Raw genomic sequence first — 57,158 nt, forward strand, 5'->3', positions numbered from 1 at the left:
CGTGCGCCGACAGGTCGGTCCAGGCCGGGCAGGACTGCCGGATCCGTTCCCGGGCCTCGGTGACCAGGTCGAGGAACGCGCGGTCGTCCAGGTGCGGCACGGGCAGCGTCATGACGGTCCCTCCTGCGCCGGTTCGTCGATCGGGAGCAGGTCCACAGAGAAGACCAACTGCCCGGGCGTCAGGCTGGCCCGGACCCGGTAGTCCAGCCGGATCACCAGCCGCCACGCGTCGTCCGGATCCGGCCCGGCGTCCACGTCGATCACCTCGACCCGGGGCTCCCAGCGGGCGATGGCCTGCCGGACGTAGTGGATGGCCAGCCCGGCGGTGGTGTCGTCGTTGGGCGCGAAGATCAGCCGGTGCAGCCGGGAGCCGTACCCGGGCCGCATCAGCCGCTCGCCCGGCGTGGTCGACAACAGCAGGAACAGCGCCTGGCGTACGCTCTCGTCGTCCTCGGTCATGGCCAGGCCGCCGGCCGCGGTGAGCGCCAACCCACCGGACCGGCCGGCGTCGAAGCCTGCGCCGACGAAGCGGAACGCCCTCACCGGTCCGCCCCCAGGAATCGCTGGCGCGGGTCGCGCACCGTGTGGTGGACCGCGTTGGGCGGCGTGCCGTTGGTGAACCCCTCCAGGTTGTCCAGCACCACCCGGTGCCCGTCGACCCGCAGCCATTCGCTGTAGCCGACGCGCAACGTTTCCGTCGTGGTGCACGGCTTGATGGTCGGTCCGTAGTTCGGGCAGGCGATGATCTTCCGTCCCTCCGGGTCGTCGTCCACCAGCACCGGCACGCCGGTGACGGTCACCCACCGCTGCGACGGCCGGTTCTCGACCCGGCCGTCGTGGTCGCAGGTGATCACCGAGTCGCGGTGGATCCAGCGCATCAGCCGCCTCCTTCGTGGTGTGCGCGGGCGAGCGCACGCGCTTGCTCGGCCGCGGTGGTCGGGTCCTCGGTCGACTCGGCGTGCAGGAAGTCCACGCTGCGGGCACGGACCACCATGGCCCGGCCGGGCGCGGAGATCACCAGGTCGGTCGCCGCGTGCAGGGTGGCCAGGTCGGGGGTGAGCTCCAGCCAACTACCACCCTCGGTGGCCAGCCGCAGGCTGCGCTGGACGTCGTCGACCACGATCGACTGCCCGCCGGCGGTGCGCAGTGTCCAGCGGCGGGCCCGGCCGTCGTCGATGCCCGCGTCGTACGGCTCGACGGCGCCGAAGAGCGAGCCGAGCACGATGCCCGAGGCCGGTTCGCCGCCGGGCAGCACCACCAGCACGGTGTCGTCCGGATCGGGGAGAGCCACCAGCCCCTTGCCGCGCCCCGCGCCCGGGCAGAGCACGGCGAGCCAACCGACGTCCAGGTCCCCGTACGCCGGCAGGGTCAACCGGACCCGGCCCAGCCCGTCCGGGTCGGTGACGTCGGTGACGGTGCCGAGGGTGACCACCGCGCCGGCCGCTCCACCCGTTGCGCCGGCTCCGGTTGGCGGGGCTGCCGGTGGCACGGTGGAGAACCGGGTCAGGTGGCCGCTGCCGTCCACGGTGTGCACCACCTCGGTCAGCACGTACGCCCCGGCGACCTGGTCCGGTACGCCGCTCAGGTCGATCCGCCGGCCGGGTCGCAGCGCCGGATCGCCCTCGGCCACCCCCTCGGCGGTCACCAGCGCGGCGGCCCGGGTGTCCAGCCGGGCCTGGGCCAGCGCCGCCAGCTCGTCGTCGCTGCGGCCGGGCTGGTCGACCGCTGTGCGTACCCCGTCGGCGCCCACGTCGGCCGGGTCCGGCCGGTCGCCCGCCGGCCGACCGCAGCGCGCCTCGTCGGCCTGCTGGCTGATCGGTTCGGCCCGCTGCGGGTGCCAGCCCAACGCGGCGCTCGCGCCGCTGGCCTGGTCCAGGTTGGTGGCGAGCCGCAGGGTGTGCACGTTCGCGCCGAGGGCCAGCTTCACCGGTTCGCCGTGCCCGGCGAGGGTGATCAGACGTACCCCGTCGCCGTCGGCGGCCAGGTGCAGCCCGGCCCGGCCGGTCACCTCGCGCAGCAGCTCCAGATCACTGTGCCGGTGCTGGAGCAGCCGCTCCAGCCGCGGCCCGTCGGTCTCCGCCGTCACCGTCAGCCCGACCTCGCCACACAGCTCCCGGGCCAGCTCGGCGGCGGTCACCGAGGTGAAGACCCGCAGCCCCTGTCGCTTGCGCAGCCGGTGCAACGCGTCGTACGCCCGCAGCCGCAGCACCGCGGCGCCGTCCGCGGCGTACTCGACCTCCACGCAGGTCACCTCACCGGTGAACAGCGCGTCGGGATGATCGGCGAGCCGCAGGTCGAGCGCCGTGCCGGGGCGTACCGGGGGGTCGAACGCGCCGCCCCCGGCGGTCGTGGCGAGCATCAGCTCTGCCTGGGTGGGTTGGTCGAGCCGGGCGGCCACCCGCAGTGAGCGGACCCGCTGCCGGGCCGCGCCGGCCAGCTCGACGCCATCGAGGAGGACGGTCAGCGCCCGGGGCGCGACGCTGGTCACGGCGCACCGCCCGGGGTGGTGCCGCCGGGGTTGGTGCTGCCTGGGTTGCCGCCGGTCGGTGTTGGGGTGGTCCTCGTTCCGGTCGCCGCACCCCAGGCCGCCGGGGCGGTGGCAATCGAGGCGCCCACGAACGACGCGCCAGCACCGACCGCGCCGGCCACCGCCCGGGCGACCCCGGCCACCGCACCAGCCAGCGTCGACCCGCTGCCCGCCATCCCGCCGGCCGGGGTGGCACCGGCCGGCGGAACGGCCAGTGTGGTGCCGGCCGGCACCGCCAGCGGATCGGTGATCCGGTTGTGCTCGGCCAGCAACCGCCAGCGCAGCGGCGAGCCGAGCGCGTCGTTGGCCAGCAGATCGAAGCGCACCCCGGAGCGCCCCGGCTCGGCGGCGCCGTCACCGGCGGCGACCACCGCACTGCCCGGGGCGGCGGTCGGGGTGTTCGCCGCAGCCAGCTCCTCGGCGAAGCCGGCCTCCGCCTGGTCGGCCGTCTCGGCCGCCCGGACCAGCTTCAGTCGCAGCCAGGAGCGCCGTGGCGAGCCGGTGCCGGTGAACGCGTCGAACCGCTCCGCCACCGCGATGATCACGCCGGGCACGTTCCAGGTCTTGCCCCAGACCAGCCGGACCAGCGGCGGCCGCAGCCACCCGTGCTCGACGGTGGAGTTCTCCGCCAACATCCACAGCGGACGGGTGAGCACCCGTACGTCGCTCGGGCGGACCTGCGCCTCCACGAAGTCGACGTCGAAGAGCAGGTCGAGCACCAGCTCGGTCCGGCCGCCACCGGTGAAGACCAGCGGGTCGTCCGCCAGCCCGGCCCCGGTGAGCTGCCCACCGGCGGCACCCCGATGGCGTACCCCGGCGAGCCGGGTCACCTGCACGGTCTCCGGGTTGAGCAGGCAGTCCACCCGCTCCCCGGAGGAGTCGATGAGGAAGGCGACGCGTTCCATCAGTCGCCCGCCTGTTCCCGATCCAAGCGGCTCAGCTGTGCCGCGTCCAGCGCCTCACCGGGCACTGTCCACAGCGGCCGGTCGTCCGGCAGCGCCGGCCACAGGCCGCTGGCCACCGCCGACCATCCACCGCTGGTCAGGTCCGGCCCCGATCCACCCGGCTCCGCCTCGCCGGCCCGTTGTCCGGGCGACGCCGGCTCGTCCGGCAGGGCCGGCCAGGGACCGCGGCCAGCGGCGCGGGCCACGCCGATCGGGCCGGCGCCCGTCGCAGGCCCCGTACCCGCCGGACCCGTCCACCCGGCTGGCCCGTCGCCCTCGCCCCGCCCGCGCGGCACGCCACCCGCCGCCGAGACCCCGCCCAGCCGCCCGCCGCCAACCCCGAATCCTCTCGGGTCACCGCCAGCCCCGAACCCGCTACGCCCGATCCCGAACCCGTCCTTGTCCGCTTCGAGCCCACCCGGTCTCGCCGAGAACCCGCCTCCGCCCGCCGAGAACCGTCCTCTGTCCCACTCATCCGAGGCTCCCTCAAACCCGGCGGGAGATATTGGAGGGAACGTGCCCCCAGGGGGCCCGGAATCTTCCAAGAACCGGCGCGACTCCCGCGAACCGCGCGCGGGGGTGGGTTGGGGAGTGGTCAAGGCCATTCTGGGGTGCTCGGTCCGGCGGTCGGCGGGGCCGGTGCCTGGGGGCGAGCCGAGTGTGCCGGGGACCGCCGGGCGGATCATCGGCCGGGATGGCCCAATGGCTTCCCTCTCCCGTCCAGACGCCGCTGACCTGTCGTCGGCCATCCCGCCAACCACGCCGGACGCGCCAAGCTGCGCCGCTCCACCCCGTCCCGACGACGCACCCGATCCGGCCGACGTAGTCGACCCCGCCGGTGCACCAGGCCCAGCCGCAGTGTCGAACCCGCGACGGACGCGCAGTCGGGCCGGCAGCGTCCCATCGAGCTTCGGTCCATTCGCCGCGCCGAACGCCATCCCCGCGCCGAACAGTCCGGCGGTGCCAGAAGTACCCGCCGCATCGGAGGCGCCGAACGAGCTGCCCCTGCCGAACGTGTCGGCGGCACCGAACGAACCGGCGGTGCCATGCCCAGATCCGCCGAGTCCACCACCTTTGTCGGACGGGTCGTCGGAAGGCTCGGACCCGCCACCCGCCCGCCATCTGCCCGATCCTCCGAACCGGTTGGCAGCACAGGGCACTCCGAACCGCCCGGCCAGACCGGGTCCGTCCGCCGCGCCGTGCCCTCCGGATCCGTCCGCCGCGCCGGGCTCTCCGACGCCGCCAGCGTCGCGCCTGCCGAATTCACCAGCGGCGGCAGGGCCGTCGGTACCGGCAGACCCGCCGAACGCGCCGCCAGGGACACCGAGCCCGCCGGCAGCGTCGTACCCCTCGAACCCACCCGTATCGGGGATCCCGGTCGGCCCCCCGAACCCATTCCGCGGGTCGGCAGTGGACCGGTGACCAGGCTCGTCCGGTCCCTGGCCGACTGTGGTCGTCCGACCACCGAGGCCCCGGTCCGCTGGTCCGGCACCGTCCTCGCGGCCGGGCCAGCCGTAGCGCCCGTCGCCGGTGTCCGTGTCGGCAGCGTCGGTCGAGGCCCGACCGCCCGGAGGTACGTCGAGGTCCAGGTCCTGCAGCAGACCGGGGGCGTGCGCGGCGACCAGGTCCAGCCAGTGCTGCGGTGGCTCCCCGAAGCGGCGCGGCGCTGCCGTGCGTACCTCCGACGGCCGGCGCACCGAGCGCTGCCCGGTCGCGACGCTGGGCTCGACCCGTCCGGCGAGGCGTTGCACGGCCCCGGCCGCCGAGCGCAGCCGGCCGGCCAGCCAGCTACGCGGGAGTCGGCGCGGTGGCACCGCCGGTCTCCAACTCCAGGCCCTCGTAGCGCAGCGTCAGCGACGCGATGGCGATCTCGTGACTGAGCGTGTTGAGGTGTGCCCCGCGCCAGCGGGTGGGCCAGGCGCCGATCAGGTTCCAGCGCAGCATTTCGGCGGTGCCCACGGAGTCCAGCAGCACCACGGAGACGTTGCGGCGGTTGAGCGTGCCCTGGGCGGTGGCGTTCACCCAGTCCCACAGCTCCCGGGACGCGGTGAGCCCGAAGTGCAGCGTCACCGGCTCGTACTCCGCCTGGCCGGGCACCATCCGCATCCGGCCCAGGCCGTGCTCCCGGTACGGCTGCCCGGGGATGTTCACCTCCAGCCCACTCATCTCGGTGAAGTGGCCGTTGGTGACGCCGTTGATGAGCAGCCTGAAGTTGTACGCCCGGTACGGGTCGACCGGGGCGCCCGGTTGCGGGGTGGCTGTGGTGGGCATGTCAGCCTCCGATCGTCTCGGTCTCGGTGCCGCCGGCCCACTGGCTCAGCTTGAACACCACGAACTCGGCGGGCTTGACGACGGCGATGCCGATGTGGGCGATCACCATGCCGGCGTCACGGACCTCCGACGGGTTGGTCTCCTCGTCGCACTTGACGAAGAAGGCCTCCTCCGGGCTTCGCCCGAGCAGCGCGCCGTCGCGCCACACCCGGGTGAGGAACGCCCCGATGTCACGCCGGATCGAGCGCCAGAGGGTGAAGTCGTTGGGCTCGAAGACCATCCACCGGGTGCCGTTGGCGATGGCCTGCTCGATGGCGATGCTGAGCCGGCGCACGTTGAGGTAGCGCCACTCGCTGGCCTCGGCGGCGAGCGTACGGGCGCCCCAGACGCGGATGCCCTCGCCGGCGAAGTAGCGGATCACGTTGACGCCCTTGGGGTTGAGCACGTCGTGTTCCGGTCGGGTGACCAGGTAGCCCAGGTCGACGGCGCCGCGTACCGGCTCGTTGGCCGGTGCCTTGTGCACGCCGCGCAGGGCGTCGGTGCGGGCCCAGATGCCGGCCAGGTGCCCGCTCGGCGGGGTGAGTTCCAGCTCCCCGCTGATCGGGTCGCGTACGCGTAGCCATGGGTAGTAGAAGGCGCCGAACTCGGACTGCCGGGGCCGGTACGCCGCCCCGTCGTGACCGCCCGAGCCACCGGGACCGCCCGAGCCGCCGGAACCGCTGGCCGCGCCCTCGGCGGGCTTGGGGGGCTTGCCGGAGGACGGCGTGGCGACCCGGGTCAACGCCGAGATGTCGTCGATGTCCGGCGCTGGGTCGCAGATCGCCACCATGGTGCGGGTCCGCTCGGCCATGCTCAGCAGCGCCTCGTGGGCCACCACGTCGTGGAAGCCGGGCGCGGCGATGATGGAGATCTCATCGACCGCTTCCAGTAGTTGCAGGCCACCGCGCCGCTGCCCGGTGCCGGTGATCGCGCCGCCTTCGCCGACGTTGACCACCCAGCAGCGCGCGCCGCCGTTGTCCAGGAAGCCGAAGACCGCCCGCGCCAGCGCGGTGCTCTCCGCCTGCTCGCCGCCGGCGAAGAGCCGGAGGAATTCGGTCCAGTTGTTGACCGGCACCGCCTTGCCCAGTTGGGCGGAGCGGTCCGGGGCGACGCCGACGAACGCGGCGATGCTGGTGCTCTGCGGCCCGATCGGTCGGGCGCCATCGGGGACCTCCTCGACGTAGATGCCGGGGGAGAAGTAGCTGGGCATCGGTCCTCCTGTGCGGGTGGGCGTCAGTGGGTCGGTGGCGCGCAGACGATGACGATCTCGGGTTCGGCGGGGTCGACCTCGGCGGTGAGCACGAGCCCTCGTCCGGTCAGCCGGAGTCGGACCGGGCCCGGTTGCTCGGGGTCGTGCGGGACTCCGACGATCAGGAACCGGCCGTCGGGGTCGGTGCGGGTGGCGGACGCCGTGCCGGGCAGTTCGACCCGCATGGCGGCCAGTGGTTGGTCCTCGGGGCCGACCACCCGGCCGGCGAGCGTGCGCAGCTCCAACTGCCGCAGCCGCAGCGGTTGCAGGACCGGCGGCGCGGCCGGGGTCGGGTGGTCCACCTGCGCCGGCACGTCGATCAGCAGCGCCGGGCGGGGTGCGCTGCCGAACGCCGTCCACAGCGTGGCGTCGCCGGCCTCCAGCACCACCGGATAGCTGCCGTCGCTGGTGGCGGCGGTGAGCACCCGGTCCAGGCCGGGCAGCCCGGCCGGCCCGGCCGCGCAGAGCAGGTAGCGGATCGTGAACCGGTACGGCTCGCGGACCGCGCCGCTGGAGCGGGTCTGCCGGGCCGGGCGCAGCTCCATCGGCCAGAGGGTGAGCCCGGCGGCATCGCCGTCGGTGCGGGGCGGGCCGATCGGGACGGGTCCCCCCGCCGCGCTGGCCAGCCAGGCGGTCAGCTCGGCGGTGGCCGTCTCGATCGGTCCGCGCCCGTGGTTGGTCATCGCGGCGGCGTCCCCTGGATCCGGTAGGCGATGGCCTCGTTCCAGACGTGGGGGTAGACGCCGATCTCGAAGTAGCGGGTGAACCGGTTGATCGGCGCGTTGGTGTGGTCGTGGTAGAGCAGCCACACCGGCGCGATGGTGAACAGCACGTAGTTCGCCAGCACCAGCGGGATGTAGAGCGGGCCGAGCAGGCGGCCCTGGAAGATGTGCACGTCCTCGTGCCGCTGGATGCCGGAGCTGGAGCCGGCGCAGACGGTGCCGATGGTGGTGGCGTAGCGGGGCGAGACCCCCTCCACCACGCTGACCCGGCCGCTGCCCTGCGAGGTGGGCCGGTCCAGCGAGTGCCCGAAGAGCAGGTGCACGGCCAGGTAGATGGCCCCGACGAACGTGTTCAGCAGACTCCACGTGTGGTCGACGACGAAGAGGAGGATGCCGCGGGCGTCCGATCCGTACACCCCGGCGGAGGCCACCGCCCAGCCGAAGACCGCGCCGACCAGCAGGCCCACGACGGCGCCGATCAGCAGCCCGATCGGGCCGCCGGCCAGGAGGCCGAACAGGGCGCCGAAGCCGACCTGGACTGCCGCGCTGATGATTCCGAAGATCATGATGTCACTCCTCAGACCCAGGAGCGGAGGATGCGGGGCTCGCGGCCTTGCGCGAGCTGGGTCGGCGACGCCTGGGTCGCCTGCCGGTTGCCGGGCGGAATCTGGTTGACGCCGAGCGCGGCGGAGAAGATGACCAGGGCGTTGAAGAACGCGATGATCCACTTCTCGCCGCCGGCGTTGTCGGCGAACGCCGCGGTCACGTAGGACAGCAGCAGTGCGATGCCGATGGCGATCCACTTGCGGGCCTTGTCGCCGCTGGGGCCGATCAGCCCGCCGATGACGTTGGTGGCCAGTAGGGTGGCGGCGCTCGCGCCGGCGAGGCTGCCCAGGGCGGCCCAGGTGAAGAGATCGTTCACGGCGATCCCCCTTTTCTGCGATGGTGCGACCGGGATGAGGTGGTGGTGAGGTGAGGTCCGGTGCTCCCGGGTGGGAGCACCGGAGCCGGTCGCCGTCGTCGCGGGGCGGCCGGAGCCGGGCGTGGCCGGCGGGGCCGGCCACCGGATGGATCAGCCGGGCCCGGGCGCGCCGGCGGGCGGGCCCGGCGAGGTCGGGCCGGGGGCCGCCGGCGCCGTCGGGCGACGGCGACGCAGCAGGAGTACGCCCACCGCGGCGAGCAGCAGCAGGAGGAGCAGCCCGCCGACGATCAGCAGCCAGGGGAACCCGCCTCCGTCGGCGGCGGCGACCGGCGAGGCCGACGGTCGCGGCGGTGCCTCGGCGACGGCCCGCAGTTCGGTCGGCTTGTCCTGGTTGGAGTCCACCTTCCAGCTGACCGACCGGCCGTTGACGGTGCCATTGGTGTCGATCACCCGGCCGGGAAATGTCACCGAGATCTCGAATGACATCAACTTGAGAAATGCCTGCTGCTGCTGCGGATTCTGTTGGGCTATTGTTCCGCCGTATTTGGCCGGGTCGAGCGGCAACGTGAAGCGGTAGAAATCGCCGTCCCGCACCAGTTTGACGCTCTCGGTGTCGAAGCCCGCGAGCGGCGCCTTGCGGTAATTGATCTGGGTGCCGAAGAGTTTGTCGTCCTGGTAGCCGGTCTCCTCGCCGGGCGGCAGCGCGGGAATGTTCTGTCGCAGCTCCGCGAACGCCGCCGGGATGTTCTTGTTTCGGGAGCTGAGCAGGGATTTCTGGGCGGTCAGCAGGAGCTGCCCGTCGACCGTGTCGTCGGCGTTGACGGTGAGCCCCATGTTGAGCTGCATGCAGCCGCTCAAAACGGCGAGAAGGAGGAGACACACCGCGACGCGGAGTGCCTTACCGCGGTTGACTCTCCTGTTCATGGGCTCAGTGTGTGTGATCGCTATCACCACGAGCAGTCAGCGATCAGTCAGAACGCAGTCGCCGATCTTACCGGTGTGCTGTCACGTTCGGATGAGGCCGCCGGCAACACAAATGGCTACTCTGGAGTTTTGGGCCCAGTGCAGTTCTTCTGCGCCTCGGCGTCACATCTGGCCGCGGAGGCTGTTGATGATTTTTTCCCCCGTCGCCCGGTCGTCGGGCCGGTTGGTCAGCCACGCCGCCACGTAGAGGGTCTGTGCCGGGGAACCCGGTCCCAGCACGCCGGCCGGGGCCGTCCAGACGTGCTCCATCAGCAGGTGCAGAGTCCGGCGACCCATCCAATCGGGCTTCGTCAGGACGTCGGCGAGCCAGGTGCTGTCGTCAACTGCCCGTACAGGTCGGTCCACGAACGGCGGCCTCAGCCGGGTCCTGGCATCGGGGCCGCACGGCGGCGGGCACGGTGCCAGCAACACGCGCAGGAAGCTCTCCTGGCCGGTGGTGTCGTCGGACCCCGCGGAGCATTCCCACTCGGCTGTCGACGCGGTGCCGACGCCCGGAAGACTGAACGCCAGGCATCGCCACTCGGTGTCCCGGGGCACCAGCACCGTCATCGGTAGCCCCGGCTCGCCGAAGGGAGTCGCCTCGCCCGCGGCGAACTGCGCGCCAGCGACCGAACCGGCGGGAGACGGCAGCGGCCGCGGCGTCGACGGTGGATAGTGGGGTGCCGCCGGCAACGGGGGCATCGAGACCGGCGCGACCGCCCGGTCCACGGAGGCGGCCTGGGCGCGCCCCAGGGGCGCAGCGACGACATTTCCCAGCGCGTAGCCTCCCAGGGATAGGGCGACGACGACGAGCACCAGCACGACGTCCGACTCGGTCAGCACCTTGCGTGGCATCGCGCGGCCACCTCCTGCACCAGATTCCGTACCGCCTCGAACATGGCGTCCCGCGACGCGTACGCCGTGTCCAGCTCTGCGGTGATCGTCACCGTGCCGATCCGAGCGCGGACGATCGTCGACTGCCGCCCGTCGTCGTGCGTGTCGCCGTACTCGTAGGACTCGTCACCGATTCGGACTGGCGTCGGATGTGTCCGGCAGCGGGTGCAACTCCACAGGTGCACCTCGTCGCGGGCCCGTTGCACCGCGGATTCGCCCTCCCGGCGGGTCGATCGGAGATAACCGAACCAGAGCACCACATCGGCCCGGTCCTCGCCCACACCTACCCGGCCGGACGCGACGCACAAGACGTACCCGCGGTTGCCGTGCTCGACCGTCGGCTGCGACGCCGCAGGCACCATCCGGGCGATCGTCTCGGAGCGGGCGAGACCGCAGACGTCGACGGAAGGGGGTCGGCTCGGCACATCGGCGGTCGACGCCTGCCAGCCGAAGAGGCCCAGCCCGACGGTGCCGCCGACGATCAGCGCGTTCCGCAGCCGGTGACCGATCCGCCACTGCATACCTTCGGAGGGTAGAACGCCTCCGGCCTCAGGCCACCGCTCCCGCGCCTACCCGACAGGGCGGTCCGGCTTAGGCTGGTCGGGTGATAGTGGTCGCGTGCGTGCTGCTGGTGGATCCCGACGGGCAGGTGCTGCTGCAACTGCGCGACGGCAACGCCACCTTCCACCCGAACGTGTGGGGGTTGCCCGGCGGCCACGCCGAGGCGGGGGAGATTCCGGAGCAGACCGCCGAGCGGGAGCTGTGGGAGGAGACCGGCCTGCGCGCCGACGGCCCGCTGCGCCCATTCACCGTGCAGTCGCTGCCCGAGCTGGGCCGGGCGAAGCACTACTTCACCGGCAGCACCCGGGCCCGGCAGGAGGACGTGGTGCTCGGTGAGGGCGTCGCGATGCTCTTCGTGCCTGGCGACCGGGTGCTCGACGGCCGCCCCTTCACACCCGGCACCGTCGAGGTGCTGACCCGGTTCCTCGCCTCACCCGAGTACGCCGACGCCAGCACCACCGGCTGAACGGGTCAGTCGGCCGAGGCGCCGATCCGGTGCTGGCTCGGGGTGATGCCGCGAACCCGGCGGAACGCGGTGCTCAGCGCGTACGGGCTGGCGTAGCCGACCCGGCGGGCCACCGCGCCCAGTGTGGCGTCCGGCTCGCGCAGCAGGTCAGCCGCGAGTGCCAGCCGCCATCCGGTCAGGTACGCCATCGGCGGCTCGCCGACCAGTTCGGTGAAGCGGCGGGCCAGCACCGCCCGCGAGACGCCCACCTCGGCGGCGAGCGCGGCGACCGTCCACGGTCGAGCCGGGTCGTTCTGCACCAGCCGCAGCGCCGGGCCGACCACCGGATCGCCGGCCGCCCGATACCAGCCGAGCGCCGCGTCCGGGCGGCCGAACCAGGTGCGCAGCGCGCCGATGAGCAGCAGGTCCAGCAGCCGGTCCAGCACGGCCGCCTGGCCGGGCGCGTCCCGGGTCACCTCCTGGGCGAGCAGCGGGACCAGCGGGCTGCGCCACTCCTCGGCGGGCACCACCAGCAGCGGCGGCAGCGCGGTGAGCAGCCGTCGGCTCACCTCGCCGGCAGGGTTGTACGTGCCGGTCAGCAGCACCGTCGACCCGTGCGGGCCGGTGCCCCAGGTGCGTACCCCCAGTGCCATGGACTCGGCCAGCGGCTCGCCGCGCAGGGTGGTGCAGCGCTGACCCGGGTGGATGACCACCTGCGGCGGGGTGGCCGGGTCGTCCGCGACGAGGTAGCCGTCCGGCCCGCGCAGCACCGCCACGTCGCCGGGGCGCAGCGGCGCGGCGGGGGCGTCGTCCGGCACCAGCCAGGCGGTGCCGCGAACCAGGGCCACCACGGTCAGCGGCGCCCGGTCCTCGATCCGCAGCGCTTACGGCGGGTCCAGCACCGAGCGGAGCAGGAAGGGCGCCCCGGGCGCGGGGACCGTCGAGCAGCCCGGTGAGCGGGTCCATCGCGCGATGGTAGACGATCGCGAGGGTCGCTCCGGGTGTGGAGTGGTGCGGCCTGATGACCGGTGGGGGAGGTGGGGGATGGCGCGGTTCAGCGGCCTGCGGGTGGCCGGCGAACGGCTGCGGCACGGGTGGCGGCCGGTGCTGGAGGCGACCCTCGCGGCGACCGTGGCCTGGCTGCTGGCCACTCGGCTGCTCGGGCACCCGCAGCCCTTCTTCGCCCCGGCCGCGGCGCTGATCGTCCTCGGTCAGGCCCGGGGGCAGCGAATCCGGCGTGCCGTCGAGGTCGTCCTCGGGGTGGCTGCCGGGGTGCTGGTCGCGGACCTGGTGGTGCAGGCGCTGGGTCCGGGCAGCACCTGGACCGTGTTCACCGTCATCCTGCTCACGGTCCTGCTCGCGGTGGCCTTCGGCGCCAGCGGCGTGACCCTGGTGCAGGCCGCGGTCTCCGCGCTCTACCTGGTGGTGGTCGCGCCGCCGGACGGGTCGCTGGTGCCGTTCCGCTTCGTCGACGCGCTGATCGGCGGCGTGGTCGCGCTCGCGGTCAGCCTGCTGGTCGACGCCCGGCGTCCGCTGGCCCCGCTGGTCGCCGAGGTGCGGCGCACGTTCGACGAGTTGGCCGGGCTGCTGGGCGGGATCGCCGACGCGCTGGACCGCCGGGACGAGGCCGGCGCGGTCGCCGCGTTGGCCCAGGCCCGTGGCATGGACGTCCGGGTCGACGGGCTGCGCGACGGGGTGCTGGCGGCCGGCGAGGCGCTGCGGCTCAACGTGCGTCGGCACCGGCACATCGGCCGTCTGCGATCGGTGGACGAGTCGATCCGGCAGATCGACTACGTGGTACGCAACGTACGGGTGCTCGCCCGTGCCGGGGTGACGCTCAGCCGGCTGCCGTCCCCGGCGCCGCCCGAACTGGGTGCCGCGCTGCGGTCGCTGGCCGAGGCGGTCGGGGAGGCCGGCTCGGCGCTCGCCGCCGACCTGGACGGGCAGGACGAGGCCGCCGACCGGCACGCCATCCGGGCGGACGAGTTGGCGCTGGCCGCCGTACACACCGCCGGGCAGCTCTTCGGGTCGGCCCAGACCCTCCCGCTTGCCATGATCATCGGCCAGGTCCGGGCCACGGCCATCGACCTGCTGCGCGGCCTCGGCCCCGACGACGACGCCACCGTCCTCACCCGCGTCGACGAAGCCCTCGGCCTCCCCGCGATCTGACCACCACCTCCTCGCCCCGACGACGCCCTCGGCCCGCGCGGTGACGTGTGTCCCGGGGGCGGTCAGGGTGGGGTGGTCAGCCAGTCGGTGGCGGACTGGCGAACGGGGGTGGAGACCTCGTGGCCGCCGGGGAACTCCTCGTAGGTGACGTCGTAGCCGAGGCTGTGCAGGTGCGGGACGAGCCGCCGGCTGCACAGGTCGATCGGCAGGACCCGGTCGTCCACCCCGTGTGAAACGAAGATCCGCGGCCGGCCGTGCGTCACCGGCGGCGCGGCGAAGCCGGGGGAGAAGGCCAGCACCGCGTCGACGAGGTCGCCGTTGGCCAGGCCCAGCGAGAGCGCGTACGAGGCGCCGTCGGAGAAGCCGCCGAGCGTCACCTCACGCACCGGATAGCCGTCGAAGACGGTGGCCAGCAGCCCGTCGATGCGCCGCACGTCCACCCCGAAGCCGCCGGCGATCAGGTCCCAGCTGCTCGCCGACGCCTGCGGGGCCACCAGCAGCAGGTGATGCGCGTCCGCGACCGGCAGCAGCAGGTCCAGGCCCTGCCGCGCGGAGCCGCCCGCCCCGTGCAGCAGCACCACCAACCGGTACGCGGTGCCGTCGGTGGCCGGCTCCGGGGCGTACGCCATCGCCAGCGGCCCACCGTGGGCGTCGGTCATCGGCATCAGCCCGGTGGGCGCCGACGCCACCGGCGGGTGGGCACGGGCGGTCAACCGGCCGTGCCGTTGATCGTCCGCCGGCACGCGGTCCGGCGGCGCGGGTTCGGACACGGGTCACCGCTCCTCGCTGTCGGCAGGGTGTGCGCCGCGGTTACCCGACCCGCCACGGGTTAACCGCCGGCCATCATCGGCAGCCCGGTCAGGAGCTGCCGCGGGCCGCCAGGTTGACCGGGTCAGGCGCTGTCGCGGGCCACCAGGGCGGACGGGAAGAGGGTCTCCGGCACGGTCCGGCGGCCGTCCAGCACGGCGGTGGCCGCGGCGGCGGCGATCCGGCCCACCGGGTGGCTCGCGGTGGTCAGCGCGGGGGTGGTCATGCCGGCCAGCGGGATGTCGTCGAAGCCGGCCACGGCGACGTCGCCGGGCACCCGCACCCCGCTGTCGCGCAGCGCCGCGATCACCCCGAGCGCGGTCTCGTCGCTGATCGCGTAGATCGCGTCGAGGTCCGGCCAGCGCCGCAACGCCTCGTCGGCTGCCGCCCGGCCGCGTGCCGCGGTGAAGTCCCCGGGCAGCACCCGCTCCGGCAGGCCGGCCTCGCGCATCAGCCGGCGGTACGCCACCACCGGGCGCTGTGAGCACGGCAGCCAGCGGGGGCCGGTCACCATGGCGATCCGGCGGCGACCCGTGCCGTACAGGTGACGCATCACCTCGCTGGCGCCAGCGTCGTTGTCGACGTCGAACGACGGGACGGTGGCTGAGCCGACGCCGATCGAGACCACCCGGCCGTGCAGCGACCGCGGCACGGCGGCCAGCAGCTCCGCGGTGGTGTTGACCAGCACCACGCCGCACACGCTGCGGTCCCCTGCGAGCTGGTCGAGAGGGCTCGGATCGCTCAACGGCAGCCAGTGCAGCGCCACGCCGATACCGGCCGGCGCGCAGACCTGGGCCGCCGAGCCGACCACCTGGTGGACGTACGGGTCGTCCAGCACCGCGGCGCTGGTCCCCGCGACCGCCACCACCAGCCGTACGCCGCCGCCCCGGACCAGCGCCCGGGCGGCCGGGTTGGGCACGTAGCCGAGCCGGTCGACGGCCGCCGCCACCCGGTCCCGGGCTGCCGGCGAGGCGAACCCGGTCCCGGCGATCACCCGCGAGGCTGTGGACCGGGACACCCCGGCGATCCGCGCGACGTCCTCCAGGGTGGCCGGTCGGTGTGCCGCTGCCGTCATCGTCCCCTCCTCCGGTTACCCGTCCGGGCGGACGAACACCTGCCTCGAATCATCCCCCGACCGGAGGCAGAGCCGGTAAGGGGCGGTAGCCGGTTTGTGGTGGTAGCGCTCTCAGGTGTGCGATCGTGCCAGGAGATCACCCCGAGAAAGAGGACCCGCCGCCCGTGACCGCCCCCACCAGCTCATCGGTTTCGCCCGACACCGCCCCGGCACCGTCACGTGCCGTGCGGCTCGCCCGTAACGGCGTCGCCGTCGTCTTCACCCTCAACGGGCTGGCCGTCGGCAGCTGGTTCTCCCGGGTTCCGGCGGTCCGCGAGGCGTTGGACCTCTCCGCCGGCCGGCTCGGGTTGCTCCTGCTGGCGATGAGCGTCGGCGCACTGCTGGCCATGCCCACCTCCGGCCTGCTCGCCCAGCGCTTCGGCGCGGCCCGCACCGTGCGACTGGGCACGGTGCTGGTCGCGGTGGGCGTGACCGTGGCCGGGCTGGGCGCCACGGTGGCCGGTTCGGCCATCGTCGTCGCGGTGGGGCTGGTCGCCTTCGGCTACGGCTCGGGTGCCTGCGACGTCGCGATGAACGTCGAGGGCGCGGTGGTGGAGCGGCGGTTGGGGCGTACCGTCATGCCCCGCTTCCACGCGGCCTGGAGCCTCGGGTCGGTGGCCGGCGCGGGGCTCGGCGCCGGGGCCGCCCGCTTCGACGTGTCGGTCGGCGCGCACCTCGCCGCCGTGGCGGTGGTGGTGCTGACCGGCACCGTGCTCGGCTCGCGGGCGTTCCTGCCCCGGCCGGTCGTCGACCCGGCCGCCCCGGCGGCGGCCACCAGCCCGGCCGCCGGCCGCCGCGCACAGCTCGCCGCCTGGCGCGAGCCCCGCACCCTGCTGATCGGGCTGTTCGTGCTGGTGATGGCGTTCACCGAGGGCAGCGCCAACGACTGGCTGGCGGTCGCTTTCGTGGACGGCCGGGACCTGAGCGAGGCGGCCGGCGCGGCGGTCTTCGGCGTCTTCGTCGTCGGCATGACCCTCGGGCGCACCGCGGGCACGATCGCGCTGGACCGGTGGGGTCGGGTGCCGGTGCTCAGCGGCACCATCCTGCTCGCCGTGGTGGGCGCGAGCCTGGCCGTGCTGGCGGGCTCGGGGCCGGTGGCCATCGTCGGCGTCGCGCTCTGGGGCCTCGGCGCGTCGCTGGGCTTCCCGGTCGGGATGAGCGCGGCGGCCGACGAGGAGGCGCACGCCGCCGTCCGGGTCAGCGTGGTCGCGGTGATCGGTTACACCGCGTTCCTGGGCGGGCCGCCGTTGCTGGGGTTGCTCGGCGACCGGGTCGGCACCCTGGACGCGCTGCTGGTGGTGCCGCTGCTGCTGGTGCCGACGCTGGCGCTGGTGTCGGTGCTGCGTCCGCCCCGGCGATCATGAAGTTATCGCCCTCGATGCCGGCGTTTCGCGCCGCCAACTTCATGATCACCGGGGTCGAGGGTCAGTCGCGGAGCCAGACTCGGAGGGGCCCTACCGGGACGAAGCCGGCCTTGCGGGCGGCGGCGAGGTCCGGGCCGGATTCGTAGCCGACCAGCGGCAGCCGGGGCAGGGTGGTGAGCACCCCGTGCCAGATCTCGCCGGGGTCGCCGGTACGGGCGAACAGGTTGGAGACGCCGTACACGCCGTCGCCGCTGACCACCGCGCCGCCGACGACCGCACCCCGGTCGTCGTACCGGGCCAGCACCCGTACCCGGGGGTCGGCCAGCAGTGCCGGGCGGAACAGCTCCCCGCCGCCGTGCGCCGCCGCCCAGGCGACCAGCCCCGCGGGCGTCGTGACCCGGGTGAGCGGCGGGCCGGCCGGTGGGTCCGCCGGCGGCCGGTGGATCCACTGCGCGTCGAAGAGCACCCGGAAGCCGTGTCCGGTGAGGTCGAGGTCGGCGAAGCTGTCCTTCACCGACGCCCCGGACCCGGCGTCGATCCGGGCCAGCAGGGCGCCGGCGTCGACGCCCGGGCGCAGGGTGACCGCGTCCGGGTACCAGGGTGGGGAGCGGCGGGGGACCGACCAGGCGTCGGCGTCGATCCGGCCGGTCAACCCGTGACTGCCGCAGACGACGTCGCACCATTCGGCGTTGTCGCGGGCCGCCGCCTCCCGCACATCCAGGGGCACGCCCCGCAGCCTAAGACCTCCTGACCGGGACGCCGCCCCCCACTCCCGGACCTCAGGAGTTCGTGAGGATGACCAGTTGCTGGGTCGCGCGGGTCATCGCGACATAGCGGTCAACCGCTCCCTCGACGCCCGCGCCGAACGCCTCCGGGTCGACGAGCACGACCAGGTCGAACTCGAGCCCCTTCGACAGCTCCGGGGTCAGCGACCGGACCCGGGACGTCGACTCGAAGGTGGGATCGCCGATGACGCAGGCGATGCCCTCGGCGTGCGCGGCGAGCCAGGTGTCGAGGATCGAATCCCGATCAGAGGCAGGTCCGTGTACGACGGGGACGCCGCTGCCGCGGATCGACGTCGGCACGTTGGCGTCCGGGAGCACGGCCCGGATGACCGGCTCGGCTTCCGCCATGACCTCTTCCGGCGTTCGGTAGTTGATGCTCAGGGAGGCCAGGTTGGTCCGGTCGAGCCCGACCCGTTCGAGCCGTTCCTGCCAGGACTCCGTGAACCCGTGCCGGGCCTGGGCACGGTCCCCGACGATGGTGAAGCTTCGGGACGGGCAGCGGAGCACCAACATCTGCCACTCCGCGTCGGTCAGCTCCTGAGCCTCGTCCACGACGATGTGCGCGAACGGGCCGGCGAGCAGGTCAGGGTCGGCGCTGGGCAGCGCGGTCTCGTCGACCAGGGCATCCTGGAGATCCAGTTGGCGCAGGCTCGACAGCACGCCTTCGCCGTCGTCATAGGCGTGGGCCTCGATCAGTTCGTCGACGACCGTGGCCATCCGCTCGCGCTCGACGGCGACGATGGCCCCCTGCCGACGCTTACGCATTGACGCCTCCGGGTCGCCGAGCCGCTGCCGTGCCGCGTCCAGGAGCGGCAGGTCGGACACCGTCCAGGCCTGGGCGTCGCCGCGCTGCAGCTTGCGGACCTCGTCGGGGCTGAGCCGGGGAGCGCACTTGCGCAGGTAGGCGGGCACCGACCACAGGTCTCCGACGAGGTCGGCCGCATCGAGCAGCGGCCAGGCGCGGTTGAAGGTCGTGCGCAGTTCCCTGTTCCGCAGCAGCGACCTGCGGACCACGTCATCCGGCTCATCGCCGTCGTACCTGTCCGTCAGGATCGTGAGCAGTTCCTCCCAGACCTCGTCACGCGCCTCGTTGTGCGGGGCGCCGGGCCCCGGCGCCTCGAACGCCTCGGCCCAGTCGTCGGCGCTCAGCCGGATGTCGGCCTCGTCCGTCGTGACCGTCATCGGTGCGGTCGGCGGCTCCTCGTAGAACCTGACGGCCGCCTCGATCGCCTTCACCAGGTCCGCGGACGACTTCAGGCGGGCCACGTCCGGGTCGGTCTCGATGGTTGCCGCGGCACCCTCGGGGACGAGGTCCCGCAGGGTGCAGATCTGCACCTCCTCCTCGCCGAGGCTGGGGAGGACGTCGGCGACGTAGGCCAGATAGGGCTGGTGCGGACCGACGAACAGCACACCGCCTCGGCCGTGACCGAGGCGAGGGTCGGCATAGCGCAGGTAGGCGGTGCGGTGCAGGGCGACGACGGTCTTCCCGGTACCCGGGCCGCCGTCCACGACGAGAGCGCCGCTCGATCCCGCGCGGATGATGGCGTCCTGGTCGGCCTGGATGGTGCTCAGCACATCCCGCATCTGGGTCGACCGGCTGCTGCCCAAGCTGGCGATGAACGCGGACTGGTCGTCGAGCGCGGCGTGCCCCTCAAGCCCGTCCGGGGTGAACACCTCGTCCCAGTAGTCGCTGATCCGGCCGAGGGTCCAGCGAAACCTGCGGCGGCTCGCCAGACCCATCGGGTTGGCGTGGGTGGCTCCGAAGAACGGCTCAGCCGCGGGGGAGCGCCAGTCGAGCAACAGCCGACGACCCTCGTTGTCCGTGAGGCCACGTCGCCCGATGTACACGGGCTCGGTGCTGTCCGCGCTGACCATGCGGCCGATGCACAGGTCCAGACCGAAGCGACCCAGTGCGCGCAGACGCGCCGTCAGCCGGCGCACCTCCATGTCCCGGTCCACCGCCTGCCGGCCCTTGCCGCCGGGCGCCTTGCGCGCCGCGTCGAGGCGGTCGGACAGGTCGGCGAGCAACTGCTCCAGGCGTTCCGCGAGGGCCGCGAAGTGCCGCTCGTCGCCCGCGATCAGCGCCGGCTCGGCCTTGGGGGAGAGGCGGTCGGGAAGATCAAACACGCTGGTGGTCAGCGGGGTCACGTCATCAGCTCCGATCTGAGGTCTTGCAGTCGAACGAGTGCGCGGCGGCTCTGCGCACGGATCGCCTCGATGGCCACTCGCGCGAGCACTGTCGAGGCCCGCGGGACGGCCTGCGCGTACGCGTATCGCGCGGCCCGAGGCATGGCCGCGTACGTTGTCCACCGGTGACAGGCCGGTCTGGAGGTTGAGCGCCGCGCCGAACAGCGCGTCACCGGCGGCGGTGTTCTACGCCGCCATCTCCCACCCGCTCAGGCTCGGGTAGCCCTGTCCTGGCGCGTTACGACACCGTGGGGGAAGGCCATGCGCATCTGCCTGAGACCCCGTCCCCGCGCGACCCTCTCGTCGACAACAACACCCGCATTTCGCGACTCCCATTTCCGCAGGTTATGGCCTTGGCCCGGCAATTCTGTGGCATCACCCGGGTCTTGCCACAAGGCCCCCGGTGCGGTATATGTTGAGAGTGGAAGGGAGTGGGTAGGTACTTCCCTTTCCCTTGATCGTCCGCCAGACGGACACCCCCGCACACCATCAGGCGATCAGCCAACGGCTTGCCGCCGGGAAACCGATGCGGCGGCAACATCCCACGACGGTCAGGGCAGCCGGTCGGCGTACACCAGGTCCATCGTGTCGGTGTGTCCCGACCAGCGGAGTTCGAGGTGCCAGCAGCCAGCCCGCGGCATGTCGATGATCGATGGGCCAGGACCGCCGGCGACCTCCCGGGTCACCCTGGTGTCGGTGCCGTCCAGCGTCGCGGTGATCGCCAGCGTGTCGGGCGACGTCGTGTCGGGCGACGTTGTGGCAGCGCGGGAGACCCACAGGATCTTGTTGCTCGACCCGTCCTGCCTGACCTGTGCCAGTGGGTGAGCGAACAGCACCGCCACGATGTCGCCCTTCGCGCCGAAGACGTGCGGGGCCCTGGCGTCCCCGCTGAACCCGGCGTCCGCCCAGTCCGGCAGGGACCCCGTCTCGACCCGCGAGCTGCAGCCTGTGGCCGCGCTCGCCGGGGCCGTGGTGGCCGGAGCGCCGGCCGGCGTGGCTGACTGGCCGGTCGTACACCCCGCAAGCAGGACCACCGACCCCAGCATGAACCTGGCCCAGGAACCCATCTCGCCCCTCCCGGATAAGCGTTGGCGACTCGAATCGCGCGTCGCACCCTCTAGACACCGGACCGGCCTGCCAGGTTCCCGAACGTCCCTACCTCAGCGATCCGGCGATCTCGATCGCCTCGGGCTTGCTGAGGTCGCCCTCAAGCCGATAGCTCACGCCACCGACCTGCCAGATCAGGGTTGAGGCGGCGAGCCGGGCGGTCTCCACCCGAACCTCTCCCGCCCGGTCCACATAGGCCAGCGTGTGTGGGCCACCGACCCAGACGGCGAAGTCGCGGTTGACCTGGACCCAGTCCGCCGGCCTGCTGGTCTCCTTGTGGAAGGCCAGGTCGAGTCGACCGTCGAAGGCATCGATGCGCAACGTGCCCCCGCCGTAGAGCAGCGTCGCCACCCGGTAGCGGCCTGCGCCGTCGGGATCGGCGACCAGCACCTGCTCGGGCGTGCCCAGCTTCGCCGGCAGGCGAATCGGGAAGCGCACCGCCCGTTGTGCCTCGTCGAGGGTGGTGGTCCGCTGCGCGGGCAACGGCGACGGAGTGCCGGTGGGCAGCTCCGCGGGCGACGTGGCAACGCTGACTCCGGCGAAGCGCAGCAGCCCCGCGACGGCGTCGGCGAGGGCGCCCCGTCCCGGCGGCAACACCGCCACCAGCAGGGCGACGAGCGCCGCAACGGCATACGAGCGCCACCGGCGTCGCCGGCGGGCGGGCGCGGTGAGCTGTGCGCGTACGCGCGCGGTCACCTCGGGCGGGTCGGGTGTCTCCAGCCAGGCCGACAGGTCGCGCAGCTCCCTTTCGAGGTCACCCATGCCGGACCTCCTCGCGATCGAGCAGGCCGCGGAGCTTCGCCAGAGCCCGGGACGTCCGCGACTTCACCGTGCCCCGGGGCCAGCCCAACGTCGCCACCGTCTCCTCCTCGCTGAGATCGAGGAGGAATCGGCAGACGATCACCTCGCGGTCCCGCACCGGCAGTTGCCGCAGCGCCTGCACCAGCGCGGCGCGGCGCTCCCCGGCCAGGACCGCGCCGACCGCGCCATCTTCGGCGATCTCGGACGCCGGGTTCGCCGCCGCAGCCCGCAGGACGAGCCCGTCCCGCCGATTGCGCGACCGATGCAGGTTGCGGGTCTCGTTGGCGACGATCGCCAGCAGCCATGATCGGAAGGACGACTCGCCCCGATAACGGGACAGCTTGCGGTATCCCTTCACAAACGCCTCCTGGATGACGTCCTCGGAATCCGAGCCCGCGCCGAGCAGCACCGCCGTCCGGTACGCGGACGCGGTGTGCCGGGCGACCAGGAGGTCGTACGCCTCCAGGTCACCTGCCCGTGCGCGGGTGACGAGCACGTCGTCGTCCAGGGGGACCTCCGGTTGGATCACACTCATGACACCGCCCGCGCGCTCTGGGTTCCACCCGCGGTTCGGCCAGCTCACTCCCACCCGACGTGCAGCGTATTGCCAGGAATCGGTGGTGCACTGGGAGAGCATCGAGGAGAGGGGTGGGTCATGGGCTGGTTCAGTCGACGGGCACGGGGCACCGAAGCGACCCCGACGAAGCTGGACCGGGAGGCGACCCGGGACGACCTCGCGGCGCTGGAGGCGTTCATCGCCAGCCGGCAGGGGGTGGAGTTCTACCTGGAGCCGGAGACGACCGCGACCGACACCACCGTGATGGCGATCGCACACGACGGCGAGTGGATCCGCCGCCGGACGGGCACGCCACGCGCGGCGGGCGCCATCGCCCGCAAGCACGCGGTGCCGTTGTACGAGGCGGCCCGTACCGGCTACCCGGAGCGGATGCGGGTGTGGAGCCGGGCCCACCCGGAGCGCCACGCCCGCTGAGGCCCGCCGCCTGCGGATCATGACCGACGGCGGTGCCGCCGTCCGCTGCTTCGCTGACCTGGGCTGACCGCGTCGACGATCACATTTCCGCCTCCGGCGGGGTCCTGGCAACCTCGGTCCGGACGTTGTTCCGGGCCGGCGTCACTGGTGGGGCGCCGGGGGTCGGCGTTCGGATTCGCGGGTCGGGCCGGATTGATCGTGGCCGTTGACCCAAGTCCGGTCTGTTCGAGGCGGGCGGGTGGCGACTCAACGCTCCCGTCAGGGACCCGGGCTGGCCGGATGGTCCGCCCGCCATTGTTCCGCTGCCGGGAACGCAACGATGAACGCGCTGCCGCTATCGGGCCGGGTGCCGCAGAGCAATGGGCGCGCGGCATTGAAGCGAGGCATTGTGAGGGCGGCGAATCGAGGCGTACCGATCGGCGTATATCGATCGGTTGGGCCCGGCCGCCGGCGGTGGGGGCAGCGTTGACCGGCGGCGGACGGGTGTGGCAGCATTCGCGGCCTGACGGCAGTGAAGGAAGTCGGTGCGATTCCGACGCGGTCCCGCCACTGTCACCGGGGAGTGATCCCCCCTCGTGCGCCACGACCGTGTGTCTGCGGTTGGAAGGCCGGGGGAGAGCGTCGATCCGGAAGCCAGGATACTTCGGCCGTCGGGACGTACCCCAGGGCGTGGACACCCGAGGAGGACCCGATGACGCATGGCGTCTCTTTCGTTGACGAGCACCGTCATGACCCGCACGGTGGACGCTCCGCCGTACCCGCAGCCGCACCCGGATCCGGCCCCGCCGGCATGCGCCGCGCCGGTCGGGTGGACGGCCGCGCCGGCCACCGGCACCGCTGAGTCGCGCACCCGGCGCTGACCGGCCCCGACGCCCGCGTCGGTGACCCGTCCGCTCGGCCGTCGTACCGGCTGACGCCGCATCCACCCGCTTCGTCCAGGTCGCCCTCATGGGCGACGGGGACGTCACTCTCCGGAGCCTTCCGTGCGCATCCTGCTGCTCTCCACCGCCGACACCGACCTGCTGGCCGCCCGTTCCAGCGATGCCGACTACCGGCTGGCCAACCCCGCGCGGGTCGCCGCCGACGAGGTGCCCGCCCTGCTCGACGGGGCCGACCTCGCCGTCGTACGCCTGCTCGGGGGCCGGCAGGCGTGGCCGGACGGCCTCGCCGCAGTGCTCGCCAGCGGCCTGCCGACGGTCGTGCTCGGCGGCGAGGCGGTGCCCGACGCGGAGCTGATGGCCGTCTCCACCGTGCCGTCCGGGGTGGCCACCCAGGCGCTGGCGTACCTGGTCGAGGGCGGCCCGGAGAACCTGGGCCAGCTGGCCCGGTTCCTCTCCGACACGGTGCTGCTCACCGGCGAGGGCTTCGCCCCGCCCGCGCCCACCCCGGCGTACGGCGTGCACGGCGAGTACCCGGTCGACCCGGACCGGCCCACCGTGGGGATCGTCTTCTACCGGGCGCACACGCTGGCCGGCAACACCGGCTTCGTCGACGTGCTGGCCGACGCGGTACGGGCGGCCGGCGGCAACCCGCTACCCATCTTCTGCGGCTCACTGCGCGGCCTGACCGCCGGCGCCGGCCCGCTCGGGCTCTTCGCCCGCTGCGACGCGCTGCTCGTCACGATGCTCGCGGCCGGCGGCGCGGTCGCCGCGGACGCCTCCGGTGGCGGTGATGAGGACGCCTGGGACGTCGGCGCGCTGGCCGCCCTGGACGTGCCGGTCATCCAGGCGCTCTGCCTGACCAGCACCCGCGAGCAGTGGGCCGGCAGCGACGCCGGACTGTCCCCGTTGGACGCCGCGATGCAGGTGGCCATCCCCGAGTTCGACGGCCGGATCGTCACCGTGCCGTTCTCGTTCAAGCGGATCGACGCCGACGGGATCTCGGTCTACGCCGCCGACGAGGAGCGGGCCGCGCGAGTGGCCGACATCGCGGTGCGGCACGCCCGGCTGCGGTACGTGCCCAACGCCGACAAGCGGGTCGCCGTGGTGCTCAGCTCGTACCCCACCAAGCACTCCCGGGTCGGTAACGCCGTCGGGCTGGACACCCCGGTCTCGGCGGTCCGGCTGCTCGCCGCGTTCGCCGACGCCGGCTACCACCTCGGCGACGGCCCGGTGCCCGACGATGGAGACGCGCTGATCCACGCGCTGATCGCCGCCGGGGGTCACGACGTGGAGTGGCTCACCCCGGAGCAGTTGGCCGCCGCCGAGGCCCGGGTGCCCGGGCAGACGTACCGGCGCTGGTTCGAAGGGATTCCGGCCGGGCTGCGCGAGCGGATGCGGGAGCACTGGGGCGAGCCACCCGGCGAGCTGTACACCGACGGCGGGGACATCGTGCTCGCCGGGCTGCGCTTCGGCAACGTGGTGCTGCTGATCCAGCCACCGCGCGGCTTCGGGGAGAACCCGATCGCCATCTACCACGACCCGGACCTGCCGCCCAGCCACCACTACCTGGCCGCGTACCGCTGGCTGGCCGCGCCGGTCGCCGACGGTGGCTTCGGCGCGGACGCCGTGGTGCACCTGGGCAAGCACGGCACCCTGGAATGGCTGCCCGGCAAGGGCCTCGGTCTCGCCGCCGACTGCGCGCCCGACGCGGTCCTCGGCGACCTGCCGCTGGTGTACCCGTTCATCGTCAACGACCCCGGCGAGGGCACTCAGGCCAAGCGGCGGGCGCACGCCGTCGTGATCGACCACCTGGTGCCACCGATGGCCCGCGCGGAGACCTACGGCGACCTGGCCAAGTTGGAGCAACTGCTCGACGAGTACGCCACCGTGCAGGCGCTCGACCCGGCCAAGGTGCCCACCGTGCGGGCGCAGATCTGGGACCTGGTGCGCGCCGCCGAGTTGCACCACGACCTGCACGCCGAGGCGATGCCGGCCGCCGACGACTTCGACGACTTCGTGCTGCACCTCGACGGCTACCTCTGCGAGGTCAAGGACGTGCAGATCCGCGACGGGCTGCACATCCTCGCCGCCGCGCCGACCGGCGAACCCCGGGTCAACCTGGTCCTCGCGGTGCTGCGCGCCCCGCAGATCTGGGGCGGCACCCGTGCCCTGCCCGGCCTTCGGCAGGCTCTCGCCGGCGCGTACGGGCTCGACGAGCAGGAACTGCTCGCGTCGCCGGGACAGCGGCTGGCCCTGCCCACCGAGCTGACCGACGTGGTGGACGGACCGGCCGGCACTGCCGCCGACGCCGTCGACCTGATCGAGGCGCTGGCGCGACGGCTGGTCGTCGCGATGGAGACCCTCAAGTGGCCAACCGTGGCCGTCGACACGGTGGTCGAGGAGGTGACCGGCCGACCGATCCCGGACGTCGCCGCGGTGCTGCACTTCGCCGCCACCGAGTTGGTGCCCCGGCTGGACCGGACCACCGACGAGCTGACCAACACCCTCGGCGCGCTCGACGGCCGGTTCGTGCCGCCCGGCCCGTCCGGTTCACCGACCCGGGGTCTGGTCAACGTGCTGCCCACCGGCCGCAACTTCTACTCCGTCGACCCCAAGGCCATTCCCAGCCGCAACGCCTGGGATGTCGGGGTGGCCCTGGCGGACTCCCTGCTGGCCCGGCACCTCGCCGACACGGGGGCGTACCCCCGCTCGGTGGGGTTGACCGTGTGGGGCACCAGCGCCATGCGGACCCAGGGCGACGACATCGCCGAGGTGCTCGCGTTGCTGGGCTGCCGGCCGGTCTGGGACGACCGGTCGCGGCGGGTCACCGGCATCGAGGTGGTGCCGACCGCCGAGCTGGGCCGGCCCCGCATCGACGTCACCGTGCGCATCTCCGGCTTCTTCCGCGACGCGTTCCCGCACGTGGTGGCGCTGCTCGACGACGCTGTCCGGCGGGTCGCCGCCCTGGAGGAGCCCGAGGTCGAGAACTACGTCCGGGCGCACGTCGCCGCCGACCTCGCCGAACACGGCGACGAGCGGCGGGCCACCGCGCGCATCTTCGGCTCCAAGCCCGGGGCGTACGGCGCCGGGCTGCTGCCGCTGATCGACGCCCGGACCTGGCGCAGCGACGCCGACCTGGCCGAGGTGTACGCGGTCTGGGGCGGCTACGCCTACGGCCGTGGCCTGGACGGCCGGGAGGCGCGCGCCGACATGGAACGCTCGTTCGCCCGGATCGCGGTGGCGGTGAAGAACCAGGACACCCGCGAGCACGACATCGTCGACTCCGACGACTACTTCCAGTACCACGGCGGGATGGTGGCGATGGTCCGCCACCTCACCGGCGCCTCGCCGCAGGCGTACGTGGGCGACTCGGCGATGCCGCACGACGTGCGCACCCGCACCCTGGGCGAGGAGACCCGGCGGGTGTTCCGGGCCCGGGTGGTCAATCCGAAGTGGATCGCCGCCATGCGCCGGCACGGCTACAAGGGCGCCTTCGAGCTGGCCGCCACCGTGGACTACCTGTTCGGCTACGACGCCACCGCCGGCGTGGTCGACGACTGGATGTACGAGCACCTGGCCGCCGCCTACCTCTTCGACGAGACCACCCGGGAGTTCCTGGAGCGGTCCAACCCGTGGGCGCTGCGCGGCATCACCGAGCGGCTGCTGGAGGCCGCCGACCGGGGGCTGTGGGCCAAACCCGAGCCGGCCACCCTCGACCGGCTCCGCGACACGTACCTGGCCAGCGAGGGTGACCTGGAGGACCGCGCATGACCACCTACCCGTTCAGCGCCGTGCTCGGCATGGCCGACATGCGGCTGGCGCTGCTGCTCAACGCGGTGTCCCCGGCGATCGGCGGGGTGCTGGTCCGCGGCGAGAAGGGCACCGCCAAGTCGACCGCCGTACGCGCCCTCGCCGCGCTGCTTCCCCCCGTACCCCGGGTCGAGGGTTGCCGGTTCGGCTGTGACCCGGCCGAGCCCGACCCGGCCTGCCCGGACGGCCCGCACCCGGCCGGCGCCCCCGCCGAGACCCGACCAGCCCGCCTGGTGGAGTTGCCGGTCGGCGCCGCCGAGGACCGGGTGGTCGGCTCGCTGGACCTGGAGAAGGCCCTCGGCGAGGGGGTACGCGCCTTCGAACCGGGCCTGCTCGCCGCCGCGCACCGGGGCGTGCTCTACGTCGACGAGGTCAACCTGCTGCACGACCACCTGGTCGACCTGCTGCTGGACGCTGCGGCGATGGGCCGCAGTCACGTCGAGCGGGAAGGCGTCTCGGTCAGCCACGCCGCCCGGTTCCTGCTGGTCGGCACCATGAACCCGGAGGAGGGGGAGCTGCGCCCGCAGCTGCTCGACCGGTTCGGGCTCACCGTCGAGGTCGGCGCCAGCCGGGACCCGGCGATCCGGGTCGAGGTGGTCCGCCGCCGGCTCGCCGCCGACGCCGACCCGACCGGCTTCGCCGCCCGCTGGGCCGACGCCGACGCCGAGATCGCCAGCCAGGTGGCCGCCGCCCGCCGTCGGCTTCCCGGGGTACGGCTGCCCGACGCCGCGCTGCGCCAGATCGCCGAGGTGTGCGCCGCGTTCGACGTGGACGGGATGCGCGCCGACATCGTCACGGCCCGTACCGCGCTGGCGCACGCCGCCTGGCACGGCCGGGACCGGGTCACCATCGACGACGTCCGGGTGGCCGCCCGGCTGGCCCTGCCGCACCGGCGCCGCCGCGACCCGTTCGACACCCCCGGGCTGGACGAGAAGCTTCTGGACGAGGCGTTGCAGCGAGCCCAGGACGCGCACCCCGACGACGAACCGGACGATGACGGCCCCGACGACCGGGGGCCGGACGGCGGTGGTGGTCCGCAGGGTGGCGGCGACCCGGACGGGAACGGCGGTCCTGACGGCGATGGCGGTCCGGACGGACGTGGCCCCGACGGAGCCGACCCTGGTCCGGGCCGGGCCGGGCAGACGGCCGCTGGCGACACCGGCCTCGATGGACGGGCCGATCAGGGTTCCGACGGCGGGCGGCCGCAGCGCGCGTCGGACGACGACGGCTGGAGCGGCCCCGACCAGGACAACGGGCCGCGCGGCGACCGGATCGACGGAGGCGGTGTGGCCAGCGAAGCGGCCGGCGACGACCCGGGCCGGGGCGGAGCGCACGCCCCTGCGGGCGGTCAGCCGATGGCCGTACCCCGGGGTGGATTGAAGGCGCGGTTGCTCACCGCGCCCGGTGTGGGTGACGGGGTGCCCGGCCGGCGTTCGCGCGCCCGCACCGGCCGGGGCCGCACCACCGGCGCTCGGGTGCCGGCGGGCCGGGTCGGAGCGCTGCACCTGCCGGCCACGGTCCGCGCCGCCGCGCCGCACCAGGCCGCGCGGGGACGGCTGACCGGCCCGCTGCGGCTGCGCCCGGACGACGTACGCGAGGCGGTCCGGGAGGGACGCGAGGGCAACCTGGTGCTGTTCGTGGTGGACGCCAGCGGATCGATGGGCGCTCGGCAGCGGATGACCGCCGTCAAGGACGCGGTGCTGGCCCTGCTCACCGACGCGTACCAGCGGCGGGACAAGGTCGCGGTGATCGCCTTCCGGGACGCGGGCGCGCGGACGCTGCTGCCGGCCACCTCGTCGGTGCTGGCCGCGTCGACCCGGCTGGCCGAGCTGCCCACCGGCGGGCGTACGCCGCTGGCCGAGGGGCTGCTTGCCGCCGCCGACCTGTTACGGGTGGAGCGCCTGCGGGACCCGAAGCGGCGTCCCCTGGTCCTGGTCGTCACCGACGGCCGAGCCACCGCCGGCCGCCGCCCGCTGGACCGCGCGGCGGGAGCGGCGGCGGTGCTGGCCGCAACCGGCGCCGCCTGCGTCGTCGTCGACTGCGAATCCGGCCCCGTCCGCCTGAACCTGGCCAACCGCCTGGCACTCCAACTGCACGCCCCCCACCGCCGGCTCGACGACGTCGCCGCCAACCCCCTGCGGCACCCGCAAGCCTCAGCCCGCACCGCCAGCACGCCAGACAGGAGTGTCGCCTGATGCCGCAGGGGAAGCCGAGCACGGTGCCCGCCGACGGGTTGACCACCCGACAGCGACGCCACCGGCCGCTGCTGATTGTCCACACCGGACAGATGAAGGGGAAGTCGACCGCAGCCTTCGGTTTGGCCCTGCGAGCGTGGACCGCCGGCCTGCCGGTCGGGGTGTTCCAGTTCGTCAAGAGCGCCAAGTGGCGGGTGGGGGAGGAGAACGCCTTCCGGGCGCTCGGCGAGGTGCACGACCGCACCGGCCAGGGCGCACCGGTGGCCTGGCACAAGATGGGCGAGGGCTGGTCCTGGATCCAGCGCGGCGCCGACGCCGACCATGCCGCCGACGCCCTGGAGGGCTGGCGGCAGGTCCAGCGCGACCTGGCCGCCGAGCGCTACGGGCTGTACGTGCTGGACGAGTTCACCTACCCGATGAAGTGGGGCTGGGTGGACGTCGACGAGGTGGTGGCCACCCTGGCCGACCGGCCCGGCTTCCAGCATGTGGTGATCACCGGCCGGGACGCCGACCCGCGGCTGGTGGCCGCCGCCGACCTGGTGGCCGAGCTGACCAAGGTCAAGCACCCGATGGACGCCGGCCAGAAGGGCCAGAAGGGCATCGAGTGGTGAGCGTCGGCGCCGCCGAGCCGTGGCCGCTGCCCCGGGTGGTGGTCGCCGCGCCGGCCAGCGGTCACGGCAAGACCACCGTGGCCACCGGGCTGCTCGCCGCGCTGCGCCGCCGTGGCCTGACGGTCAGCCCGCACAAGGTCGGCCCGGACTACATCGACCCCGGCTACCACGCGCTCGCCGCCGGGCGGCCCGGCCGCAACCTCGACCCGTTCCTGGTCGGCCCGGAGCTGATCGCCCCGCTGCTGCGCCACGGCGCCAGCGTTCCGACGCCCGCCGACATGGCGGTGGTGGAAGGCGTGATGGGTCTGCACGACGGCGCTGTCGGTCGCCGCGACTTCGCCTCCACGGCGCACGTGGCCCGGCTGATCGAGGCACCTGTCTTGCTGGTGCTGGACACCACCGCGCAGGGCCGCTCCGCCGCCGCGTTGACGCTGGGCATGGCCGCCTTCGACCCGGCCGTACGGATCGGCGGGGTGATCCTCAACCGGGTCGGCTCGCCCCGACACGAGACGCTGCTGCGCGACGCGCTGGCCGAGGTGGGCGTACCGGTGCTCGGGGCGGTCACCCGGGCCGCCGAGGTGGCCGCCCCGGCCCGGCACCTGGGGCTGGTCCCGGTCGCCGAGCGGGCACCCGAGTCCCTCGCGATCGTCACCGCCCTCGCCGAGCTGGTCGAGTCCACCGTGGACCTCGACGCGGTGCTCGACCTGGCCCGGACCGCCCCGGCACTGACCGCCCCGGCCTGGGACCCGGTCGTCGCCGTCGGCGGGCCGGCCGGCTCGGAGCGACCGCGCGTCGCGCTCGCCGGTGGTCCGGCCTTCACCTTCTCGTACGCGGAGACCGCTGAACTGCTCGCCGCGTCCGGCGCGGACGTCGTCACCGTCGACCCACTGCGCGATCCGGCGCTGCCCGCCGGCACCCGCGCGGTGGTGGTCGGCGGCGGCTTCCCCGAGGCGTACGCGGAGGCGCTGGCCGGTAACGCCGCGCTCCGCACCGAGCTGGCCGCCTTCGACGGGCCGATCGTGGCCGAGTGCGCCGGGCTGCTCTACCTCGGGCGGTACCTGGACGGCGTACCCATGTGCGGCCGGCTGGGCCTGACCGCCCGGATGACCGGCCGGCTCACCCTCGGCTACCGGGAGGCGGTGGCCGTCACCGACTCCCCGGTGGCCCGGGCCGGCGAGCCGGTACGCGGTCACGAGTTCCACCGCACCACCACCGACCCGGTGCACGGCGACCGGCCGGCGTGGCGCTGGGACGGCGCGCAGCATGGCTTCGTCGCCGGCCGGGTGCACGCCTCCTACCTGCACACCCACTGGGCCGGTCACCCCGGCGCCGCCCGCCGCCTGGTCGAGGCGTGCCGGTGACCGCCGCCGTTCGTCCCGCCGCCGCCCACGCAGGCTCGGCCGACGCCACGTTGACCGGGGTCGGTGTCGGACCCGGCGACCCGGAACTGCTCACCGTCAAGGCGGTGCGGGTGCTGCGCGAGGCCGACCGGGTCTTCGTACCCGTGATGGCGGACCGACCCGACCCGGACGCCGCAGCCGGGCGGGCCGAGCGGACCGTGCGGGAGTACGTGGCGGCGGACCGGCTGCGCCGGCTGCCGTTCGCCCTGGACGACCGGGGCGGGGTGACCGCCCGCCGGACGGCGGCCTGGGACGACGCCGCGCGCGCCGTGGTCGACGCCATCGACAGGGGCGCGCGGTCGCTGGCCTTCGCCACCATCGGCGACCCGAACGTCTACTCCACCTTCGGCTACCTGGCGCAGAGCGTCCGGGCGCTGCGCCCGGCGGTACGGGTGGCGACCGTGCCCGGTGTCACCGCCATGCAGGAGCTGGCCGCGCGCAGTGGCACCCCGCTCTGCGAGGGACGCGAGCCGCTGACCCTGCTGCCGGCAACCGCCGGGCTGGCGCTCTTCGCCGACGCGCTGGCCGGGCCGGGCACCGTGGTCGCCTACAAGGGCTGGCGGCGGCACCCGGAACTGCTCGCCGAACTGCGCCGACAGGGCCGGCTCGCCGACGTCGTGCTCGGGCGCAGCCTGGGGCTGCCCGATGAACGCATCGGCCCGGTCGACGACCCCGAGCACGACCTGCCGTACCTGTCGACGCTGCTGGTCCCGGCCCGCCGCGAGCACCGAGGAGGAAAGCTGTGACCACCGACGGCAAGGTGTGGTTCGTCGGGGCCGGCCCCGGGGCGGCGGACCTGCTGACCCTGCGGGCCGCCCGGGTGATCGCCGAGGCGGACATCGTGATCTGGGCGGCCAGCCTGGTGCATGCCGACGTGCTCGGTCACGCCCGGTCCGGGGCCGAGATCGTCGACTCCTCGCAGCTGCCCATCGAGGGGGTGCTCCCGCTCTTCCAGCGGGCCGCCGAGGACGGGCTGACCGTGGCCCGGATCCACTCCGGCGACCCGGCGCTGTGGGGCGCGGTGCAGGAGCAGCTGGACGTGTGCAGGGCGCTCGGCCTGGCCGTCGAGATCGTGCCCGGGGTCTCCTCGTTCACCGCCGTCGCGGCGATCGTCGGGCGGGAGCTGACCGTCCCCGAGGTGGCCCAGTCGGTGATCCTCACCCGGCTGGAGGGTGGCAAGACCCCGATGCCGCCCGGCGAGCGGGTCCGCGACTTCGCCCGGCACGGCACCACCATGGCGCTGTTCCTCTCCGCCGCCCGCTCCGGGCAGGTGCAGACCGAGCTGCTGGCCGGCGGCTACCCGGCGGACACCCCGGCTGTGGTGGCGTACCAGGCGACCTGGCCGGACGAGCTGGTGGTGCGCTGCACGGTCGGCACCCTGGAGGCCACGGTCAAGCAGCACCGGCTCTGGAAGCACACGCTCTTTCTGGTCGGCCCGGCGTTGGCCGCCGAGGGCACCCGGTCGCACCTGTACCACCCGGGGCACTTCCACACCTTCCGTCGGGCCGAACCGGCCGCCCGCGCCGAACTCCGCCGCCAGGCGGGCGCCCGTACCGGCGGGGCGGTCCAGGATGGCGGCGAGCCGGCCACACCGGGCCACCCACTGTGACGTACGCCGAGCCGCCGCTGCGCGAGCCGGACCTGCCGCGGACCGCGAAGGTCCGGCCCACCGCGCTGCGCACCGGCTGGACCACCGGCGCCTGCGCGACGGCGGCGGCCAAGGCCGCGGTCACCGCGCTGGTCACCGGCGCGGCCCAGCCGGAGGTGGAGATCGGCCTGCCCGCCGGGCGGCGGGTGCGCTTCCCGGTGGCCCGCTGCGAGGTGACCGGCACCCCGCCGGCCCGGGCCGAGGCGGTGGTGGTCAAGGACGCCGGCGACGACCCGGACGTCACCCACGGCGCCGAGCTGACCGCCACCGTGGACTGGGCTGACGCACCCGGGCTGCTACTGGCCGGCGGCTCCGGCGTCGGCACGGTCACCAAGCCGGGTCTCGGGCTCGCGGTCGGCGGCCCGGCGATCAACGACACCCCACGCCGGATGATCAGCGAGGCGGTGGCCGAGGTGGTCGACCTCGCCGAGGTCGGCGTCCGCGTGGTGATCAGCGTGCCGCGCGGCGAGATCATGGCCCGCAAGACCACCAACCGGCGGCTCGGCATCCTCGGCGGCATCTCGATTCTCGGCACCACCGGGATCGTCCGACCCTTCTCCACCGCCTCCTGGCGGGCCAGCGTCGTGCAGGCCGTGCACGTGATGGCCGCGCAGGGCGAGCGGACCGTGGTGCTCTGCACCGGCGGGCGTACCGAACGGGCCGCCCGCGCGCTGCTGCCCGAGCTGCCCGAGGTGTGCTTCGTCGAGGTCGGCGACTTCACCGGCGCCGCGGTCACCGCCGCCGTGGGCGACGCGATGACCGGGGTGGTCTTCGTCGGCATGGCCGGCAAGCTGGCCAAACTCGCCGCCGGCATCCTGATGACCCACTACACCCGCTCCAAAGTGGACCTATCGCTGCTCGGCGCGGTGACCGCCGAGGCCGGCGGTGACCCGGCGCTGGTCGACGAGGTGACCCAGGCGAACACCGGCCGGCACGCGTACGAGCTGTGGGAGGCCGCCGGGCTGCTCGCCCCGGCCGGCGACCTGCTCTGCCAGCGGGTCGGACAGGTGTTGCGGCGCTTCGCCGGGCCGACGGTCACCGTGGACGTGGCGATGGTCGACTTCGCCGGCGCGCGGGTGGTCGCCTCGTCGGGCCGGTGGGACCGGTGACCCCGGTGACCGTGATCGGTCTGGACGCCGCCGGCGCCCCGCCGCACCCCGCGCTCGCGCCGGCGCTGGCCGCCGCCGCTCTGGTGGTCGGGGCCACCCGACACCTGGCGGCGGTGCCCGTACCGCCCGGCGCGGCCACCGTCGCCCTCGGCCCGCTCGCTCCGGCCGTGCGGCGGCTGGCCGACGCCGTCGCCGCCGGGGTGCCGGCCGTGGTGCTGGCCAGCGGGGATCCCGGCCTGTTCGGCATCGTCCGGCGACTGCGCGCGGCCGGGCTGCCGCTGCGGGTGGTCCCGGCAGTGTCCAGTGTGGCCGCCGCGTTCGCCCGCGCCGGACTGCCCTGGGACGGCGCCGCCGTGGTCACCGCGCACGGCCGTGACCCGCGACCGGCGCTGAACGCCTGCCGGGCGCTGCCGCTGGTCGCCGTGCTCACCGCGCCGGGCGCCGGCGCCGCCGAGCTGGGCGCCGGGCTGGCCGGCTGGTCGCGCCGCCTGGTGGTCGCCGAACACCTGGGCACCGACGCCGAACGGATCCGCGAGGTGACCCCCGAGCAGGCCGCCGCCGAGACGTGGTTCGACCCGCACGTGCTGGTCAGCCTCGCCACCACCGCCCCGGCCGACCTCGGCGGGATGCGGTGGGACAACCAGCCCGCCGCCACGCCGGGCGGCGGCTGGGCACTGCCGGAGACCCGGTACGCGCACCGCGACTCGATGATCACCAAGTCGGAGGTACGCGCCCTCGTCATCGCCCGGCTGCGCCCCCGGTTGGGCCGGCTGGTCTGGGACATCGGCGCGGGCAGCGGTTCGGTGGGCATCGAGTGCGCGCTGCTCGGCGCGGCCGTGCTCGCCGTCGAGCAGGACCCTCGGGCCGGCGAGACGATCCGGGCCAACGCGGCCGCGCACGCCGTCGACGTCCGGTTGGCCGTCGGGCGTGCCCCGACGGTGCTGGCCGGCCTGCCCGAGCCGGACGCGGTCTTCGTCGGTGGCGGCGGCGCCGACGTCCTCGCCTCCGTGGCGGCCCGCCGACCCGATCGGGTGGTGCTCACCCTGGCCGCCCTGGACCGGGTCGCGCCGGCCGTCGGCCTGCTGCGCACCGCCGGCTACACGGTCGAGGGCAGTCAGCTCTCCGCCGCCCGCCTCGCCGACCTGCCCGGCGGGTCGATCCGCCTCGCGGCCACCAACCCGGTGGTCGTCCTCACCGGGGAGCGCCCGTGCACAACCTGACCTCGCACACCCGGATCGGGCTGGTCGCGGCCACCGCCGCCGGCCAACGGCACGCCCAGACCGTCGCCGCTGCCTGGCCGCACGCCCGGCTGGTCGAGGGGGAGAGCGTCGCCGACGCGCTGCGGACCGCGTGGGGGCGGTGCGACGCCGTGGTCGCCTTCCTGGCCACCGGCGCGGTGGTGCGGATCCTCGCCCCGCTGCTCGGCGACAAGCGCACCGACCCGGCCGTGGTGGTCGTCGACGAGGCGGCCCGGCACGCGGTGGCGCTGCTGGGCGGGCACGCCAGTGGCGGCAACGACCTCGCCGAGCAGGTCGGCGCGCTGCTGGACGCCCGGCCGGTGGTCACCACCGCCACCGACGCGGTCGGGCTGCCGGGGCTGGACACCCTCGGCTGGCCGGTGCAGGGTGCCGTCGCCGCCGTGTCCCGGGCCATCCTGGACGGCGAGCCGGTCCGGCTGATCGCCGACGCCGCCTGGCCGCTGCCCGCCCTGCCACCGAACGTCCAACCACAGCCCGCCACCGCCGAGAGCGGCGAGGGCGGCACCGCCGACGCGGCGGACGGCGGGTACCGGCTGCTGGTCACCGACCGGGTGGTGCCGCTGGACGAGCGGACCGCGGTGCTGCGCCCCCCGTCACTGGTCGCCGGGGTCGGCGCCAGCCGGGGCGTACCGGCCGCCGAGGTGGCGGAGCTGCTGCACCGGGTGCTGGCCGAGGCCGGCCTCAGCCCGGCCAGCCTGCGCTGCCTGGCCAGCGCCGACGTCAAGGCCGACGAGGCGGGCATCCGGAGCACCGCCGACGCGCTCGGCGTACCCCTGGTGACCTGGCCGGCGGCGCGGCTGGCGGGTGTCGACGTGCCGCACCCCAGCGAGGTGGTCCGCGCCGCGGTCGGCACGCCGAGCGTGGCGGAGGCCGCCGCGCTGCTCGGCACGTCCGGCCGCCCGGGCGACGCCGCGCTGCTGGTGCCGAAGACCGCGACGGCGATGGCCACCGTGGCGGTGGCCCGGCACGCGCCGCGCGGCCGGCTGGCCGTCGTCGGGCTCGGCCCCGGCGCCGCCGACCTGCGCACCCCGCGTGCGGTGGCCGAGCTGCGCCGGGCCGCCGTGGTGGTCGGCCTCGACCAGTACCTCGACCAGGTCCGCGACCTGCTCCGCCCGGGCACCCGCGTGCTGTCCAGCGGGCTCGGCGCGGAGGAGGCACGGGCCCGCGCCGCCGTCGCCGAGGCCGCCGCCGGCCACGCGGTCGCGCTGGTCGGGTCCGGCGACGCCGGGGTGTACGCGATGGCCAGCCCTGCCCTGGAGTACGCCGACGAGCGGATCGACGTGGTCGGCGTCCCCGGGGTGACCGCCGCACTGGCCGCCGGCGCGCTGCTCGGCGCCCCGCTCGGCCACGATCACGCCTACCTGAGCCTGTCGGACCTGCACACCCCATGGGAGGTCATCGAGCGGCGGGTGACCGCGGCGGCCGAGGGTGACTTCGTGACGCTGTTCTACAACCCGCGCAGCCGCAACCGGGACTGGCAGCTCGGCGCGGCGCTCACGATCCTCGGCAAACACCGGCCCCCGGACACGCCGGTCGGGGTGGTGCGCAACGCCAGCCGCGCCGGCGAACGCGTGCACCTGGCCACCCTGGCCACCCTCGACCCGGCCGTGGTCGACATGTACAGCGTCGTGGTCGTCGGCAGCAGCGACACCCGGCTGGTCGCCGGCCGCATGGTCACGCCCCGGGGGTACCGGTGGCGATCGTGACCATCGGCGCGTGCCAGGGCTGCGGCGCCTGCCTGCTCACCTGCCCCACGCACGCGATCCGGCCGGTCGCCGGCGGTCTGACGGTCCGCGCCGACCGCTGCACCGGCTGCCTGGAGTGCCTGGAGATCTGCCCGGTGGACGCGATCCGCGTCGCCGATCCCGATGAACGTGGAGGAGTCCGATGAGTTCGACCGTGGTCAGCACCGCTTCGCCGGCTGGCTGGGGGAACCGGTTCGGTGTCGCCCGGTCGGCTGCCGGTGTGGGGGAGCGGCGGTGAGCCGGGTGGTGCACCCCATCGAGGCGGAGTCGTACCGCATCCTGCGCGACCGGGTCGACCTGTCCCACCTGCCGCCGCTGAGTCGGGCGGTGACCGAGCGGGTGGTGCACGCCAGCGCCGACCTGGCGTACGTCGACGAGCTGGTCTGCGACGAGCCGGCCCTGGAGTCGGGGCTGGCCGCGCTGCGCGCCGGCGTGCCGGTGGTCACCGACGTGGCGATGGTCGCCGCCGGCATCACCCGAGCCGGCCTGGAGCTGGTCTGTCCGGTCGCCGAGCCGGCCGCCGCCGAGCTGGGCCGGACGGCCGGGATCACCCGCTCGGCGGCGGCCGTGCGGATCGCACTCGACCGGGTCGGGCCCGGCGCGGTCTGGGTGGTCGGCTGCGCGCCGACCGCACTGGTCGAACTGCTCACCCTGGACGCCGCGCCGGCGCTGGTCGTCGGCCTGCCGGTCGGCTTCGTGGGCGCTGCCGAGTCCAAGGCGGCGCTGCGGGCCAGTGGCCTGCCCGGGGTGTCCAACGTGGGGGAGAAGGGCGGTTCGGCGGTCGCCGCCGCCGCCCTCAACGCCCTGCTCTACGTCGAGGAGATGCCATGACCGGGTTGGTCATCGTCGGGCACGGCACGCGCAGCGTGGCCGGGGTCGACCAGTTCGCCGCGTTGGTCGAGCGGGTCCGCCGGCGCGGCGTCGTCGGTGATGTGGAGGGCGGCTTCATCGAGCTGTCCCGCCCGCCGCTGACCGACGCGGTCGGCGCGCTCGTGGCGCGCGGGCACCGGGCGTTGGTGGCGCTGCCGCTGGTGCTGACCGCCGCCGGGCACGGCAAGGGTGACATCCCCGCCGCGATGGGACGCGAGCAGGAGCGCCATCCCGGGCTGAGCTACCGCTACGGGCGTCCGCTCGGGCCGCACCCGCTGCTGCACGACGCCCTCGAACAGCGGATCGACGCGGCGCTGGCCGGGGCGGATCGGGCCGGCACGGCGCTGACTGGTGCGGACCGGGCCGACACGTGGGTCGCGCTGATCGGCCGGGGTTCCACCGATCCGGACGCCAACGCCGAGGTGGCCAAGGTGGCCCGGCTGCTCTGGGAGGGGCGTGGCTACGCCGGCGTGGAGCCGGGGTTCATCTCGCTGGCTGAGCCGTCGGTGCCGGGGGTGCTGGACCGGCTGCGTCGGCTCGGCGCGCGGCGGATCGTGGTCGCGCCGTACTTCCTGTTCGCCGGGGTGCTGCCGGACCGGATCGTCGCCCAGTCCGCGGAGTTCGCTGCCGCCCACCCCGAGCTGGACGTGCGGGTCGCCGACCTGATCGGCGACTGCGACGCGCTGGCCGACCTGGTCCTGGAGCGGTACACCGAGGCGCTGGGCGGAGACATCCGGATGAACTGCGACACCTGCGCGTACCGAGTACTGATGCCCGGCTTCGCCGACAAGGTGGGCCGCCCGCAGCGCCCGCACGACCACCCCGACGACCCGGTCGGCGGCCACCACCACCACGGCCACCACCACGGTCACGACCAGCACGACCACGGATCGGTCGCGGTGGTCGGCGGCGGGCCGGGACCCGACGACCTGATCACGGTACGCGGCAAGGCGCTGCTCGACGCGGCGGACGTGGTGGTGGTCGACCGCCTGGCCCCGCAGGGGCTGCTCGCCGGGCTGCGCCCCGACGTGCTGGTCGTCGACGCCGCCAAGGTGCCCCGTGGACCGTCGATGGACCAGGAGGCGATCAACGCGGCCCTGGTGACGCACGCCCGCGCCGGCCGGCGGGTGGTCCGGCTCAAGGGCGGCGACCCGTACGTGTTCGGTCGCGGCCACGAGGAGGTGCAGGCCTGCGCGGCGGCCGGCGTGCCGGTGACCGTCGTCCCCGGGGTGAGCAGCGCGTTCGCCGCGGCGGCGCTGGCCGGTGTGCCGGTGACCCACCGCGGGGTCGCGCACGACGTCACCGTGGTCTCCGGGCACCTGCCGCCCGGGCACCCCGATTCGCTGGTCGACTGGGCGGCGCTGGGCCGGGCCCGCGGCACGCTGGTGCTGCTGATGGCGGTGGACACCATCGCCAAGATCGCCGCCGCGCTGGTCGAGCACGGCCGTGCCCCGGACACGCCGGTGCTCGCCGTGCAGGACGCCGGCCAGCCTGACCAGCGTGCGGTGCCGGCCCGACTCGACGAGATCGGCGCTGTCGCCGCCCGGGAGGGCATCGGCCCGCCCGCCGTCTTCGTCCTCGGCCCGGTGGTCGACGTCGCGACCACCGGGCCGACGGCCTGACGACTACTCGCTGCGGGCGGTCTCCGGTCCGGTGATGCGTTCCAGCAGCGGCAGGGTGGAGGCGATGACGCCGAGGCAGGTGGCCAACCCGACGACGACGATCACGTAGAAGCGCGGCTCCGGCGCGATGAGCGTGTAGTCCATCTGGGCCCGAAGGAACAGATGAGCGGCGAGGAGGCCCATCCCGATGGCCACCGCGGCGACGGCGAGCATCGGTACGGCGCTCTCCAGCGCGACCACCCTGCGCAGGACCTGTACCGGTGCGCCGCTGAGGCGCAGCAGGCTGAACGGGCGCCTGCGCTCGGTGAGACCGCCGATCACACTGACCGCGAGGCTGCAACCGGCGAGCGCGAGGCTGGCGATGATAATGACGTTGGCCAGTTGTTCCCAGCCGCGCAGCGTGTTGGCAAAGCTCGACTCGAAGTCGCCGGGCACGTTCGGTGCCACCCGGAAGGTCGGGAAGGCGGCCTCGAGGACGGTGCGCGAGCGCTCGACGGCGGCGGCGGAACCGTCCGTGCCGACGACGATCGACAGCACCGGCAGCCGCTGGAGATCGCCGAGCGGGACCGACGCGGTCTGCCAGACCCTCGTGGGCGACGCCGATTCCCGGAAGGGGATGAAGCCCATCGCGACCTCGGCGACGCCTGCGCCGTCGGCGCACCGGCCGTACGCGCTCGGGAGGTCGGTGCACGCGATCAGCCCGGGCTCGCTGGCGCTCAGCCTGTCCGGGTTCTCGCGTACCGTGGCCGCGAACCGTACGCCGCGGGTCGAACGCAGTTCGGAGAACAGCGCGTCGGGCACCGATGGTGCCTCCCTGCCGAAGTCCATGGACACGGTGCCCGCCTCGGTCGAGCCGATCGGCGCCGGCCCGCGGTTGGCGACGATCGTGGTGATCACGCCGACGGCCACGCTCGTGACGAAGAGCGCGACCATGATGCCGCTGATCGCCCGGAAGCCGGCCTTCGGGTTGTCGGCGAGGCGTCGCGCGGCGATGAGAGTGGCGGGGCGGCCGGCGTACCGGGCCATGACCCGGGCGCCGACCATCGTCAACCACGGGCCGGCGAGGACCAGGCCGGCCATGATGAGCAGCAGGCCGGGCAGGAACACCGCGGTCTGGCCGTCGGAGGTCTCGGGCCGGTAGCCGATGGCGAAGAACAGCACAGCGACGCCGAAGAGGATCGGGATCAGCCGGTACGCACGCGGCGCGCGTGGGGTGACCCGACGGGTGACGCCGAGCGGCGAGATTCGCACGCGGCGCAGCGAGACCTGGGCTGCCACCGCCGCGCCGGCCGGGACGCCGAGCGCCACGAGCAGCACGTCCAGCACGCCCAGCGACATGTCGCTGGGAAAGAACGGCATGCCGGTGAACGGGATGTCCGCCATCGGGCCGCGCAACGCGTAGAACAGCACGAAGCCGAGGGCGGTGCCGGCGACGGCCGCGGCGGTCGCCTCCACCGCGGCGACCATCGAGATCTGCTTCGGTGTCGCGCCGACCAGGCGCATCGCGGCGAAGCGCTGCTCCCGACGGGCTGCGCTGAGTCGGGTGGCGGTGCCGATGAAGATCAGCACCGGAAACAGCAGCCCACCGGCGATCACGCCCAGGATGAGGTTCACCGTCGTCTCGGGGATTGCGGGAGTGTCGCCGACGCTGGTGACCTGCCTGGCGAGGGGCAGCCCGGCGACCTCGTCCTGGGTGCCACCCATGATGACGAGCAGGGTGTCCGGCGAGGTCAGTGCGGCCGGGCCGACGGTGCCGAGGTCACGTCCCGGGTAGCGGTCGCCCAGTTGGTCGGCCGGCTGAGCGGCCAGCAGTTCGCGCAACGCGGGCGAGGCGTAGTACTCCCCGGGGCCAGGGGTGGCAGGGATGCCGACCGGGGTGGGCGCACTTTGTCCGCTGGCTGCCACGTCGATCCGGATGATCTGCTTGCCGTGGAAGTAGTCCTCCCGGGTCGACCACCACAGGGGATCGACGTCGCCGCCCGTCGAGGCGCTGGGATACACCGATGCGGACCGGGTGAGCTGCGCGTTGACGGCGTTGACCCCGGCTAGGGTGGTCAGCAGCAGTCCGCTGCCGACCGCGACGGCGGCGGCGATGACGGCCAGGCGGGTGAGCGCCTCGCGGCCGCCGGCCACGGCGAGGCGGAGCCCGAAGCCGATCATGAGGCGATCCGGTCCGGCGCGTTCACGCGCCCGTCGCGGACCATGACCTCACGGTCGGCGTACGCGGCGATCCTGGGCTCGTGGGTGACCAGGATGACCGTGGTGCCCTGCTCGCGGGCGGCGCTGACGAGCAGGTCCATGACCTGCTCGCCGGTGAGCGAGTCGAGCGCGCCGGTCGGCTCGTCGGCGAAGAGCACCTGTGGCTCGGCGACCAGGCCGCGGGCGAGGGCGACGCGTTGCGCCTGCCCACCGGACAGCTCACCCGACCGCCGCTGCTCCAGGCCGTCCAGGCCGAGGCGCTCGAACCAGGTGTGCGCCCTGCGCAGCGCCTGCGTCCGGCGCACGCCGCTGAGCAGCAGCGGCAGGGCGACGTTCTCCACGGCGGTCAGCTCGGGGACGAGCTGGCCGAACTGGAACACGAAGCCGAAGCGGTCCCGGCGCAGGCTGCTGCGCTCGGTCTCGGCCATGGCGTCGACCCGGGCACCGTCGAAGAGGATCTCGCCGGAGTCGGGCACGAGGATGCCGGCCAGGCAGTGCAACAGGGTGGACTTGCCCGAGCCGCTGGGCCCCATGACGGCGAGGATCTCACCCGCGTCCACGGCGACGCTGGCGCCGCGCAGTGCGGGGGTCTGACCGAAGGAGAACTCCACGTTGCGTGCTTCGATCACGACGCTCACGGCCGCACCTCCTTCTTCAGGGCGTCCAGTCGGGCGCCGGTCATCTCGATCCACCGGAGGTCCGCCTCCAAGTGGTACAGGCCGTGGTCGGCGAGCAGCGCGTCGACCAGGTTGCCGGTGCGCTTGACCTCGGTGAGCTCGCGCATCCGCCGCAGGTGCGCGCCGCGCTGCGTGTCGAGGTATTCGTCGGCCGGACGATCCAGCATCAGCGCGAGCACGACCTTCGCGAAGAGCACGGTCTGCAGGTGTGGCTCCGGCTCGACCGGCTGGGTCAGCCACTGCTCGACCTCGGTCGCGCCGACGTCGGTGATGATGTAGCGCTTGCGGTCGGGGCCCGAGCCGGGGGCGACGTCGCTGATCACCACCTTCCCGTCCCGGGCCAGGCGGCTGAGGGTGGAGTAGACCTGGCCGAACGGCAGCGGTTTGCCCCGCCCGAAGAAGGCGTCGTAGTCGCGCTTCAGGTCGTAGCCGTGGCTGGGCTCCCGTTCGAGGAGGCCGAGAAGTGTCAGTGGCACGCTCATGCCAGGACAATACACCGGGGGTATACCCCGCGTATATATCCTCGGTATCTTGTGGGCGGCCAGCCGATCAGGGCGTGGGCGCTGACGGGTGTCGGGGTGGGGCGGGGTTTCCCGCGCGTCTCCGCGCGGTCAGCCGGTCAGGGCGCGGGCCAGGGCGTAGCCGGCGGTGACCGCGGCGAGCCCGGCGGCGACGCTGGTCAGCACGTTGGCCAGCGCGAGGAGCCGGTTGCCGGTCTGGGCCAGGCGCAGCGTCTCGTAGCTGAAGGTGGAGTAGGTGGTCAGCGCGCCGCAGAACCCGGTGCCGAGCAGCGCGCTGACCGCCGGGCCGGCCGGCAGCCCGACGAGCACGCCGAGCAGCAGCGACCCGACCACATTGACGGTCAGCGTGCCCCAGGGGAACGCCGAGTCGTGCCGGGACTGCACGGCCCGGTCGGTGAGGTAGCGCAGCGGTGCGCCGACGGCCGCGCCCAGGGCGATGAGCAGCACCGTCATCGGCTGACCCGCCGTGCTCGGCGACGCAGCAACCCGGCGGTGGCGGCGTCGCCCAGCCCGACCGCGACCAGTGCCCCGACCACGGTCGCGGCCAGGTAGGCCAGCGCGGTGCCCGGAGAACCCGCGACCAGCGCCTGCTGGATGTCCACCGCGTACGTGGAGAACGTGGTGAACCCGCCGAGCACCCCGACCCCGAGGAACGGGCGGACCAGCGGACGCCCACCGCTGAGGTGCGTGAGTGCCGCCATCAGCACGCCGATCAGCAGGCAGCCGGACAGGTTGACGCCGAACGTCGCCCACGGGAAGTCGGTGGGCGCGTGGGGGGCGGCGTGTTGCAGGCCGGCCCGGGCCAGCGCGCCGAGCACGCCGCCGGCCGCGACCGCAGCGAGAACCGTGGCTGGACGGGTGCTCAGCTCGTCGCGGTCGGCGGGGACGCGAAGGTCGACGTCCGGGTCGGTACGCGGCTCGAATGATCCGGACACGGGCCCTCCCACCAGCACGGGTGTCACTGGCAGGGACCGTTGGCGAGTGGTGTCGCGGTTTCCCCGGCGCACGCCGGGACGGCGGGCCCCACCGCCGGGGAGCCCGTTGGCTCCGGCGCCAGCATATCGCCGGACGAGCCGCGCGTTCGCGCTCCCGGCCGGCTGTCAGCGAACCGCCCCCACGGCGGCGTCGGGGCCGCCCCGCCACACCGTGCCGACCTCGGTGAACCCGGCCGTGGTGAGCGCGGCCAGGTGCCAGGAGACCGGCGGGTTCCACTCCGGGCTGTGCCCGGTCGGGTAGATGGCGTGCCGCTGGGTGACCAGTGGACCGAGCACCGGGTCGGCACCGGCCCGCTCCCACCACTCCGACCAGGAGGGGACCGCGCCGGCGGCGTACCGGGCGGCGCGCCGGTCCCGCGCCCGGTCGAGCAGCCGCTTGGTCAACTCCGGCAGGGAGTCGTCGGGCATGTGGTCGGCGTTGACGAAGATCCCGCCCGGTCGCAGCATGTCGCGGATCTCGCCGTAGAGCGCACCGAGCCGGTCGGCCGGCAGCCAGTGCAGCGCGGTGGCGGTGAGCACGCCGTCGTACTCCTGATGGGGGAGCGCGGAGCGCCACTCGGGGGCGCCGAGGTCGGCGGTGACGATGGTGGCCCGATCCGTCAGTGAGGCACCGGCGATGGCCAGCAGCGCCGGGTCGAGGTCCACCAGGGTCACCTCGGCGGTGGGGAAGCGCGCCAGCACTCGGAGCGAGATGGTGCCGGTGCCGCCGGCCAGGTCAAGCAGGCGCGGCGGTCGGCCGTCGAGGACCGCGTCGACAGCGTCGAGCATGGCGGTGAACCGGTGTTCCCGGTCCGGCAGGTACGCCTCCTGCTGGCGGTCCCAGCTCTCCTGCCACGCCGACGCATTCGTGATGTAAGGAGTCATGGCGATCAGGCTAGTTACGACTCAACGTGTCTGTCCAGACCTTATTGCCAATCACTTGCAATTGCTAGGTGATTGCAATGCGATGATCGCAGTGGCGCCGGGTCGGGTCATCCGCCCGCCCCGGCGCCACCTTCGCGAGCGGCGCGGCAGGGGTCGCGCTCGCTGGCGGACGCGTCGGCCCAGGCGGAGGCCACCCCGAGCTGGCGCCCCCGGTCGACGCGCTGCAGCGACTACCAAGCGCCCAGCCCTGCTCCGGGGGCGGCGGTGGTGAGCCCTCCGGGCCGGGCGTACGGTACCGGCAGCCGTGCCGGGACCGTCGCGCGAAGGAGGCAGGCGATGCAGGACCGCACCCCTCGCCCCGAGGAGTTGGAGCCCATCGAGCGGGCCGGTGTCGACGAGCTGCGAGCCCTGCAACACGAGCGGCTGCGCTGGTCGTTGCGGCACGCGTACGACAACGTGCCGCACTACCGCCGGAGTTTCGACGAGGCCGGCGTGCACCCCGACGACTGCCGGGACCTCGATGACCTGGCTCGCTTCCCTTTCACCGGCAAGGCGGAGCTGCGGGAGAACTACCCGTTCGGCATGTTCGCCGTACCCCGGGAGCGGGTCGCCCGGCTGCACGCCTCCTCCGGCACCACCGGCCGGCCGACGGTGGTCGGCTACACCCGCGAGGACCTGCGGACCTGGGCCCGGCTGATGGCCCGGTCGATCCGCGCCTCCGGCGGCCGTCCCGGCGATCGGGTGCACGTGGCGTACGGCTACGGGCTGTTCACCGGCGGTCTCGGCGCGCACTACGGTGCCGAGGAACTGGGCTGCACGGTCATCCCGGTCTCCGGCGGTATGACCGAACGACAGGTCATGCTGATCCGCGACTTCGAACCCGAGGTCATCATGGTCACGCCCAGCTACATGCTGGCCATCGTGGACGAGATGCAGCGCCAGGGCGTCGACCCGCGGGCCACCTCGCTGCGGGTGGGCATCTTCGGCGCGGAACCGTGGACCGAGGACATGCGCCGCGAGATGGAGGACCGGCTGGACATCCACGCGGTCGACATCTACGGGCTCTCCGAGGTGATGGGGCCGGGCGTGGCCACCGAGTGCGTCGAGACCAAGGACGGTCTGCACCTCTGGGAGGACCACTTCTACCCGGAGATCATCGACCCGCTGACCGGCGCGGTGCTGCCCGACGGCGAGCAGGGCGAGCTGGTGCTCACCTCGCTGACCAAGGAGGCGATGCCGGTCGTCCGCTACCGCACCCGGGACCGGACCCGGCTGCTGCCCGGCACCGCCCGCCCGATGCGCCGGATCGAGAAGATCACCGGCCGGACGGACGACATGATGATCGTGCGCGGGGTGAACATCTTCCCCACCCAGATCGAGGAGCTGATCCTGCGGACCCCGCAGCTGTCGCCGCACTTCCAGTGCGTGCTCGACCGGCAGGGCCGGCTGGACACCCTGACGGTGCGGGTGGAGCGGCGGGCCGGAGTCGGCGTGGACGTCGCCGAGCGGGCGGGCGTGACCCTGGTCGAGCTGGTGAAGAACACCATCGGGGTGAGCGTGGCGGTCGACGTGCTCGCCCCGGACGGCGTGGAGCGCTCGGTGGGCAAGATGCGGCGCATCGTCGACCAGCGGCGGGCAAGCTGAGGTGACCGAACAGCGCAATCCGGCGTACGACATGTTCGACGCCGACGTGGCCTCGCGTGGCCTCGGCATCGAGCTGGTCGAGGCTGGCGACGGTGCGGCGGTGGCCCGGATGCGGGTGACCGAGCGGATGCTCAACGGCCACGCGATCGCCCACGGTGGCTTCGTCTTCCTGCTCGCCGACACCGCCTTCGCGCTGGCCTGCAACAGCCGGGGCCCGGTCACCGTCGCCGCCGGCGGCGAGATCACCTTCGTCCGTCCGGCCGGTGCCGGTGACCTGCTCACCGCCCGTGCCACCGAGCGCACCCGGTACGGCCGCAGCGGCATCTACGACGTCACCGTCACCCGGGACGATGGCGCGGTGGTCGCGGAGTTCCGGGGGCGCAGCCGGACCCCGGCGTCGCTTCCGTCGACATAGGATCCCGGCCATGCGCGTGTTGGTGGTGTCCGCGCCGCTGGTCGGCCACGTCTTCCCGCTGGTGCCGCTCGCCGTGGCGTTGCGCGACGCCGGCCACGATGTGCTGCTGGCCACCGGTGGCGGTGGGCTTGCCGCCGCCGGGGCTGGCCTGTCGGTGCACGACGTCGCGCCGGGCTTCGACTTCGGCCGGATCGCGCTGCGGGTCTTTCCCCGCCATCCGCTGATCGCCCGGGCCGAGCTGGCCGGCACCGCCGGCACCCGGGGCGCCGGCCTGCTCTTCGGCGCGCTCAACGACCAGCTCACCGACCCGGTCGTCGAGCTGGCCACCGAGTGGCGGCCGGACCTGGTGGTGTACGAGCCGTTCGCGGTGGCCGGCGCGGTGGCCGCCGCCCGGCTGGGTGTGCCGGCGGTCCGGCAGGAGAACGCCCTCTTCGACGGGCGCGACCTGGTCCAGGCCACGTCCGCCCGGCTCGGCGCCGCGCTGCGCCGGCACGGCCTGAGCGAGCTGCCGCCACCGGCCGCCGCCCTTGCCGTGGCACCGCCGAGCGTGGCGACGCAGGAGGGGTGGCCGATGCGGTACACCTCCTACGTGGGCGGCGGTGAGCTGCCGCCCTGGCTGCGGGAACCTGGTGAACGCCCCCGGATCCTGGTCACCCGCAGCACCCTGACCGGCCCCGGCGACAAGGGGCCGATGCCCGCCGTGGTGGCGGCTGCCGCCCAGGTGGATGCCGAGTTCGTGCTGGTCCGGCCGGACCGGCGGTCGGCCCGTACGCTGCCCGACAACGTCCGGATGGTGGACTGGATCCCGCTCGACGAGGCGTTGCCGGCGAGCGCGGCGCTGGTCCACCACGGCGGGGCGGGCAGCTGCTTCGGCGCCCTCGCCGCCGGCCTGCCGCAGATGGCCACGGTCGGCCCGGGAGACCGCCGGCACAACGCCGAGCTGGTGGCTCGCCGCGGCGCCGGCCTGGCGCTGCGTCCTCGCGACATCACCCCGGAGACGCTGACCCGGCTGTTCACCGACGAGCGCCTGCGGACCGCCGCCGGGCAGGTCAGCCGGGAGATCGCCGCCATGCCGCCGCCGTCCGACCTGGTGGCCCGGCTGGCCGCGCTGGTCTGACGGCCGGCCCGCGTGGCCGCACCGGATCGACGCCCAGCTGGGGCAGGATGGCCGGATGCGACACGTCGTGCTGTTCCACTCCGTGTACGGGCTGCGGCCCGCCGTGCGCGCCGCCGCGGACCGGCTGCGCGCCGCCGGACACCGGGTCGTCACCCCGGACCTGTACGGCGTTCCGGCCACCGACACCGTCGAGGAGGGCTTCGCGCTGCTCGACAAGATCGGCCAGGACGTGGTGCTCGACCGGGCTCGGGCGGCGCTGCGGGAACTGCCGGCGGAGGCGGTGCTCGCCGGCTTCTCGATGGGTGCCGGCGTGGCCGGGGCGCTGCTGGCCGAGCGTCCCGACAGCGCCGGTCTGCTCCTGCTGCACGGCACCGGTGGGGCGCCGGAGTCGGTCCGGCCCGGCCTGCCGGTGCAGCTGCACCTCGCCGACCCGGACCCGTACGACGCGCCGGACGAGGTCGACGAGTGGCAGCGGGCGATGACCGAGGCCGGCACCGACCTGACGGTCTTCCGCTATCCGGGCGTGGGGCACCTGTTCACCGACCCGGACGTCGCCGAGTACGCCCCGGAGGCCGCCGCGGCGACCTGGCCACGGGTGCTGGCTTTCCTCGCCGCCCCCTGAGCACCTGTCCGGGCCCAACGACTGTCGATGGTTGCGGCACTTTTCTAGCGTGAGGACAGACTCCCGTCCTCGAAGGGCACGTAGCCGTGAATGAGACAGTCCTCAGTGTCGTCGGTCTGGTGCTGGTCGCGGTATCACTCGGCTTCTCCGCACTGCAGACCCGGGAGGTCGCGAGACAGAGCCGCATCAACAACGGGATCGGGTCGGCCGCCGCCCTCGTGGAGGTCAACAACCTCATTCGCGCCTGGCACGAACGGCTGCTCCACGACCCGTCGGCACGCCCGTACTTCTTCGACGGGAAGCCCGCCACGGCGGACGACGTGGAGCGGCCGAAGGTGTTGACCCTCGCGGAACTGCTCGGCGACGTACTTGAGTGCAACCTGCAGATGGCCTCGCTCCTGCCCGCCTTCAACTTCGCTCATTCGTGGCACCACTGGCCCGCGCAGATGTTGCGGCAGAGCCCGGTTCTCGTCGAGGTGGTGGAGCGCTACCCCGACTGGTGGCCGACGCTCCACCTCCTGCAACAGAAGATCCGTGAGTCCAACGGTGAACCACTGACCCACCCGCTCGTCCCCGGGCGCACATCCCGTTGGTCGGTCGCCTCGCTCCGACGTCCACAGAGACGTCTGCCTCAGGCACGCGGAAGCCAAGCGGACACTCCGACGGTGACCCCCACTGCACCCTCGGCCCCGCAGCAATAGCCTTGCCGCCTGGACCGGCGCCTACCCTGCAACTGCCGTAGGGGTTCGGTAGATCTCCGTACCTCGCCCACCAGCCCACATCCGCCGACGGACCGTCAGGCGGACGCGGCCAGGCCGTCCGGCCAGCGGATCAACGGCGGGCGGGGCACGGCGTGCGCCGCGCCGGGCGGAGCACCGACGACGGCCAGCGCGCCGTGGCCGGGCAGGGGGCGTCGCCCGGCTGACCCCGGCCCGGTGGGTGCCGCGCGGACCGATGCCGGCGAAGGGTCGGCGCCCGCACCGGTCGGCGATGCCGGAGCGGCTACGGGCGGATGACCCCCGGAGAGGGTCGCCACGGGCGCGCCGAGCCGGGAGGCCGCGCGGTCGACGTCGAGCGCAGAGGAACGCGTCGACGGCATGTCGCCCGTCGACGCGACGGCGCGGAGCCGGCGGACGGCCGCCGGACGGCTGATCCCGGAACTCGGCACGGGCGGCGGGGCCGCCGCCGTCGGGGTGGGGAGGTGTCGGCGCAGCGCCGCAGGCTGGACGGACCCGCGCGGCCGCGCCGCGGGCTGGACGGACCCGCTCGGTCGCGCCGCGGCCAGCTCAGCGAAGACGGCGTCAAGGCGGCGGGCCTGGGAGCGGACGGCGTCGAGGCGCACGACCTCGGCGCGTGCGGTGGCAGCGCCGACACGCTCGGAACCAACGGCGGCAGACTTGGCGCCGACGACGGGGTCGCCGGCAGGCCGGTCGGCGGCGGGGCTCGCCTCCCGTCGAAGCACGTCCGGGTCGACGGCGTCGAGGTGGCTGGTGTCGAGGTGACTGGCGTCGAGTTGGACAGCGTCGAGGCGGGCGGCGTCGGCGGCCCGGTGGGCGAAGACGGCGCGCAACGCGCGGGGCAGTCGCTCGGCGGCGACCCGGCGCAGCGCGGGCGCCGCGAACGCGTACCCGCTGGCGCGGCGGGGGAACAGCAGCCCGGCGGCGACGAGCGCGCGCAGAACGGGAGCGGACCGCCCGGGGGTCCAGCCGAGCACCCGGTCCAGCGCCGCGTCGGAGATCACGCCGTCGAGCGTGCCGGCGGCCATCAGCACCGCCCGGCGCTCGCCGTCGAGCCGGTCCAGCTCCGCGCCGACGGCCCGGCGCACCGCCTCCGGCAGCGGGAGCGCCGCCGGGTCCGCACCATCCCCGATGGATGCCACGTACGCGGCCGCATGCCCGGGTCGGCCGCCCACCAGCGGCAGCAGCCGGTCGACCAGGGCCACCGGCTGCCCGGCGCGGGTCAGCAGCTGACGCAGCAGTCGCCCGGACTGCACTGCGGCCAGCGGCCGGATCGCCATTCGCCGGGCGGGGCCGGGCCGGGTGTCGGCCCACTGGGGCTGGTGCAGGGTGACCACGGCCAGCGGCACCCGTCGCGCGGTGGCCGCGGTGAACAGCGCGTGCAGGAAGCGGCTCACCGCGGGCGCGGCCCGGTCCAGGTCGTCCACGGCGACGAACAGCGGCCGGTGGGCGGCCAGGCGTAGCAGGGCGTCCCGGCAGATCGCCGCTCCGGCCAGCGCTGCGGCCGAGCCGTCCGGTGCGGTCAGCAGCCGCTCCAGCGCCGGCACCGCCGCCGCGACCCGGGCCGGCGGGAGCAGCGGCGTCAGGGCGTTGGCCAGCCGGTCGCGGACCATCGCCGGGCCGTCACCGTGGCGGATCCCGGCGAAGTCGCGGAGCAGCTCCGCGACCGGCGCCAGCACCTGGTCGGGGTACGGCTGGCAGGTCGCCACGCACCAGCGCACCGCCACTCCGTCCACCGTGGTCAGCGAACGGGTCAGTTCGTGCAGCAGTCGGCTGCGGCCGCTGCCGGTCGGGCCGACCAGGGACACCCAGCGCGGGTTCTGCTCGCGGACCGCCCGGCTCAGCTGGTCCCGGAGGGTGGCCAGCTCGCGGCGGCGGCCGATCAGCGGGCCGTCGTGCCGGTCGGCGCTGGGTCGTACGGGGCCGACGGCGTGCCAGACCGGCATCGGCGGCACCCGACCGGAGACCGGCACCGGCGCCAGTTGGCGCTGGGCGATCAGGCCGGCGGTGGCCCGGGCGGTGGTCGCGCAGAGCGCGACGGCGCCGGGTGGCGCGTACTCCTGCAGGCGGGCAGCCGTGGTGATCACCGCGCCGCTGGCCACGCCGTGGCCGCCGCTGACGGCGCCGCCCAGGTCGACCACCACCTCGCCGGTGGCCACACCGACCCGCACCCGCAGCTTGATGGCCCCGACCATCTGCCGACGGTCCAGCGCGGCCTGGATCTCCAGTCCGGCACGGACCGCGCGGTACGCGTCGAAGCCGTCGGAGTGCCGCGCGCCGAAGAGCGCCATCACCGCGTCGCCGACGTACTTCTCGACCATCCCGTGCCAGCGGTGCAGCACGCCGGCGACGGTGTCGAAGTAGGCCCGTTGCAGCGCCCGGACGTCCTCCGGGTCCAGCCGGTCGACCAGCGCGGTGGAGCCGACGATGTCGGCGAAGAGCACGGTTACCGTGCGTCTCTCCTCCGGCACTGGCCAGTGTGGGTGGGCGGTCCGCTGCATGTCGACGACGGTCGTGGTCATGGGTGTCGCACCGGCCTTTCCCCAGCTGATGGTTGACGACCTTCGGAGATTGGCACTCCTGGGCCGACAGGGGATCGGCAGAACGACGTATGTCGGCCCACCGCAACCTTTAGTCGCAATGTCGACGCGAGGAGTACCACAAGCGGGAGATGGCCGTAGAACGGTTCGGGGGCGTGTGATTAGGCTGCGTGCCATGGCCAGCGATGTGGACACCGCACCGCTCGTGGGCCGAGCCGAGCTGGTGCAGACGGTTCGGACCGCGCTGCTCGGTGACGTCTCGCACGGGCAGACCGCCGCCGTCTTCCTGACCGGTGAGAGTGGCGTGGGTAAGACCCGGCTGCTCGGCGAGATCGGCGCCCGGCTGCGCGACCAGGGCGCACTGGTGCTCACCGGCAGTTGTCTGGACATCGGCGACGCCTCCCCGCTGCACCCGCTGTTGCAGGCGTTGCGGCGCTTCGACGCTGATTTGTCCGCCTCGCAGGCCCGCACCTCCTCGGCGGTCCGTGGGCTGTTGCAGATGTTCGCCGACGAGACCGCCGGCCCGGACGGCGCGGGCGCGCTGCTGGAGCGGGTCTCCCGCGGGCTGCACCTGATCGCCGAGGGACGGCCGCTGGTGCTGATCCTGGACGACCTGCAGTGGGTCGACCGGAGCACCCGGCAGCTGCTGCTGTACCTGCTGGCCGGGCTCGGCGACCTCCAGCTCTCGGTACTGGCCGCGGTGCGTGCCGAGTCGTTGCAGGGCGCCCACCCGCTGCGCCGCGTGCTCACCGAGCTGCGCCGGTTGCGGACGGTGCGGGTGCTCGACCTGGCCCCGCTGGACCGGGCGGGCACCGAACGGCTCGCCGCCGCGGTGGTCGGCCGGACCCTGTCCGCCGACGCGGCCGAGCAGGTGTGGCAGCGCAGCGGCGGCAACCCCTTCGTCATCGAGGAGTTGGCCCGCGACCTGCGCGACGGCCGGGACGGGCTGTCCGAGACGCTGCGCGAGATCTTCCTCGCCCGGGTCGACGCGCTGCCCCAGCACGCACACGCGGTGGTGCACGCGGTGGCCACCGGCGTCGAGCCGGTGCAGCACTGGATGCTGGCCCAGGTGCTCCGGCTGCCGGAGGAGGAGCTGATCGAGGCCGCCCGCGCCGCGGTGGCGCACCGGCTGCTGGTCGGCGCCGACGACGGCTACCGGCTGCGGCACCGGCTCGTCGCCGAGGTGCTGGCACACGAGCTGCTACCGGCCGAGCGCTCCGGGCTGCACCGCCGCTACGCCGAGGCGTTGACCGCGGCACCGGGCGAGCTGCACCAGGCCCGGTTGGCGCACCACTGGCGGCTGGCCGGTGAGCCGGCCCGGGCGTTGCCGGCGGCGGTGGCCGCCGCGCAGGAGGCCGAGCGGCTGCACGGCTACGCCGAGGCGCACCGGCACTGGTCGGCGGCGTTGCAGCTGGCCGGTGACCCGGGCTCGCTAACGGTGGACCGGGTCGAGCTGCTCGGGCACGCCGCCGAGTCGGCCCACCACTGTGGGGAGCACGCCCGCGCGCTGGCCCTGCTGGAGGAGCTGGCCACGGTGCAGGGTGGCGAGCCGACCTGCGCGCTGCACATCCGCCGGGCCCGCTACCTGGCCGCCGCGGGGCGCTCGGCGCTGGCCGAGGAGGAGTACCAGCGGGCGTTGGTGGCGGCGGACTGCTCGCCACGTGACCGGGCCACCGCCGCCGCGCACCTGGCCGAGCTGCTGCTGCACCTGGGCCGGTACGCCGACGCCGGGCGGCGAGCCCGGGAGGCGCTGGAGTTGGCCGCCACGGTGGAGGGTTCCGCCACCGAGGTGGTGCTGGCCAGTGCGGCGCTCGGCTTCAGCGACGCCTACCTGGAGGACCCGGACGCCGGGCTCGCGGTGATGCGCCAAGCCCTCGACACCGCCGAGCGCGCCGGTAAGCCGGAGGATGTGGCCTGCGCGTACCTGCACCTGGCGGAGCTGCTGACCGGGCCGCTGAACATCCTCGAAGAGGGCGTGGTGGTGGCCCGGCGGGGCGCCGAGCGGGTGGCCGAGCTGGGGCTGGGCCGCACCTGGGAGACCCGGCTGCTGGCCATCGCCACCAACGGCCTGTTCCGCGTGGGCCAGTGGGCCGAGGCGGAGAAGGTGGTCGCCGCCGCGCTGCGGCACCGCCCGTCCGGCGCGGACGCCGTGGAGCTGCTCCTGGCCCGGTGCCGGCTCTCGGTGGGCTACGGCGACATCGAGGCCGCCGGCCGGGACCTCGACGCGGTCGCCACCGTGCTCGCCGGCGGCGGAGCGCGGCACGTCATTCCGCTGCTCACCCTGCGTGCCGGGCTGGCCATGTGGGAGGGCCGGCACGACGTGGCGCGCCAGGCGGTACAGCGGGGCCTGACCGAGAGTCGCTCCGACGACGTGACGATCCTCTCCGCGCTGGTCTGGCACGGCCTACGCGCCGAGGCGGAGGCGCACGCCAGCCGCACCGTCGCGGTGGACCCGACGGCGGTGCGCCGGCTGCGGGAGACCGCCGAACGGGTGGCCCGCAAGAGCGCGTCCGCGGCCCGACCGGTGCGCTCGGTTGTGGACGGCTTCCTGGCGCTCTGCGCCGCCGAGGTGAGCCGCCTCGACGGCAGCGACCCGGAGCTGTGGGCCAACTCGGTCGCCGAGTGGGACCGCCGCAACCACCCCTACCCGGCGGCGTACTCGCGGCTGCGGCAGGCCGAGGCGCTACTGGCCCGGCGCAGCCGGGTGGCCACCGCCGGCAAGCTGCTGCGCGAGGCGTACGGGGTGGCGCAGGGGTTGGGTGCGGTGCCGTTGACCTCGGAGATCCGGGAGCTGGCCGGGCGAGCCCGGGTGCCGCTGGAGGAGCGCGAGGCCACCAACGGCACGCCGGGTACGGCGGCCGAGCCGGTCGACGACGAGCTGGCGGCGCTCACCGCGCGGGAGCGGGAGGTGCTCTCCCTGGTCGCCGAGGGGCTGACCAACAAGGAGATCGGGCAGCGGCTGTTCATCAGCGAGCGGACCATCGGCGTGCACGTGTCGCACATCTTCGACAAGCTCCAGGTCCGCACCCGCGTCCAGGCCAGCGCGATCCAGTTGCGCAACCGGCGCGGCTGACCGACCGGTCCGTCAGCCGACGCCTGTGCGCGCCGGGATACGTCGTTCTACTGATCCGACGGGCGGGTGTCGGCTGAAAGGCTGAGCACCGTCGACGGCGGCACGGGGGTGCTGCGGACCACCATGGAGGAGAGATGACCGAACCGGTCTGGGGGCCCGTGCACCGGGACATCGTCGACCTGCTCGCCGACCACCCCGCGGATGTGCCGGCCGTGGTCGATCACCTCACCAAGCTCCAGGACATGCTGGTGCGGCTGCCTCCGCTGGAGGAGAGCTGCCCGCTGGCGGACTTCAACAAGCTGTACCTGACCATCACCAGCAGCGTGCTGGACGGGCTGTACGACGACCGCTTCGTCGACCCGGCGTTCCTCTCCCGGCTGGACGTCGAGTTCGCGGCGCGGTATTTCGACGCGATGCGACTGTGGACCGACTCCAGCCCGGGCACCCCGAAGGCCTGGTCGTGCCTGTTCGAGCGGATGCGTGGGCCGGATGCGCGCCCGCTGCCCTCGGCGGCCGCCGGGGTCAACGCGCACATCAACTTCGACCTGCCGTTCGCGCTGGTGACCACGTTCGACCACCTGGAGTCGGAGCCGGTCGACGGCAGCGACCAGCACCACGACTACCTCGAGATCAACAACATCTTCGCGGACAAGATCCCCGGCCTGCGCCGGGGTTACCTGGAGCGGTGGCAGCTGCTCATCGACATGCTCAACGGTGACATCGACGACTGGTACCAGGGGGAGCTGGTCGAGTACACCCGCGATGTCGCCTGGCGCAACGCGCAGAAGATCTGGCGGTGCCGGCACGATCCGGAAGCCCGCGAGTGTGAGCGCACGCGGTTGGACGACAACGCCGCGGCGCTCGGTCGGCTGCTGCTCTCGCCCCTGGGGGCGTTCCTGCAGTAGCCGGGACGGGGGGTTCCCGCGCTCCGCCCCGGGGGGGTGGGCGGAGCGCGGGGACGCATCCCCTCCCGCCAGCTCCACGTGGCCGGTCCGAGAATTCGGTCGACCTCGAGGGGACAGCCGGTCGACCCGGGGGGTGCCGACCGGCTGACACCGGCGGCCGGCCCGGGGCGGGCCGGCCGCCGGTGGGGGAGAGGCGGCGGGGAGGACGGCGGGAGATCCGGCGGGACGAGGGGTGTCGCCGGGCAAGTTCCGGGTACGCCCGCGCCATGACCGTCCTGGCCCGGCGCCGGCCCGCCGCCCGACCCCGGCCCGCGCGGCCCGGCCCACTGCGGCCGGGCGGCCCGGTGCCTCGACCCACCATCCGGCCCGGTGCGGGATGACCGGCCCCGTGACGCGGTTCCCGTTCCGCTTCGACCCGGTGTTCCGCCCCGCCCTGGCGCTGTTGGGCGTCCGGCCGGCAACCGCCTGGGTCACCGTCAGCGACCGGGAACTGCTGATCCGGTACGGGCCGTGGCAGTTGCGGACCGCTCGGGACAACGTGACCGGCGTCGAGGTGAGCGGCCCGTACCGGTGGTGGCGGGCGATCGGCCCGCACGTGTCGCTGGCCGACCGCGGTGTGAGCTTCGGCAGCACCGCGGCAGGCGGGGTCTGCCTGCGCTTCGGCGTACCGGTGCCGGCCCTGGCGCCCGGGGGGTGGCTCCGGCACCCGGCGGCCACGGTGACCGTCACCGACCCGCCCGCCCTGGCGCGGCTGTTCGCCGGCCCGGACCTGCCCTGAGCAGGCCGTCTGCCTGCCCGGTTCCACCGGCCGGGCCACCACGCACCGCCTACGGTCGG

At 74.2% G+C, this 57,158-nt stretch carries 52 protein-coding genes, 2 pseudogenes and 1 riboswitch (1 of these 55 running past the window's edge); of the genes and pseudogenes, 25 read left to right on the forward strand and 29 right to left on the reverse strand.

Annotated features, from left to right (window positions below):
• From OG470_RS25850 to OG470_RS25915, 14 genes are all read right to left on the reverse strand, one after another.
• On the reverse strand, window positions 1-112 hold the start of the coding sequence (locus OG470_RS25850) for a putative baseplate assembly protein (protein WP_328416258.1). The gene continues 2,582 nt to the left of window position 1, outside the view; the window shows 112 of its 2,694 coding nt (coding positions 1-112); the start codon lies at window positions 110-112; its stop codon lies beyond the left edge, outside the window.
• The gene (locus OG470_RS25855; RefSeq protein ID WP_328416260.1) at window positions 109-543 is read right to left on the reverse strand and encodes a GPW/gp25 family protein; all 435 of its coding nucleotides are present in this window, start codon (window positions 541-543) and stop codon (window positions 109-111) included. Before OG470_RS25855 ends, OG470_RS25850 begins: the two co-directional genes overlap by 4 nt.
• On the reverse strand, window positions 540-878 hold the full coding sequence (locus OG470_RS25860; RefSeq protein ID WP_328416262.1) for a hypothetical protein: 339 nt from the start codon (window positions 876-878) through the stop codon (window positions 540-542). The genes OG470_RS25855 and OG470_RS25860 overlap by 4 nt, the downstream gene beginning before the upstream one ends.
• Window positions 878-2,488: a contractile injection system protein, VgrG/Pvc8 family gene (locus tag OG470_RS25865; protein ID WP_328416264.1), complete on the reverse strand. Its 1,611-nt coding sequence runs from the start codon at window positions 2,486-2,488 to the stop codon at window positions 878-880. The genes OG470_RS25860 and OG470_RS25865 overlap by 1 nt, the downstream gene beginning before the upstream one ends.
• Entirely contained in the window at window positions 2,485-3,432 is a 948-nt protein-coding gene (locus tag OG470_RS25870) for a CIS tube protein (RefSeq protein WP_328416266.1), read from the reverse strand. Before OG470_RS25870 ends, OG470_RS25865 begins: the two co-directional genes overlap by 4 nt.
• A complete protein-coding gene (locus OG470_RS25875) occupies window positions 3,432-3,677 on the reverse strand; it encodes a hypothetical protein (RefSeq protein WP_328416268.1) in 246 nt (81 codons plus the stop codon). Before OG470_RS25875 ends, OG470_RS25870 begins: the two co-directional genes overlap by 1 nt.
• A 1,582-nt stretch (window positions 3,678-5,259) precedes the next feature.
• On the reverse strand, window positions 5,260-5,742 hold the full coding sequence (locus tag OG470_RS25880; protein WP_328416270.1) for a phage tail protein: 483 nt from the start codon (window positions 5,740-5,742) through the stop codon (window positions 5,260-5,262).
• Window position 5,743: 1 nt separating this feature from the next.
• Window positions 5,744-6,991 (reverse strand): phage tail sheath family protein, encoded by a 1,248-nt coding sequence (locus OG470_RS25885; protein ID WP_328416271.1) that lies wholly within the window; start codon window positions 6,989-6,991, stop codon window positions 5,744-5,746.
• Window positions 6,992-7,014: 23 nt separating this feature from the next.
• The gene (locus OG470_RS25890) at window positions 7,015-7,713 is read right to left on the reverse strand and encodes a carboxypeptidase-like regulatory domain-containing protein (protein WP_328416273.1); all 699 of its coding nucleotides are present in this window, start codon (window positions 7,711-7,713) and stop codon (window positions 7,015-7,017) included.
• A complete protein-coding gene (locus OG470_RS25895; protein ID WP_328416275.1) occupies window positions 7,710-8,318 on the reverse strand; it encodes a glycine zipper family protein in 609 nt (202 codons plus the stop codon). The genes OG470_RS25890 and OG470_RS25895 overlap by 4 nt, the downstream gene beginning before the upstream one ends.
• Before the next feature lie 11 nt (window positions 8,319-8,329).
• Window positions 8,330-8,674 (reverse strand): hypothetical protein, encoded by a 345-nt coding sequence (locus OG470_RS25900; RefSeq protein ID WP_328416277.1) that lies wholly within the window; start codon window positions 8,672-8,674, stop codon window positions 8,330-8,332.
• A gap of 150 nt (window positions 8,675-8,824) precedes the next feature.
• Window positions 8,825-9,520, reverse strand: a complete 696-nt coding sequence (locus tag OG470_RS25905) for an LppM family (lipo)protein (protein ID WP_328416279.1) — start codon at window positions 9,518-9,520, stop codon at window positions 8,825-8,827.
• Between the two features lie 240 nt (window positions 9,521-9,760).
• The gene (locus OG470_RS25910; protein WP_328416281.1) at window positions 9,761-10,492 is read right to left on the reverse strand and encodes a hypothetical protein; all 732 of its coding nucleotides are present in this window, start codon (window positions 10,490-10,492) and stop codon (window positions 9,761-9,763) included.
• Complete coding sequence (locus tag OG470_RS25915) at window positions 10,474-11,052, reverse strand: hypothetical protein (protein ID WP_328416283.1); 579 nt, start codon at window positions 11,050-11,052, stop codon at window positions 10,474-10,476. The genes OG470_RS25910 and OG470_RS25915 overlap by 19 nt, the downstream gene beginning before the upstream one ends.
• An 83-nt stretch (window positions 11,053-11,135) precedes the next feature.
• Here OG470_RS25915 and OG470_RS25920 point away from each other — a divergent pair, with 83 nt between their 5' ends.
• Complete coding sequence (locus OG470_RS25920; RefSeq protein WP_328416285.1) at window positions 11,136-11,558, forward strand: NUDIX domain-containing protein; 423 nt, start codon at window positions 11,136-11,138, stop codon at window positions 11,556-11,558.
• A 5-nt stretch (window positions 11,559-11,563) separates the two neighbouring features.
• Here the strand turns inward: OG470_RS25920 and OG470_RS25925 are convergent.
• Window positions 11,564-12,503, reverse strand: a pseudogene (locus tag OG470_RS25925) (AraC family transcriptional regulator).
• Between the two features lie 78 nt (window positions 12,504-12,581).
• Here OG470_RS25925 and OG470_RS25930 point away from each other — a divergent pair.
• The gene (locus OG470_RS25930; RefSeq protein WP_328416287.1) at window positions 12,582-13,706 is read left to right on the forward strand and encodes an FUSC family protein; all 1,125 of its coding nucleotides are present in this window, start codon (window positions 12,582-12,584) and stop codon (window positions 13,704-13,706) included.
• Window positions 13,707-13,768: 62 nt separating this feature from the next.
• Here the strand turns inward: OG470_RS25930 and OG470_RS25935 are convergent, their stop codons facing one another.
• Together OG470_RS25935 and OG470_RS25940 are read right to left on the reverse strand one after the other, a co-directional pair.
• Window positions 13,769-14,476, reverse strand: a complete 708-nt coding sequence (locus OG470_RS25935) for an alpha/beta hydrolase (protein WP_328416288.1) — start codon at window positions 14,474-14,476, stop codon at window positions 13,769-13,771.
• A 122-nt stretch (window positions 14,477-14,598) separates the two neighbouring features.
• A complete protein-coding gene (locus OG470_RS25940) occupies window positions 14,599-15,588 on the reverse strand; it encodes a LacI family DNA-binding transcriptional regulator (RefSeq protein WP_328416290.1) in 990 nt (329 codons plus the stop codon).
• A gap of 164 nt (window positions 15,589-15,752) precedes the next feature.
• Between OG470_RS25940 and OG470_RS25945 the strand changes: the two genes are divergently transcribed.
• Window positions 15,753-16,991 (forward strand): MFS transporter, encoded by a 1,239-nt coding sequence (locus tag OG470_RS25945; RefSeq protein ID WP_328416292.1) that lies wholly within the window; start codon window positions 15,753-15,755, stop codon window positions 16,989-16,991.
• A 61-nt stretch (window positions 16,992-17,052) separates the two neighbouring features.
• Here the strand turns inward: OG470_RS25945 and OG470_RS25950 are convergent, their stop codons facing one another.
• The 5 genes from OG470_RS25950 to OG470_RS25970 all read right to left on the reverse strand — a co-directional run bounded on the left by OG470_RS25950 (window position 17,053) and on the right by OG470_RS25970 (window position 22,406).
• Window positions 17,053-17,718: a hypothetical protein gene (locus OG470_RS25950; RefSeq protein ID WP_328416294.1), complete on the reverse strand. Its 666-nt coding sequence runs from the start codon at window positions 17,716-17,718 to the stop codon at window positions 17,053-17,055.
• Window positions 17,719-17,770: 52 nt separating this feature from the next.
• Window positions 17,771-19,915, reverse strand: coding sequence for an RNA polymerase recycling motor ATPase HelR (gene helR / locus OG470_RS25955; protein ID WP_328426602.1), 2,145 nt, complete (start codon window positions 19,913-19,915; stop codon window positions 17,771-17,773).
• Between the two features lie 599 nt (window positions 19,916-20,514).
• A complete protein-coding gene (locus tag OG470_RS25960; RefSeq protein ID WP_328416296.1) occupies window positions 20,515-20,997 on the reverse strand; it encodes a hypothetical protein in 483 nt (160 codons plus the stop codon).
• 121 nt (window positions 20,998-21,118) lie between these two features.
• Complete coding sequence (locus tag OG470_RS25965) at window positions 21,119-21,832, reverse strand: hypothetical protein (protein WP_328416298.1); 714 nt, start codon at window positions 21,830-21,832, stop codon at window positions 21,119-21,121.
• Window positions 21,825-22,406, reverse strand: coding sequence for an RNA polymerase sigma factor (locus OG470_RS25970; RefSeq protein ID WP_328416299.1), 582 nt, complete (start codon window positions 22,404-22,406; stop codon window positions 21,825-21,827). Before OG470_RS25970 ends, OG470_RS25965 begins: the two co-directional genes overlap by 8 nt.
• A gap of 120 nt (window positions 22,407-22,526) precedes the next feature.
• Here OG470_RS25970 and OG470_RS25975 point away from each other — a divergent pair, with 120 nt between their 5' ends.
• From OG470_RS25975 to cobA, 14 genes and pseudogenes are all read left to right on the forward strand, one after another.
• The gene (locus tag OG470_RS25975; protein WP_328416301.1) at window positions 22,527-22,862 is read left to right on the forward strand and encodes a hypothetical protein; all 336 of its coding nucleotides are present in this window, start codon (window positions 22,527-22,529) and stop codon (window positions 22,860-22,862) included.
• Window positions 22,863-23,351: 489 nt separating this feature from the next.
• Window positions 23,352-23,528: riboswitch (cobalamin riboswitch) on the forward strand.
• A 62-nt stretch (window positions 23,529-23,590) separates the two neighbouring features.
• Entirely contained in the window at window positions 23,591-23,722 is a 132-nt protein-coding gene (locus tag OG470_RS25980; protein WP_328416302.1) for a hypothetical protein, read from the forward strand.
• Window positions 23,723-23,845: 123 nt separating this feature from the next.
• On the forward strand, window positions 23,846-27,514 hold the full coding sequence (gene cobN, locus OG470_RS25985; RefSeq protein WP_328416304.1) for a cobaltochelatase subunit CobN: 3,669 nt from the start codon (window positions 23,846-23,848) through the stop codon (window positions 27,512-27,514).
• On the forward strand, window positions 27,511-29,748 hold the full coding sequence (locus OG470_RS25990) for a magnesium chelatase subunit D family protein (RefSeq protein ID WP_328416306.1): 2,238 nt from the start codon (window positions 27,511-27,513) through the stop codon (window positions 29,746-29,748). The genes cobN and OG470_RS25990 overlap by 4 nt, the downstream gene beginning before the upstream one ends.
• Window positions 29,748-30,359 carry a cob(I)yrinic acid a,c-diamide adenosyltransferase gene (cobO, locus tag OG470_RS25995; RefSeq protein ID WP_328416308.1) on the forward strand — a complete coding sequence of 204 codons (612 nt, stop codon included), beginning with the start codon at window positions 29,748-29,750 and terminating at the stop codon, window positions 30,357-30,359. Before OG470_RS25990 ends, cobO begins: the two co-directional genes overlap by 1 nt.
• A complete protein-coding gene (locus OG470_RS26000) occupies window positions 30,356-31,720 on the forward strand; it encodes a cobyrinate a,c-diamide synthase (protein WP_442930981.1) in 1,365 nt (454 codons plus the stop codon). Before cobO ends, OG470_RS26000 begins: the two co-directional genes overlap by 4 nt.
• The gene (gene cobI / locus OG470_RS26005; protein ID WP_328416312.1) at window positions 31,717-32,505 is read left to right on the forward strand and encodes a precorrin-2 C(20)-methyltransferase; all 789 of its coding nucleotides are present in this window, start codon (window positions 31,717-31,719) and stop codon (window positions 32,503-32,505) included. The genes OG470_RS26000 and cobI overlap by 4 nt, the downstream gene beginning before the upstream one ends.
• On the forward strand, window positions 32,502-33,368 hold the full coding sequence (gene cobM, locus OG470_RS26010) for a precorrin-4 C(11)-methyltransferase (RefSeq protein WP_328416314.1): 867 nt from the start codon (window positions 32,502-32,504) through the stop codon (window positions 33,366-33,368). Before cobI ends, cobM begins: the two co-directional genes overlap by 4 nt.
• Window positions 33,365-34,435 (forward strand): annotated as a pseudogene (locus OG470_RS26015) (cobalt-precorrin-5B (C(1))-methyltransferase); the annotation flags it as partial. The gene cobM and the pseudogene OG470_RS26015, both read left to right, overlap by 4 nt.
• Window positions 34,396-35,736, forward strand: coding sequence for a precorrin-6y C5,15-methyltransferase (decarboxylating) subunit CbiE (gene cbiE, locus OG470_RS26020; protein WP_442931215.1), 1,341 nt, complete (start codon window positions 34,396-34,398; stop codon window positions 35,734-35,736). The pseudogene OG470_RS26015 and the gene cbiE, both read left to right, overlap by 40 nt.
• Window positions 35,724-37,481 (forward strand): precorrin-3B C(17)-methyltransferase, encoded by a 1,758-nt coding sequence (gene cobJ / locus OG470_RS26025; protein ID WP_328416319.1) that lies wholly within the window; start codon window positions 35,724-35,726, stop codon window positions 37,479-37,481. The genes cbiE and cobJ overlap by 13 nt, the downstream gene beginning before the upstream one ends.
• A complete protein-coding gene (locus tag OG470_RS26030; protein ID WP_328416320.1) occupies window positions 37,469-37,666 on the forward strand; it encodes a DUF362 domain-containing protein in 198 nt (65 codons plus the stop codon). The genes cobJ and OG470_RS26030 overlap by 13 nt, the downstream gene beginning before the upstream one ends.
• An 88-nt stretch (window positions 37,667-37,754) precedes the next feature.
• On the forward strand, window positions 37,755-38,351 hold the full coding sequence (locus tag OG470_RS26035; protein WP_328416321.1) for a precorrin-8X methylmutase: 597 nt from the start codon (window positions 37,755-37,757) through the stop codon (window positions 38,349-38,351).
• Window positions 38,348-40,012, forward strand: a complete 1,665-nt coding sequence (gene cobA / locus OG470_RS26040; RefSeq protein ID WP_328416323.1) for a uroporphyrinogen-III C-methyltransferase — start codon at window positions 38,348-38,350, stop codon at window positions 40,010-40,012. The genes OG470_RS26035 and cobA overlap by 4 nt, the downstream gene beginning before the upstream one ends.
• 3 nt (window positions 40,013-40,015) lie before the next feature.
• On the opposite strand, the gene OG470_RS26045 is transcribed toward cobA, so the two are convergent.
• From OG470_RS26045 to OG470_RS26070, 6 genes are all read right to left on the reverse strand, one after another.
• Window positions 40,016-42,172, reverse strand: coding sequence for an FtsX-like permease family protein (locus tag OG470_RS26045; protein ID WP_328416325.1), 2,157 nt, complete (start codon window positions 42,170-42,172; stop codon window positions 40,016-40,018).
• A complete protein-coding gene (locus tag OG470_RS26050) occupies window positions 42,169-42,849 on the reverse strand; it encodes an ABC transporter ATP-binding protein (RefSeq protein WP_328416327.1) in 681 nt (226 codons plus the stop codon). Before OG470_RS26050 ends, OG470_RS26045 begins: the two co-directional genes overlap by 4 nt.
• Window positions 42,846-43,370 (reverse strand): PadR family transcriptional regulator, encoded by a 525-nt coding sequence (locus OG470_RS26055; RefSeq protein WP_328416329.1) that lies wholly within the window; start codon window positions 43,368-43,370, stop codon window positions 42,846-42,848. Before OG470_RS26055 ends, OG470_RS26050 begins: the two co-directional genes overlap by 4 nt.
• A gap of 129 nt (window positions 43,371-43,499) precedes the next feature.
• The gene (gene crcB / locus OG470_RS26060; protein WP_328416331.1) at window positions 43,500-43,862 is read right to left on the reverse strand and encodes a fluoride efflux transporter CrcB; all 363 of its coding nucleotides are present in this window, start codon (window positions 43,860-43,862) and stop codon (window positions 43,500-43,502) included.
• Window positions 43,859-44,356 carry a fluoride efflux transporter FluC gene (locus tag OG470_RS26065; RefSeq protein ID WP_406079932.1) on the reverse strand — a complete coding sequence of 166 codons (498 nt, stop codon included), beginning with the start codon at window positions 44,354-44,356 and terminating at the stop codon, window positions 43,859-43,861. The genes crcB and OG470_RS26065 overlap by 4 nt, the downstream gene beginning before the upstream one ends.
• A gap of 153 nt (window positions 44,357-44,509) precedes the next feature.
• Window positions 44,510-45,268, reverse strand: a complete 759-nt coding sequence (locus tag OG470_RS26070; RefSeq protein WP_328416335.1) for a class I SAM-dependent methyltransferase — start codon at window positions 45,266-45,268, stop codon at window positions 44,510-44,512.
• Between the two features lie 336 nt (window positions 45,269-45,604).
• On the opposite strand from OG470_RS26070, the gene paaK reads away from it, so the two are divergent.
• The 5 genes from paaK (at window position 45,605) to OG470_RS26095 (ending at window position 49,767) form a co-directional block, all read left to right on the forward strand.
• A complete protein-coding gene (gene paaK / locus OG470_RS26075) occupies window positions 45,605-46,912 on the forward strand; it encodes a phenylacetate--CoA ligase PaaK (protein WP_328416337.1) in 1,308 nt (435 codons plus the stop codon).
• A gap of 31 nt (window positions 46,913-46,943) precedes the next feature.
• Entirely contained in the window at window positions 46,944-47,327 is a 384-nt protein-coding gene (paaI, locus tag OG470_RS26080) for a hydroxyphenylacetyl-CoA thioesterase PaaI (protein WP_328426604.1), read from the forward strand.
• A gap of 10 nt (window positions 47,328-47,337) precedes the next feature.
• A complete protein-coding gene (locus OG470_RS26085) occupies window positions 47,338-48,444 on the forward strand; it encodes a nucleotide disphospho-sugar-binding domain-containing protein (protein ID WP_328416339.1) in 1,107 nt (368 codons plus the stop codon).
• 55 nt (window positions 48,445-48,499) lie between these two features.
• Complete coding sequence (locus tag OG470_RS26090; RefSeq protein WP_328416341.1) at window positions 48,500-49,066, forward strand: dienelactone hydrolase family protein; 567 nt, start codon at window positions 48,500-48,502, stop codon at window positions 49,064-49,066.
• Window positions 49,067-49,152: 86 nt separating this feature from the next.
• Complete coding sequence (locus tag OG470_RS26095; protein WP_328416343.1) at window positions 49,153-49,767, forward strand: hypothetical protein; 615 nt, start codon at window positions 49,153-49,155, stop codon at window positions 49,765-49,767.
• Window positions 49,768-49,862: 95 nt separating this feature from the next.
• Here the strand turns inward: OG470_RS26095 and OG470_RS26100 are convergent, their stop codons facing one another.
• Window positions 49,863-52,325 carry an AAA family ATPase gene (locus OG470_RS26100; RefSeq protein ID WP_328416345.1) on the reverse strand — a complete coding sequence of 821 codons (2,463 nt, stop codon included), beginning with the start codon at window positions 52,323-52,325 and terminating at the stop codon, window positions 49,863-49,865.
• A gap of 193 nt (window positions 52,326-52,518) precedes the next feature.
• Between OG470_RS26100 and OG470_RS26105 the strand changes: the two genes are divergently transcribed.
• The 3 genes from OG470_RS26105 (at window position 52,519) to OG470_RS26115 (ending at window position 57,099) form a co-directional block, all read left to right on the forward strand.
• Entirely contained in the window at window positions 52,519-55,416 is a 2,898-nt protein-coding gene (locus OG470_RS26105; protein ID WP_328416347.1) for a helix-turn-helix transcriptional regulator, read from the forward strand.
• A 134-nt stretch (window positions 55,417-55,550) separates the two neighbouring features.
• On the forward strand, window positions 55,551-56,321 hold the full coding sequence (locus OG470_RS26110; RefSeq protein ID WP_328416349.1) for a DUF5995 family protein: 771 nt from the start codon (window positions 55,551-55,553) through the stop codon (window positions 56,319-56,321).
• A 388-nt stretch (window positions 56,322-56,709) separates the two neighbouring features.
• Window positions 56,710-57,099, forward strand: coding sequence for a hypothetical protein (locus tag OG470_RS26115; protein WP_328416351.1), 390 nt, complete (start codon window positions 56,710-56,712; stop codon window positions 57,097-57,099).
• Window positions 57,100-57,158: the final 59 nt, after the last annotated feature.

This window comes from Micromonospora sp. NBC_00389 (assembly GCF_036059255.1).
Classification (GTDB): domain Bacteria; phylum Actinomycetota; class Actinomycetes; order Mycobacteriales; family Micromonosporaceae; genus Micromonospora.

Excerpts from the sequence above, each read along its gene's own strand:
- cobO (WP_328416308.1), top strand. The coding sequence starts at position 29,748 with ATGCCGCAGGGGAAGCCGAGCACGGTGCCCGCCGACGGGTTGACCACC.
- OG470_RS25990 (WP_328416306.1), top strand. The coding sequence starts at position 27,511 with ATGACCACCTACCCGTTCAGCGCCGTGCTCGGCATGGCCGACATGCGG.
- OG470_RS25965 (WP_328416298.1), bottom strand. The coding sequence starts at position 21,832 with ATGGGTGACCTCGAAAGGGAGCTGCGCGACCTGTCGGCCTGGCTGGAG.
- OG470_RS25915 (WP_328416283.1), bottom strand. The coding sequence starts at position 11,052 with ATGCAGTGGCGGATCGGTCACCGGCTGCGGAACGCGCTGATCGTCGGC.
- OG470_RS26100 (WP_328416345.1), bottom strand. The coding sequence starts at position 52,325 with ATGACCACGACCGTCGTCGACATGCAGCGGACCGCCCACCCACACTGG.
- OG470_RS25890 (WP_328416273.1), bottom strand. The coding sequence starts at position 7,713 with ATGACCAACCACGGGCGCGGACCGATCGAGACGGCCACCGCCGAGCTG.
- OG470_RS25975 (WP_328416301.1), top strand. The coding sequence starts at position 22,527 with ATGGGCTGGTTCAGTCGACGGGCACGGGGCACCGAAGCGACCCCGACG.
- OG470_RS25905 (WP_328416279.1), bottom strand. The coding sequence starts at position 9,520 with ATGCAGCTCAACATGGGGCTCACCGTCAACGCCGACGACACGGTCGAC.
- OG470_RS25930 (WP_328416287.1), top strand. The coding sequence starts at position 12,582 with ATGGCGCGGTTCAGCGGCCTGCGGGTGGCCGGCGAACGGCTGCGGCAC.
- OG470_RS25940 (WP_328416290.1), bottom strand. The coding sequence starts at position 15,588 with ATGACGGCAGCGGCACACCGACCGGCCACCCTGGAGGACGTCGCGCGG.
- paaI (WP_328426604.1), top strand. The coding sequence starts at position 46,944 with ATGTTCGACGCCGACGTGGCCTCGCGTGGCCTCGGCATCGAGCTGGTC.
- OG470_RS25895 (WP_328416275.1), bottom strand. The coding sequence starts at position 8,318 with ATGATCTTCGGAATCATCAGCGCGGCAGTCCAGGTCGGCTTCGGCGCC.
- paaK (WP_328416337.1), top strand. The coding sequence starts at position 45,605 with ATGCAGGACCGCACCCCTCGCCCCGAGGAGTTGGAGCCCATCGAGCGG.
- OG470_RS25870 (WP_328416266.1), bottom strand. The coding sequence starts at position 3,432 with ATGGAACGCGTCGCCTTCCTCATCGACTCCTCCGGGGAGCGGGTGGAC.
- cobA (WP_328416323.1), top strand. The coding sequence starts at position 38,348 with ATGACCGGGTTGGTCATCGTCGGGCACGGCACGCGCAGCGTGGCCGGG.
- OG470_RS26090 (WP_328416341.1), top strand. The coding sequence starts at position 48,500 with ATGCGACACGTCGTGCTGTTCCACTCCGTGTACGGGCTGCGGCCCGCC.
- OG470_RS26110 (WP_328416349.1), top strand. The coding sequence starts at position 55,551 with ATGACCGAACCGGTCTGGGGGCCCGTGCACCGGGACATCGTCGACCTG.
- OG470_RS25970 (WP_328416299.1), bottom strand. The coding sequence starts at position 22,406 with ATGAGTGTGATCCAACCGGAGGTCCCCCTGGACGACGACGTGCTCGTC.
- OG470_RS25910 (WP_328416281.1), bottom strand. The coding sequence starts at position 10,492 with ATGCCACGCAAGGTGCTGACCGAGTCGGACGTCGTGCTGGTGCTCGTC.
- crcB (WP_328416331.1), bottom strand. The coding sequence starts at position 43,862 with ATGACGGTGCTGCTCATCGCCCTGGGCGCGGCCGTCGGCGCACCGCTG.
- OG470_RS26105 (WP_328416347.1), top strand. The coding sequence starts at position 52,519 with ATGGCCAGCGATGTGGACACCGCACCGCTCGTGGGCCGAGCCGAGCTG.
- OG470_RS26045 (WP_328416325.1), bottom strand. The coding sequence starts at position 42,172 with ATGATCGGCTTCGGGCTCCGCCTCGCCGTGGCCGGCGGCCGCGAGGCG.
- OG470_RS25860 (WP_328416262.1), bottom strand. The coding sequence starts at position 878 with ATGCGCTGGATCCACCGCGACTCGGTGATCACCTGCGACCACGACGGC.
- OG470_RS26085 (WP_328416339.1), top strand. The coding sequence starts at position 47,338 with ATGCGCGTGTTGGTGGTGTCCGCGCCGCTGGTCGGCCACGTCTTCCCG.
- OG470_RS26055 (WP_328416329.1), bottom strand. The coding sequence starts at position 43,370 with ATGAGCGTGCCACTGACACTTCTCGGCCTCCTCGAACGGGAGCCCAGC.
- OG470_RS25980 (WP_328416302.1), top strand. The coding sequence starts at position 23,591 with ATGACCCGCACGGTGGACGCTCCGCCGTACCCGCAGCCGCACCCGGAT.
- OG470_RS25880 (WP_328416270.1), bottom strand. The coding sequence starts at position 5,742 with ATGCCCACCACAGCCACCCCGCAACCGGGCGCCCCGGTCGACCCGTAC.
- OG470_RS25885 (WP_328416271.1), bottom strand. The coding sequence starts at position 6,991 with ATGCCCAGCTACTTCTCCCCCGGCATCTACGTCGAGGAGGTCCCCGAT.
- OG470_RS26070 (WP_328416335.1), bottom strand. The coding sequence starts at position 45,268 with ATGACTCCTTACATCACGAATGCGTCGGCGTGGCAGGAGAGCTGGGAC.